The organism is Pseudarthrobacter enclensis (genome assembly GCF_001457025.1).
Lineage (GTDB): Bacteria > Actinomycetota > Actinomycetes > Actinomycetales > Micrococcaceae > Arthrobacter > Arthrobacter enclensis.
The window spans coordinates 112,550-169,501 of sequence record NZ_KQ758606.1; the positions used below are offsets into that span (position 1 = coordinate 112,550).

Genomic DNA, 56,952 nt, shown 5'->3' on the forward strand with positions numbered 1-56,952 from the left:
TGCTCCACTGGAAGCAGCTGCCCATCGCCCTGCCGCACATGGCCGCAGGCGAATCATGGTCCGGTTCAGCAGTGGTGGATGCAGGGAATGCCAGCGGACTGTTCCCCGGCGGTTCCGGGCTGATCGCCTACTACACCAGCTTCAACCATGACGCCCCAAACGGAAACCAGTCCGTCCGTGCCGCCTACAGCAAGGACCAGGGCCGCACCTGGCAAACCGTCCATGCGGCTCCGGTGGTGGACAACCCGGGCGGCCCGGACGGCGGCTGGGACTTCCGCGATCCCAAAGTCACCCGGGACGCAGGTTCCGGCAAGTGGATCATGGTGGTGGCCGGCGGCGACCACATCCGCTTCTACACCTCCACGGACCTCCTCCACTGGACGTTCTCCGGCACATTCGGCTACGGCGACTGGGTCCGCGGCGGGGTCTGGGAATGCCCGGACTTCTTCGAACTCCCCGTGGAGGGGCAGCCCGGGGTAAAACGCTGGGTGCTCTGGTGGAGCACCGGAGCCGTCCGCGCCACCAACGGATCCGCGGCGCAGTACGTGACGGGAACCTGGAACGGAACGTCCTTCACACCGGACACCCCCGCGTCCACCCTGCTGCAGGCGGACCACGGCCGTGACTATTACGCGGCCATGAGCTTCTTCGGGACGCCGGACAACCGGCGGATCATGATCGGCTGGATGAGCAACTGGGACTACGCCTTCAGCCCGCCCACCGGCCGCTGGAACGGGCAGCTGTCCATCCCCCGCGAGATCCGGCTCGTGGATGTTCCCGGCTCCGGGCTGCGGCTCACCCAGGCTCCGGTGGCGGAGGCAGCGTCGCTGCGGGACTCCACGTGGCAGGCCGCGGACCTTACGGTGACGCCGGTGTCCGCGAACCCGCTGGCTGCCGCGTCCGGCCGCTCGTTCGAGCTTGAGGCCGAGGTGGGCATCCCGTCATCGGGCGGAGCGTCCTCCTTCGAGTTCGGGCTGCGGAAGGGGACAGGCTCCACGGGTGCGCAGCAGACCAGGGTGGTGTACGACGCCGGAGCTGCCGCCCTCACGGTGGACCGCGGCGCCGCCGGGCGGGAGGACTTCACCCGGTACTTTGCGGGGCAGGCGGCGGACAACGCCGCCGCCCCCTGGAGCTCCGCCATGGTGGGTTCCGAACGGCGGGTGAAAGTGCGGATCCTGGTGGATGCGTCCTCGGTGGAAGTCTTCGGCGGGGACGGCACGGCAGCCATCACCTCGCTGATTTTCCCGGACCCGTCCGCCACGGGGCTGTCGTTCGCTGCTACGGGGGGCACCGCCCGGCTGGTGTCCGTCAAAGTACACCAGCTCGGCGACACCGCGCGCGTGACCGCCGCCCCGCCGTCGGCCGTCCTGCCTCCGGCGGGCGGCACCGCCCGGCACAACCTGGGCGCCTATGCGGTGGTTCCGGGCGGACGCTGGGAGGGCACCGGTGCGGGCCTTGCCGGCACCTTCGACAAGGACTCCACCGCCATGGGGGCCGCCATGTACACCAACGTGCGGGTGCAGGCCACGGTCCGGTTCGGCGGGGAGGCCTTCTCCGGCGGGGTCCTGAACCGTGACCGCGCACCCGAGAGGGGCTACGGCGGCGCCGGCTCGGTGCTGCTGAGGTCCTCTGCGGACGGGTCCACGGCGTACTACGTGAACCTGGACCCGAACCTGCGGGTGGTGCGCGTCTTCAAACTGGTGGGCGGCGTGTTCACGGTGCTGGCCAGCGTCCCCGCGAACCTAAGCCACGGGGTCAGCTACGCCGTGGACGCCTCGGCCAACGGCAACCGGATCACCGCATCGCTGGACGGGACGCAGCTGATCGACGTGACGGACTCTTCGCTGCCGGGGCCCGGCAGGGTGGGGGTCAACGTGTTCGACGGCAGGGCCACCTACCAGGACATCCTGGTCACGGCCCTGCCGTAGGGCAACCTCCGGGCGGGTGCGCCCGGGTCAGAGACCAAGCTCCTCCAGTACAGGCAGCTTCTCCCTGACCCGGGCGCGGGCCTCGGTGGCGCTCGGCGCGGCGAGGGCCAGCTTGGCCAGCTCCTGGGCTTCCTGGAGGGTCACCGTCTTGAGGACGGCGGCAACGGCGGCGAGGGAGCGGGCGGTCATGGACAGCGTGCTCACGCCCAGGCCGGCCAGGACGACGGCGAGGGCGGGGTCCGCGGCCGCCTCACCGCACACGCCTACGGGCTTGTTGTTGCCCTCCGCCCGAGAACCCTCAACGGTCAGGCCCACCAGGCGCAGGACGGCCGGCTGCCACGGGGTGTTCAGGTTGGCGAGCGGGCCCAGCTGCCGGTCCGCTGCCATGGCGTACTGGGTGAGGTCGTTGGTGCCCAGGCTGGCGAAGCCAACCTCGCGGAGGATGGCCTCGGCGGTGAGGGCAGCGGAGGGAACCTCCACCATGACGCCGGGGGTCTTCAGGCCGGCGTCCGCGCACATCGAGGCGAAACGCGCCGCTTCTTCGGCGGTAGAAATCATCGGGGCCATCACCCACACGTCCGCCTCCGACTGGTTGGCGGCCAGGGCAATCGCCTCCAGCTGCCGGTCCAGCACGCCGGGGGTGGTGAAGTCGGTGCGGTAGCCGCGGACACCCAGGGCCGGGTTGGGTTCGGTGGAGTCGGTGAGGAACGGCAACGGCTTGTCGGCGCCGGCGTCGAGCGTGCGCAGCACCACCTTCTTGCCGGGGAACGCGTCAAACACGCTCTTGTAGGCGGCGGCCTGCTCTTCGACGGAGGGCTCGGTGTCACGCTCCAGGAAGCAGAATTCGGTGCGGAACAGGCCCACGCCCTGGGCGCCCAGTTTAGCGGCGGCAACCGCGTCCTTGCCGCCGCCCACGTTCGCGAGCAGCGGGACCTGGTGCCCGTCCGCCGTCGCGCCCGTGCCGGTGAACTCGGCCAGGAGCGAGGCGGTGGCAGCCCAGGCTTCCGCCGCGGCGCGCAGCGACCCGTCCGGCTCGGAGGTGACGGAACCGGCCGCGCCGTCCACGTACACCTCGGTTCCGTCCGCGATGTGGTCCACCCCGACGGCCGCGACGACGGCGGGCAGGCCAAGGGAACGGGCAATGATGGCGGTGTGCGACTGGGGACCGCCGCCGGAGGTGACCAGCGCCAGCACCTTGTTCGGGTCCAGGGTGGCGGTATCGGCGGGTGCGAGGTCGTCCGCCACCAGGACGAACGGGGTCTCGGAAGATGGGATGCCGGGGGCGGCCACGCCGCGGAGTTCGGCCACGATGCGGGCGCGGACGTCCAGGACATCCGTGGCGCGCTCGGCCATGTAGCCGCCCAGGTTGTGCAGCATCTCGGACACCGAGGACCCGGATTCCCAGATGGCCCGCTCGGCGGACGTGCCGCGGGCCACCAGCTTGGCGGCACCCTTGATCAGCATGGTGTCCTTGGCCATCAGCGCCGTGGCCTCCAGCACCGCCTTGCCGTCGCCGCTGGCGTGCGCCGCCCGCGCCTTCAGCTCATCATGCACGGCCTGGGCCGCCGCCTTCAGCGCTGCGGTGGCTTCCTCTGCTGTGGTGCCCGCCGCCAGCTGGTCACCGGCGGGAGGTTCGCTGATCGGTTTGGGCATCTGCCGGACGGTGCCGATGACGCGGCCTGGACTGACGCCTACTCCTGGGAAGTTCTGCACTGAAGGTCCTCATTCTCTGCCGGTAGCAGGCCCGCCCAAACACTCCGGCGCCGTGCCGGAACACCTCTGCACCGCCACGACAGGTCACGTCAGGAGGTGGAAACAAGCCTGAAAAAATTGTATGTGATTCAGTTCATATAGCAACGCTATAGGTGCTAGGGTAGCGGTTATGAGTTTGGATGGCCAGCTTCCCCCCAAAATGCGGCTGCTTCGCGCCGCCGCGGAGCTGCTGGCAAAATCCGGCGGAGCGCCGGTCTCCACCCGCCAGATCACGCAGCTGGCGGGGGTATCGGCTCCCACCCTGTATCACCACTTCGGCGACAAGGAAGGCCTCTTCGACGCAGTAGTGGCCGCAGGGTTCGAAGAATATGTCGCGGGCGAAAGGGATTTCGCCCCCTCCGGCCAGCCCCTTGAGGACATCCGGAGAATGTGGGACAACCACGTCCAGTTCGGGCTGAACCAGCCGGAACTGTACCTGGTGATGTTCGGCAACATCCGTCCGGAAAGCCGCCCGGCCATCGTGGCCGATGCCGAGGCGCTGATGGAGGAAATGCTGAACAAGGCAGCGGCGGCGGGCCAGCTGAACGTCCAGCCCCGGGAAGCGGCCAGGTCCATCCTGGCGGCCAACGTGGGTGTGACGCTGATGCTGATCGCGGAACCCGCCACCGACCGGAACCTCGAACTGTCCACCATGACCCGGGACGCCATGATCTTTGCGGTGTCCGCCGAGCCAGCCAGCGGCGCGGCCCCGGGCAACACCGGAAAATCCTCGGTGGTGGTGGCAGCGATTGCCCTGAACGCCGCGCTTCAGGCCTCGCACTCAGACCAGCTCTCGAGCTCGGAGCTCAAGCTCTTCCTTGAGTGGCTGCACCGGATCTCCACCAGCCCCGCCGGCTAGGGCCGGCGCCATCTTCGCGTCACCCCGTTCCACCAGCAGTACGTCGTCGTCAGTATCGGACCATCCTGCGGAGCAGCAGGACGAACGGTTAGGAAATCACATGGCAACAGAGACAGTTGCAAAACCCCGCACCAGCGCTCGGGTGCACGTCCAGAAATTCGGGACGTTCCTGTCCGGAATGATCATGCCCAACATCGGTGCCTTCATTGCCTGGGGCCTCATCACAGCCCTCTTCATTGAAAAGGGCTGGTTGCCGGTTCCCCAGCTTGGCGGCTTCGGTGAGACCGACGGGAAGCCGAACATCGGCCTCGTGGGACCTATGATCACCTACCTGCTGCCGCTGCTGATCGGCTACACCGGCGGCAAGATGGTCTACGACGTCCGCGGCGGCGTGGTGGGAGCCATCGGCACCATGGGCGTGATTGTGGGCGCCGGCATCCCGATGTTCATCGGCGCCATGATCATGGGCCCGCTGGGCGGCTGGACCATGAAGAAGATCGACTCCCTCTGGGACGGCAAGATCCGGCCCGGCTTCGAAATGCTGGTCAACAACTTCTCTGCCGGCATCTGGGGCGCGCTGCTGGCCATGCTGGGCTTCTATGCGGTTGCTCCGGTGGTCTCAGGGTTCAGCGCAGGCGCCGGCAACGTGGTGCAGTTCCTGGTCAACAACGGCCTGCTGCCGCTCACCAGCATCTTCATCGAGCCGGCCAAGATCCTCTTCCTGAACAACGCCATCAACCACGGCGTCCTCACTCCGCTGGGCGTCCAGCAGTCGCTGGAGCAGGGCAAGTCAATCCTCTTCCTGCTCGAAGCCAACCCCGGCCCGGGCCTGGGCATCCTGCTGGCCTACATGTTCTTCGGCAAGGGCGCGGCCAAGGCTTCCGCCCCGGGTGCTGCAATCATCCACTTCCTCGGCGGCATCCACGAGATCTACTTCCCGTACGTCCTGATGCGCCCGCTGCTCGTCCTGGCCGCCATCGCCGGCGGCATGACCGGCATCGCCACCCTCGCGGTCACCGGTGCCGGCCTTGTGGCACCGGCAGCTCCGGGTTCCATCTTCGCCGTACTCGCCCAGACCTCCCGTGACAGCTACCTCGGGGTGATCCTCGCGGTCCTGCTTGCCACGGCTGCGTCCTTCCTGGTGGCTTCAATCATCATGAAGACCACCAAGCACAGCGACGAGGGCGACCTCAACGCTGCAACGTCACGCATGGAGGAGATGAAGGGCAAGAAGAGCTCCGTCTCCTCGACGTTGACCGGCGCGGGCGCGGGCGTGGGCACCGCGGTCCTGGCCGGACCCATCCGGAACATCGTGTTCGCGTGCGACGCCGGGATGGGCTCCAGCGCCATGGGTGCATCAGTGCTCCGGAACAAGATCAAGGCGGCCGGGTTCCCGGACGTCAAGGTCACCAACTCGGCCATCGCCAACCTCAGCGACACGTACGACGTCGTGGTCACGCACCAGGACCTCACCGAGCGTGCCAAGCCGGTCACCTCCAGTGCCGCGCACTTTTCGGTGGACAACTTCATGAACAGCCCACGCTACGACGAGATCGTTGACCTGGTCAGGGAGAGCAATACCGAGGGCGGAACGTCCGACGCCGGCCACGCAGCCGAGCCCGGCATCGGCACCTCCGGCGGAGCTGCCGCAGCAGGCGGGGCAGCTGCCGGAGCGGCAGCGGGCACCGCTGCAGCACCCGCAGGCGGCACGGGCGAGATCCTGGCCCGTGAGAGCGTGGTCCTGACCGGCAGCGCCACCAGCCGTGACGCCGCCATCGACGAGGCGGGCCGCCTCCTGCTGGCGCGCGGCGCCGTGGACGAGGGCTACATCGCCGCCATGCACGAACGCGAGGAATCCGTTTCCACCTACATGGGCAGCTTCCTCGCCATCCCGCACGGCACCAACGCTGCCAAGGACCACATCCGGAAGTCGGCCGTCTCGGTGATCCGCTACCCGCAGGGCATCGACTGGAACGGCAAGGAGGTCAAGTTCGTGGTGGGCGTGGCAGGCGTGAACAACGAACACCTGCACATCCTGTCCTCGATCGCCAAGGTATTCACCATCAAGGAGCAGGTGGCCCGGCTTGAGGCGGCCACCACGGAGGACGAGGTCCTGGAGCTCTTCGGGAAGGTCAACGCATAGTGAAGGCTGTACATTTCGGTGCCGGTAACATCGGCCGCGGCTTCGTGGGGCTGCTCCTGCACAACGCCGGCTACGAGGTGGTGTTCGCGGACGTCGCCGAGGGGCTGATCGCCCAGCTGGCCGCGGCGGACAGCTACGCGGTCCACGAGGTGGGTGAGAACCCCGCCGTGCAGACCGTGGACAACTTCCGCGCCCTGAACTCCAACACCCAGGAAACGGAACTGATCAAGGAAATCGCGACGGCGGACATCGTCACCACAGCCGTGGGGCCGCACATCCTGAAGTTCGTGGCCCCGGTGATAGCCCGCGGCATCGCCGCCCGCGAGCCCGGGCTGGCACCGCTGCAGGTGATGGCGTGCGAAAACGCCATCAACGCCACGGACATCCTGGCCCGGGAGGTGGGCTCCCGTCCGGAGGCCGCCGGCGGGGCGCTGGAGGACAAGGCAATCTTCGCCAACACTGCCGTGGACAGGATCGTGCCCAACCAGGACGCCGGGCAGGGCCTGGACGTCACTGTGGAGACGTTCTTCGAATGGGTCATCGACCGCACCCCGTTCGCCGGCTCGGAGCCGAAGATCCCCGGTGCCACCTTCGTGGACGAGCTTGCGCCCTACATCGAGCGGAAGCTGTTCACGGTGAACACCGGCCACGCTTCGGCAGCGTACTTCGGGTTCGAGGCGGGCCTCGAGAAGATCTCCGACGCCATGGCGGACCAGGATGTGGCCGAGGACGTGCGGGCTGTGCTGGAGGAAACCAAACAGTTGCTGGTGTCCAAGCACGGGTTCAGCAGCGAGGAACAGGAAGCCTATGTGCAGAAAATCCTGGCCCGGTTCACCAACCCGCACCTGCCGGACACCGTGAACCGGGTGGGCCGTGCCCCGCTGCGCAAGCTCAGCCGGCACGAACGGTTCATTGGGCCGGCGGCTGAGCTGGCCGAACGCGGTGTGGTTCCCGAGGCACTCCTGGGGGCCATCGCCGCCGCACTGCGGTTCAACGACCCAGCCGACGCCGAGGCCACCGAACTGGCCGGAATCCTCGCTTCGGAGACCGCGGCGGACGCCACCGCACGGATCACGGGCCTAGAGCCGGGGCATCCGCTCTTCAACGCAGTCTCCACGCTGGTTGAGGAGCGGCAGGCAGAGGTGGCCACCGCCTCCGCCTGATTTCCTGACCGGCGCACCCCGCCGTCCCACGGCACCGACGTACTGCACGCGATCGACGAACTGCAGAAGGGCGGCGCCGGCACTGACCCCAGTGCCGGCGTCGTCCTTTTTGCTGTGATCTCTCCCACAAAGCCTAACAAAACGCAAAGGTAAGGCTTTCCTTACTTGTAGGCTCTGGACTATTAGGCAACGAAGTTGTGACGTATTACGAGCGGAGAATCATCGTGAAAAAGAGGCTGTCGAGCTATCTGGGGGCACTGGCGGCAGGGGCGGCCCTCCTGACAGTAACCGCGTGCGGGGGTAACGCAACCGCCACGCCCGCGGCGGAAACCTCCACCATCACCGTTGAGCACGCGCAGGGCAGCACGGCCAACGTCCCGGTCAACCCGGAAAAGGTCTTCACGTTCGATCTCGGCGTCCTGGACACCATGGATGCCCTGGGCGTTGAACCTGCCGGTGTGCCGGAAGCCGCCTACCCGGACGCGCTGAAGAAATACTCCGACGCCAAGTACACCAAGATCGGTTCCCTGAAGGAGCCTGATTTCGAAGCCGTCAGCGCGGGCGACCCGGACCTCATCATCATCTCCGGCCGCACCGCCGGAGCCTACGAAGAGCTGAGCAAGATCGCCCCCACCATCGATCTTTCCATTGATGCCGCCAAGCCCATGGGCAGCTTCAAGGAGCAGGCCGGAAAGCTGGGGACCATCTTCAACAAGTCAGGCGAGGTTGAGGAGAAGCTCGCGGCCGTGGACACCACCGTGGCCGACACCAAGGCCAAGGCCGCAACTGCAGGCAAGGGCCTGATCGTCCTGACCTCCGGCGGCGAGGTGACGGCCTATGGCGCCGGATCCCGCTTCGGCATCATCCACGACGTGTTGGGCGTCCCCACCGCCGCCGACGTAAAGTCCGAAGGCTCCCACGGCGAGGCCATCTCGTTCGAGTACATCAAACAGGCCAACCCGGACCTCCTCTACGTGATCAACCGGGACACCGCCATCGGAACTGAAGGCGCCGCCAACCCCATCCTGGACAACGAGCTCGTCCAGTCCACCAACGCCGCCAGGAACGGCAAGGTCATCAACCTTGACCCCGCAGGCTGGTACATCGTGGGATACGGACTGAACAACGTCAAGGCCATGGTGGACGCCGTGGCCGGCTCCGTCGCCTAACCCCACCGGGCTTCAGTATGACCATCACCGCCGCGCGCCCCCAGGCGCCGGCAACCCGCAGCCAGGCCCGCCACTACGCGGGCCTGGCTGCCGCCGCAGTTGCCGTCCTGGCGCTCGCCGCCGGAAGCATGTTCGTGGGTGTCAGCGACGTCTCGCTCCCGGCGCTGCTCGCGGGGGACGCGGGCACCGTGGACATCTTTTGGATCTCCCGCGTGCCCCGCACCCTGGCAGTGCTGCTCGCAGGCATGGCGGTGGCAGTGGCCGGGCTGATCATGCAGCTCATGGCCCGGAACCGCTTCGTGGAACCCTCCACCGTGGGTACCGTCGAGTCCGCCACGCTGGGCATTTTGGTGGTCACGGTCCTGGCCCCGGGCGCCCCCATTTTGGCCAAGATGCTGGTGGCCAGCGCTTTTGCACTGCTAGGCACCGCCCTGTTCCTGGCGATCCTGCGGCGGCTGCCCGCCAGGAACACCCTGCTCATCCCGCTGGTGGGCATCATGCTGGGCGGCATCATCGCCGCCGTCACCACCTTCTTCGCCTACCGGTACGACCTGCTGCAAACGCTCAGCAACTGGATGATCGGCGACTTCTCCGGAGTGCTCCGCGGCAGGTACGAGCTGCTCTGGATCGTCGCGGCACTCATGCTGGTGGGCCTGCTCGCCGCAGACCGGTTCACCGTTGCCGGGATGGGGCAGGACTTCACCACCAATCTGGGCCTGAACTACGCCCGCACCATGAGGCTGGGGCTGCTCATTGTCTCGCTGATCTCCGCCGTCGTTGTCACTACCGTGGGCGCGGTGCCCTTCCTGGGCCTGGTGGTGCCCAACATCGTGTCCCTCATCTTCGGTGACAACCTCCGCCGCGCCGTCCCCTGGACCGCCCTGTTCGGGGCGGCGTTCGTGCTGATATGCGACATCATCGGCCGGACCATCCGGTATCCCTACGAGGTTCCCGTGGGAATGGTGATGTCCGTGCTGGGTGCCATCCTCTTCCTTGTCCTGATCCTGAGGAAACGCAATGCCTAAGGCCCCCGCCCTCACTTCCCCGGCCCCCGTCGAGTCCGCCGCGACCCCGGCGCGCGGCCCGCTCCGGCGCCGGCTCCGGAACGCTTCACCCCAACTGGTGGTGGGTGTCCTGCTCGCGGCGACGGCCGCCGCGGTCCTCTTCTTCCTGTTCTTCGAACTCAAGGGCAACGTCGGCTACATCCTGCCGCGCCGCGCCATCAAGGTCTCCGCGATGCTGCTGGTGGCCGTTGCGGTGGGCGTGTCCACGCTGCTGTTCCAGACCGTGACGGCCAACCGCATCCTGACGCCGTCCATCATGGGCTTCGACTCGCTGTACATCCTGGTGCAGACCGTCATGGCCTTTGCCCTGGGTGCTGCGGCCGTGGTGACCGCCCCGCCCACGCTGCAGTTCGGCGTCGAGGTGGTGCTGATGGTGGCCTTCAGCGCCCTGCTGTACCGCTGGATGTTCACCGGCGCCACCCGCTCGCTGCACCTGCTCCTGCTGGTGGGCGTGATCCTCGGCAGCCTGTTCCGTGGCTTCTCCTCACTGCTGCAGCGACTGATGGAACCCAGCGAGTTCATCATCCTGCAGGACCTGTTCTTCGCGTCCTTCAACAACGTGGACCCCTCCCTGCTGGGCGTCGCGGCGGTGATTGTCGCCGTCGTCTGCGGTGCCGTGTGGCGGGCCCGGCACACCCTTGACGTGCTGGCGCTGGGACGGGACGTGGCCATCAACGTGGGCGTGGACCACCGCAGGGTGGTGATGCGCGTGCTGCTGGCCTGCTCGCTGCTGGTGGCCGTCTCCACCGCGCTGGTGGGGCCGGTGACGTTCTTCGGCCTCCTGGTGGTGAGCCTCGGCTACCAGCTGTGCCGCGGTTTCAGCCACGCCTGGCTGCTGCCCATCGTGGTGCTGATCGGCGCCATCGCGCTGGTGGGTGGCCAGCTGGTCCTGGAGAAGGTCTTCGGCTTCGGCACGGCGCTCAGCGTGGTCATCGAGTTCACCGGCGGCATCCTGTTCCTCTACCTCCTGCTGAAAGGCTCCCTCAAATGACCATCGCGGTCCGCAACGTCTCCAAGAGCTATGGCGGCCAGACGGTCCTCGACGACGTCAGCTGCGAAATCCCGCAGGGCGGCATCACTTCGATCATCGGCCCCAACGGCGCCGGCAAATCCACCCTGCTGTCACTGATCAGCCGGCTGCAGCCGCTGGGCTCCGGCGCCGTGTCCGTCGGAGGGCTCGATATCGCGTCCACGGACAGCCGCCGGCTGGCCCGGACCATGGCCATCCTCCGGCAGGAGAACCACCTCACCATGCGGCTCACCGTCCGCGATCTGGTGGCCTTCGGCCGGTTCCCCCACTCGGGCGGACGGCCCACCGTGGAGGACCTTGCCACGGTGGAGGAGGCCATCGCCCACCTTGACCTGGCGCCCATGGCGGACAAGTTCGTGGACGAACTCTCCGGCGGCCAGCGGCAGCGGGCCTTCATTGCCATGGTGCTCGCGCAGGACACGCAGTACCTGCTCCTGGACGAACCGCTGAACAACCTGGACATGAAGCACTCCGTGGAGATGATGCGGCTCCTGCGCCGCCTGGCCGACGACTTCGGCAAGACCATCGTGATCGTGGTCCACGACATCAACTTCGCCTCCTGCTACTCGGACACCATCCTGGCCATGAAGGACGGCCGGCTCATCCACCAGGGCAGCCCGCGGCAGATCATGCAGCAGGCCATGCTCCGCGACGTCTACGACATCGATATCCGCATCGAGGAGATCGACGGGAACAGGATCGGCGTCTACTTCACCTGACGCGCCCACTTGCGGTGGCTATCCCCGCAACGCGCGCCCACCCGTGCAAGGCTGGGCAGGTGAGTGAAACCGCTGGTGCCCCGGAACCTCTGCTGACCGCCGACGTCGAGCGCGGGACTTTCCGCCTCCGCCACGCCACGCGGGCGGACCTGCCCGCCATCGTCCAGCTCCTCGCCGACGACGCGCTGGGTGCCGGCCGCGAGGCGGGCCAGGACATGGAACCTTACGGGCGGGCCTTCGACGCGATCGACGCCGACCCGCGGCACCTGCTGGTGGTCGGCGAGTTGGTGCCGCACGGCGAAGCGGCGGGCGCAGTGGTTGCCACGTTCCAGCTGAGCTTCCTGCCCGGCATCTCGCGGCACGGGGCGTGGCGCTCGCAGATCGAGGGGGTGCGCGTGGCCACCTCACTGCGCAGCCTGGGCCTGGGCAAGCTGATGGTGGAGTGGGCCATTAACGAGTCCCGCCGGCGGGGCTGCGCCCTGCTGCAGCTGACCACACACAAGAGCCGCGGGGCAGCCCACCGCTTCTACGAGCGGCTGGGGTTCGATGCCAGCCACGAAGGCATGAAGCTCGACCTCTAGCCACCCGTCCGCATTGACTGTTAGGTACCCTAAATGTTAGGGTTCCTAATGATGACGACAAATGATTCCCGCCTCGAGGAGCTTGCCTCGGGGTTTCGTGAAGCCCTCCGCCAGAGTGTCTACTTCGTCCGCCGCCTCGACGCCGACGGGGACCTCAGCGCCGCCCAGCTCAGCACACTGAAGATGCTGCTCGGCGACGGCGTCCGCGTGGGGGAAATTGCCCGGAACCTTGGCGTCCGGGTGCCCAGCGCCACCGAGCAGATCATCAAGCTCGAACGTGCCGGCCTGGCCCGCCGCGAACCCGACCCCGCCGATTCCCGCGCCGTGCGCGTCATGCTGACGCCCGAGGGCCGCGCCGCCGTCGAGTCCGCCAACCAGCGCCGCAACGCCGTGATGGCGGACATCCTGGCCTCGCTCACCGAGCAGGACCGGGAAGCGCTGGCGGCCGCGCTGCCCGTCATCGACAAAATCAACGCCTACCTCCAGAACTGACCCAAAGCACAATTTAGGAGCATCCTCCATGGACGGCCAGCTCGCAGAAACCCTGCCGGCACCAGAAAACACCCTCCAGGCCGAAAAGGCCTCCTTCCTCAAACAGCCAAAAGCTGTCTGGGCCACAGCCCTCGCCGCGGTCTTCGCGTTCATGGGCATCGGGCTGGTGGACCCCATCCTGCCCGCCATCGCCACCAACCTGGACGCCAGCCCCAGCGAGGTCTCGCTGCTGTTCACCAGCTACTTCCTGGTCACCGCGCTGGCCATGCTGATCACCGGTTTCGTTTCCTCACGCATCGGCGGCAAGAAGACCCTCCTGATCGGGCTCGCCATCATCGTGGTGTTCTCCTCGCTCTCCGGGCTGTCCGGCAGCGTGGGTGAGCTGGTGGGCTTCCGCGCTGGCTGGGGCCTGGGCAACGCCCTGTTCGTGGCCACCGCCCTGGCGGTCATCGTGGGTGTAGCCAGCGGGGGCGCCGGTACCGCGATCATCCTCTATGAGGCCGCACTGGGCCTGGGCATCTCCCTCGGCCCGCTCCTGGGCGCCCTGCTGGGCGGCTGGCAGTGGCGTGCCCCGTTCTTCGGCACGGCGGTGCTCATGGCCGCCGCCTTCATCGCCCTGCTGACGCTGCTTCCCAAGACCCCGCTGCCCGAACGCAAGGTCCGCCTCCGCGACCCGCTGCTGGCGCTGGGCCACAAGGGATTGCGCACGACGGCGGCCAGCGGCTTGTTCTACAACTACGGCTTCTTCACCATCCTGGCTTTCACCCCGTTCATCCTGGGGATGGACGCCTACGGCATCGGCGCGGTGTTCTTCGGCTGGGGCGTGGCGGTTGCCGTGTTCTCCGTGTTCGTGGCGCCGGTCCTGCAGAACCGCTTCGGCGCCGTCAAGGTGCTGACCGGCACGCTGTTCGTCCTGCTGCTGGACCTGGCCGGGCTGGGACTGGCCGCCGGGCACTCGGTTTCTGCCGTCGTCGTCCTGGTCATCGTGGCGGGCGCCCTGCTGGGCATCAACAACACCGTCTACACCGAACTCGCCATGGGCGTGTCCGATTCGCCGCGTCCGGTGGCTTCCTCCGGCTACAACTTCGTCCGCTGGATGGGCGGCGCCCTGGCACCCTTCCTGGCAGCCCAGCTGGGCGAGCACTTCGGCCCCCAGGTGCCGTTCTACGCCGGTGCCGTGGCCATGGCAATCGCCATCCTGGTGGCGTTCAGCGGCCGGAAGTACCTCACTGCCCACGAACCGCACCTGGTGTAACCCAAACCAACACAAGGAAAGCCTCCTGCGCACCAAGCGCAGGAGGCTTTCCTCGTCCCGGGTCAGGCCCGGGGTGGCGCATCAGCCCTTGGCGGATCCCTTGGCCACGAACAGCGTCTCCGCCTGTTCCAGGGACATGCCGTTGGTCTCCGGCACCTTGAACATCACGAAGAAGAAGGATGCCGCCGCGAACAGCGCGTACATGGCATAGGTCAGCGGCAGGGAGCCGGCCGCCATGACCGGGAAGCTGAGGGTGATGGCAAAGTTGGCCACCCACTGGGCAGCGGCGGCCAGGCCCAGGGCGCGGGCGCGGATTTTGGACGGGAAGATCTCGCCCAGCAGCACCCACACCAGCGGTCCCCAGGACGCGCCGAAGCTGACCACGAACACGTTGGCGGCCACCAGGGCCACCGGACCCCAGGCGCCGGGCAGGGTGATGTCCTCGCCGGAACCGGTGGCGGAGCTGAAGGCCACCGCCATGATGCCCAGTGAAACGGCCATGCCCACGGACCCGGTCAGCAGGATGGGGCGGCGGCCCACCCGGTCCACCAGCGCGATGGCCACCAGGGTCACCAGGATGTTGGTCACGGCGGTGCCCACGGAAATGGCGAGTGAATCCTCTTCCTGGAAGCCCACGGCCTTCCACAGGGTGGTGGAGTAGTAGAAGATCACGTTGATGCCCACGAACTGCTGCAGGACGGAGAGGATGATGCCGATCCAGACCACGGCCTGCAGGCCAAAGGTGCTGCCGCGCAGCGAGCCTTTCTGCCCGGCAATCTTGTCTTCCTCGATGGCATCCCTGATTTCGCGGATGTGGCGGTCGGTGTCGTCCGACGGGGCGATGGCGTCGAAGATCTTCCGGGCGTCGTCCTCCTTGCCCTGGAACACCAGGAACCGCGGGGACTCAGGCAGCGTGAAGGCAATCCAGCCGTACGCCACCGCAGGAACGGCGGCGGCCAAGAACATCCAGCGCCACGCTTCGATGCCCAGCCAGAACGCCTGGTCGGCACCGCCCGCGCTGGTCGCGAGCAGCGCATCGGACAGGAGGGCCGCGAAGATACCGGTGGTGATGGCCAGCTGCTGCAGGGACGCCAGCCGCCCGCGGACCTGCCGCGGCGAGATCTCGGAAATGTAGGCCGGGGCAATGACTGAGGCGAGGCCGATTCCCAGCCCGCCCACCAGCCGCCAGAAGATCAGGTCCCACACGCTGAACGCAAAGCCGGTGCCGATGGCGCTGACCAGGAACAGCAGTGCGCCGAGCTTCATGGCGGGGATGCGGCCGTAACGGTCGGCCACCTTCCCGGCAAGGTAGGCGCCCGCCGCGCAGCCCAGCAGGGCGACGGCGACGGCAAAGCCGGTGACGGCCTCGGACAGGGCAAATTCACCCTTCATGGCATCCACGGCCCCGTTGACCACGGACGAGTCGAAGCCGAAGAGGAAGCCCCCCACCGCTCCCGCAAGTGCCAGCCAGATCACCCGCCGCGGTATGCGGGTGTTGGTCTGCTCCTGTGCAGTGGGCATGGTTCTCCCTGGGTTTGGGGTTTGGTGGATGTGCGCGGACGTCGTCGGCTGCGGAACCGGCGCTGATGGCCAGTGTACTTACCGTAGTGTTCCATGCCACGCCGCCCCGTTCCAGTTGAAGCCGGCCACGGCAGCCGGTTGCGGGGGCACCGGGCGGAGGTGTACGACGGCGGCGCGGGCCGCCGTCGTACACCTCTTTCTTGCGCTCCGCAGCCGGGCAGGAACAGCGGAACCCTCCCGCTGGTGCAGGAGGGTTCCGGATAGTGCCGCCACTGGTGGGCGCGGGTGGGGGGTTTGACGCCCGGATGTGAGCGGGCGTTTAGTGGGCGGGGACCTGCAGGTCGTTGTCCTGCGGGGGAGCGGCATTGGGGTCCGTCAGCTTCTTCTTCGGCAGCGCGAGGCTGATGAGGAAGGCCAGCCCGGTGAGGGCGGCGGCGGTCAGCATGACGGCGTCGATTGAATCGGCGAAGCCCTCGGTAATGGGCCGGGTCAGCGTGCTGTTGGCCGTGTGCAGCCAGCTGGTGTCGTTCAGCGAGTCGTTGGACGCGCCGTTCTTGAAGAAGTCATACAGCTTGGCGTTGGCGGGGTCCGCGGCCACAGCCGGGTCCTTCAGGATGGCCAGGTACGCGGCGTCGGCGGTGGCGGACTTCATGCCGTCCGCGATCTTGTCCGCCGCCAGGCTGAACAGCATGGAGATGAACACGGCGGTCCCCACGGCGCCGCCCATGGACCGGAAGAACGCGGCGGAGGAGGTTCCCACGCCCATGTCCCGGGGCGGCACGGAGGTCTGCATGGCCAGGGTGAGCGGCTGCATGCAGAAGCCGAGCCCCACGCCGAAGAACACGGCAATCAGTCCGGGGACCCACAGGCCGGTGTCAACGTGGAGGGAGAAGCCCATCACCAGGGCGGCCGCCGTAAGGATGCCAGTGCCCATGATGGGGAAGATGCGGAATGTGCCGGAGGCGGAGATGGTCCGCCCGGCGGTAATGGACCCGAAGAGGATGCCCACGGTGAAGGTGATCATCATCAGGCCGGCCTCGGTGGGGGTCAGGCCCTTCACGAGCTGCAGGTACATGGGCAGCATTGCGATGGCGCCGAACATGCCGATGCCGATGATGAAGTTCAGCAGCGAGGACAGTCCGAAGGTGATGTTCCGGAACAGCCGCAGCGGAATGAGCGCGTAGTCACCCGCCCGCTTCTCGGCCAGCAGGAACCAGGCGATGCCCAGCACGCCCAGGCCGTAGCAGATGAAGGAGTTGGTGGACGTCCAGCCCCAGGAGCGGCCCTGCTCGGCCACCAGCAGCAGCGGGACGATGGCCACCGTGATGGCCGCCGCGCCCCAGTAGTCGATCTTCTGCTTCAGGTGCTTTGCCGGCAGGTGGAGGAACAGGAACACCACCACCAGGGCGGCCAGGCCGATGGGGACATTGATGAAGAACACCCAGCGCCAGCCGTCGAAGCCCAGGATGTTGGCCGAACCCGCGAACGCGCCGCCCACCACCGGCCCCAGCACGGAGGAGATGCCGAACACTGACATGAAATAGCCCTGGTACTTGGCGCGGTCCTTCAGGGAGACGATGTCCCCGATGATGGTCAGCGCCAGTGCGAGCAGGCCGCCGGCACCCAGTCCCTGGATGCCGCGGGCCAGCGCGAGTTCGGTCATGGAGTGCACGGAACCGGCGTAGACCGAGCCCACCAGGAAGATGGCGATGGCGGTCAGGTAGAGCGGCCGGCGGCCAAAGATGTCGCTTAGCTTCCCGTACAGCGGGGTGCTGACGGTGGAGGTGATCAGGTATGCGGTGGTGGCCCAGGCCTGGAGCGAGAGCCCGTCCAGGTCATTGGCGATGGTGTAGATGGACGTGGACACGATGGTCTGGTCCAGCGATGCCAGGAACATGCCCAGCATCAGGCCCACCATCACGGTGACGATCTGGCGCTGCGTCAGGGTCTCTCCGGCGCCGCGCGTGGCAGGGGCTGTGGACATAGGTGCTCCAAGGGGAAGAAAAGGGAAGTCAGCATTGATAGTTGCTTTCAGTAACTATCTTACCTTCAGTTCCATTCCCGGAGCCGACCTATTTTCCGGCGGCCGGTGTTACTGCTCCACCAGGATGCCGTCCGGATCGCACCAGATCATGGCGCCCGTGCGGATGGTCACGCCGTCAATCACCACGTCAACATCCACTTCGCCGGCGCCGGCCTTGGCACTCTTGCGGGGGTTGCTGCCCAGCGCCTTCACGCCAAGGTCCAGTGCCGCGAGGGCTTCGCGGTCCCGGACCGCGCCATTGATGACGACGCCGGCCCAGCCGTTTGCCACGGCGCTTTCGGCGATCATGTCCCCCATCAGGGCCGTGCCCAGCGAGCCGCCGCCGTCCACCACCAGCACGCTGCCGTTGCCCTCGGTGGCCAGCGTGGACTTCACCAGCGCGTTGTCCTGGAAGCAGCGGATGGTCCTGGCCTTCCCGGCGAAGTGCGACCGGCCGCCCAGGGACTGGAACTGCAGTGCCACGGAGGCCAGTTCGTCTCCGCGCTCGTCGTACAGGTCCGCGGTGTTCACGGCAGGGGTGGAAGCGGCAGTCATGTGGTTCTCCTTCGAGCCTCGGTGTGCCGTACCGGAAAGTCCCGCCCGCGTGCGGCACAGACGGCGGGCAAGGCCCACGATAGTCTGATTTCCAGCATCAGCACCTGCCCCGGGGGAACAAGATATGAGCCTGTCCAACACGCCGGTCCCGCCGGACCTTCCGCGGACCACGACGGCGGCGCTCGCCGAGCCGACGCAGCGGGTCACCGCGCGCTGGGTCACCGGGCTGGTGCTGGTCAACGTGGGCATCAACGCCGCGTTCTTCGGGCCCATCAATGTCTTCATCGGCCAGCAGGCCATCAGCATTGATTCGCCCAGCAAGGAAGCCATCCTGTCCCTGGTTACAGCCTGCGGTGCCGCAGTCTCCCTCGTGGCCAACCCGCTGTTCGGCGCCCTGTCTGACCGCACCACGTCGCGCTTTGGGCGCCGAGCCCCCTGGGTCCTGCTGGGAGCGGTGCTGGCCGCGGCCGCCCTGCTGGCCATGTCCGTCTCGGCGTCGGTGGCGCTGATGGTGCTCTTCTGGTGCCTGGTGCAGCTGGGTGCCAACGCGGCCTACGCGGCCATTTTCGCCGCCGTCCCGGACCGGGTTCCGGTCCCGCAGCGTGGCGGCGTGGGCGGGCTGGCGGCCATGGGCCAGACCCTGGGCGTCCTTACGGGCGCCGTCTTCGGCGCTGTGGTCTCCGGCAACTTCATGGTGGGCTACTGGCTGTGCGCCGGGGCCCTGCTGGTCTCCGTGCTGCCCTACCTGTTCCACCGCAACGACCCCGCCCTGCCCAAATCGGAACTGGGCACTTTCAATCTGCGGTCCTTTGCCAAGGGTTTCTACATCAGCCCTGTGCGGTATCCGGACTTCGGCTGGGCCTGGCTGACCCGGCTGCTGGTCAACGTAGGCAATCAGCTCACCATCGTCTACCTGCTCTTCTTCCTCCGCGACATCATCAAGCACGGTGACCCGGCCTTCGGCGTGCTCGTACTCACCGGAATCTATGCGGTGATGGTGATGATCACGGCTGTGATCGCCGGGCCGTGGAGTGACAGGGTTGGCAAGCGGAAACCGTTTGTCATCGGCTCCTCGGCCACGATCGCCATGGCGGCCCTGATCATGGCCTTCTTTCCGGTCTGGCCGGGCGCCCTTGCCGGCGCCGCCGTGCTGGGCATCGGCTTCGGGGCCTACCTTGCAGTGGACTTTGCGCTGCTGACCCAGGTGCTCCCGAAGGCCGCGGACCGCGGCAAGGACCTGGGCGTCATCAATATCGCCAGCTCCCTGCCGCAGGTGATCGCCCCCCTGCTTGCGTTCCTTGCCCTGAAGTTCTTCGGCGGGTACGGCACCCTGTTCACCACGGCGGCCGTCATCGGGCTGTTGGGCGCTGTTTTCGTCGTCAAGATCAAGGGCGTGGACTGACCTTTCCGGCGGTCGGTGGTAAGCCCACTGACGAGTTGCGGCAGCAGGGTGTGCCGTATAGTTGAGGCGGACTGCGGGGCGGTAAGGATGGGGGCGCTCGGCAGCAGCGACCCCAAAAGACAACACCGGAAATTGCTGATGACCGAAACTGCTTCAGACCATCCGCCCATGGCTCCCCGGCCCACCGCTCCCCGCCAGCGCCTTCGATACGCGCGCATGCTGGAAGCCGCCGCGGCCTTTGCCCGCAAGGGCCTGGACAATGTGGACCTGTCAGAAATCGCGGCCAAGGCTGACGTTCCCCTGGGGACCGTGTACCGCTACTTCCCCTCCCCCACCCACCTGGTGCTGGCCCTCTACCGCCACCAGCTCGAGGAGCTGGAGGCGGCCTCGCGGCGGGAATCCGCCCGCTTCCGCGGACGGGCCCTTCCCGGCGTCGTCATGGAAATCTTCCACATGCGCGTGATGCAGCCTGCCGTTGAGCAGTGCCTCAGCCGCGGCGTCTACCTCCCGGACCGGGACACCACGGCGCTGTTGCGGGACATCGACTCCCTGGGGGAGAAGGCTGTTGAGGCGGCGGCAGGCGACGCCGTGGCCGCCCGGGTCCTCCTGCTGGCGGTCACTGGTCTGGTCCAGTCCGTCCGGAACCGCCGCCTGTCCCTGTTCGAGGCCGAGGAAGACCTTAAAAAGGCCTGTGCGCGGCTCTCCCCGGCCGCCCAAGAGCGGTTCACACTTTCCCAGACCGCGTAATCGGTCTAGACCAATAAGGCATTAAATCCGCCTTTATGCCGTGGCGTGCGTCACAAAAAGCGCTGATAAAACCTTTTGTCATGCGTCTGAGGCGTCAAACCTGCCTGAGCAGGCGTGCGCCGTTGCCTACGATGGGGACCACAGGAGCAGCAGGGAGCGACATCCCCACAGCTCTTCCCGGACCCGCCACCCCTGGGTTTCCTGACGCACCATCTTCCCCGCCGGACGTCCGTCACGGACCCGGCCCCATGTGCCGTGGAAGCACGGCGAGCACCAGGAGACAACGACGTGTCCATTGACGCACTCACAGACATCGACAATTCCGCCGCCACCCCGCTGACCGAGGACGAGATTTTCGGCGCCCACCAAGGCGGAAAACTGTCGGTCAGCACCACTGCGCCGCTGTCCAACAAGCGCGACCTGTCCATCGCCTACACGCCCGGCGTCGCCGAGGTCAGCCGCGCCATCCACAGGCAGCCCGAGCTTGCCCGTACCTTGACCTGGGCGGAACGTCTCGTGGTGGTCGTCAGCGACGGCACTGCCGTCCTGGGGCTGGGCAACATCGGCGCCAGCGCCTCGCTGCCCGTCATGGAGGGCAAGTCCGCGCTCTTCAAGACCTTCGGCGACCTGGACTCCATTCCGCTGGTCCTCAACACCAGCGACGTCGACGAGATCGTCGAAACCCTGGTCCGCCTGCGCCCCAGTTTCGGCGCGGTCAACCTGGAGGACATTGCCGCGCCGCGCTGCTTCGAACTTGAGGAAAAGCTCATCGAGGCACTCGACTGCCCCGTCATGCATGACGACCAGCACGGCACCGCCGTCGTTGCCCTGGCCGCCCTCACCAACGCCGCCAAGGTCACCGGCCGCGGACTCGGCGAACTCAAGGTCGTGGTGTCCGGCGCAGGCGCCGCCGGCATCGCCGTCGCAGAAATCCTCCTCGCCGCAGGGATCCCTGACGTTGTCCTGCTGGACTCCAGGGGCGTCATCAACAGCAGCCGCGCGGACCTCGCGGCGGACACCACCAGCAAGAAGGCTGATATTGCCGGCCGCAGCAACCCGCGCAGCGTCACGGGCGGTCCGGCGGAGGCCCTCACCGGCGCCGACGTCTTCATCGGCGTTTCCTCCTCCAAGCTGGATGAGGCACACCTTGCCCTGATGAACCAGGACGCCATAGTCTTCGCCCTGTCCAACCCGGATCCCGAGGTCCTGCCGGAGGTGGCCGCCAAGTACGCCGCCGTCGTGGCCACCGGCCGCAGCGACTTCCCCAACCAGATCAACAACGTCCTGGCCTTCCCGGGCATCTTCCGCGGGGCACTCGACGCCGGCGCCCGCCGCATCACCCAGGACATGAAGATCGCGGCGGCCAACGCCATCGCGGAACTGGCTGCCGAGGACCTGGCCGCGGACTACATCGTGCCCAGCCCGCTCGATCCCCGCGTGGCCCCGGCCGTGACGGCGGCGGTCGCTGCGGCAGCCGAAGCCAAGTAGTCCGCCCGCGGAAATACCACGTCCAAACGCCCGACGGCGGTGCCCCCTTCACGAAAGGAGGCGCCGCCGTCGGGCGTTTGCGCCGTTCCGGGCCGGCCTCCCGGCGACCCTAGACTGGGGCTATGACCTCCGAGACCGTAGTGACCATCCTGTGCGGCCTTGCGATCCTGGTGGGCGTGGCCGGTACCATCATTCCGGTCCTGCCCGGCAGCATCCTGATCGGCGCAAGCCTGCTGGCCTGGGCCATCTGGGGCGGGGCCGGAACGGCAGGCTGGGTGGTGTTCGCCATCGGAACAGTACTGGTGGCGGCCGGAATGGCGGCCAGCGCGGTCCTCACGGGGCGGAAACTCAAGGAGCACGCCATTCCCGGCCGGAGCATCGTGGTGGGCCTGGTGGCAGGGGTGGCGGGCATGTTCGTCATCCCGGTCGTGGGGCTGTTTGTCGGGTTCGCGGCCGGGCTGCTCCTCAGCGAATTCGCCCGCACCCGGAACTTCCCCGCGGCGGGCCGGTCCAGCTGGGCCGCGCTCAAGGCCACGGGGCTGGGGATGCTCGCAGAATTCGGGCTGGCATGCCTGGCTGCCAGCACCTGGGTCATTGGCGTGTGGATAGCCGCCGTCAACGCGTGAGGTGCCTTGCGCTGCCGGTGGCTGCCGCGTAGAACGGGGGGATGACAGGGCCTGCGGCGGCAGCCGCCTTCATCGCGCCATGGATGGACAGGTACCAGGCGGCCTGGGCCAGCAACTCGGCCGAGGATATCCGGGCCCTCTTCACGGAGGATGCGCGGTACGAAACCCGGCCGCACGACCCCGACGCGTGGACCGGGCAGGACGGCATCGTGGAGGGCTGGCTCGCGGCCCGGGACGAACCCCAGGACTGGACCTTCAGCTGGGAGCTGCTGGGAGTGGACGGCTCCACGGCATTCGTGCAGGGCGTGACCCTCTATGCGGGGGAGCAGCCAAGCTACGACAACCTGTGGGTAGTCCGCTTCGACGGATCCGGCCGCGCCGCTGCCTTTACCGAATGGTTCATGGCACGTCCGTAGGCGGCGGGCCGGGAACCGGGCTGCAGGTCTTGGTTAGCATGGAAAGATGAGCGCCGGGGACACTGCACCGATCTACTGGGACGGCCGGGACCTTACGCCCTTTGGGCAGGCGCAGCTGCGCACGCCTGTCCACGACCTGGCAGGCGGCGTCGGCGGTTTGCTGACCGGAGTGCTGGGCGGCCGCAACCCCGCCCTGCTCGCCATCGACGGGGACGTGCCGCGCCTCAAGCGCATGCCGCGGCCGGCCAAGGAGGTGCACGACGCCGTCTTCACCAGCCGTGAGCCGGAGCGGCTGATCATGCTGGCACGCTCCTATCCGGGCTGGGCGGGACTGTGCTACCTGATGTCCGGCCTGCTGGAGTACCAGCACGGCGGCTACCTGCGGGCCTCCGAGCTGCTGCAGCGCGGCCTCACCACCAGGAACGACGACGACGCGAACCGGTACTCCGCCACCTACCTGCGGCGGGTGGTCACCCGGATCGAGGTCGCCGAGCGGGTGGAGGTCCCGGTGCTGTTCAGCGAGGAGTCGGTGTTCCTTGCCCTGGCCCACGCACTGCGCGAAACCGGGCGCACGGAGGCTGCGCTGGACGCACTCACCGGGCTGCCGCCGTCGCTGCCTATGGCACTGGCCAAGTGCACGCTGGCGCTCAGCCTGGGCCGCAGCCGTACGGTGATCGACTGGACCGAGGGGCTTCTGAACGCGGACGACCTCTCTGCCGCGCTGCTGCTGGTCCGCGCCCGGGCGCTCCGCCGGGAAGGCCGGTTCGATGCGGCCCAGCAGGCCATCGGTGAGGTGCTGCGGCGGCGGAAGACGCACCTGGCGCTCCGAAACGACGCCCTGACGGACCGGGCTCTGCTCCTGCTGGAGTCCAGCCGGAGGTCCCTGAACCCGCGCGACTGGGGGCGGCGGCGCGAGGACCCGGTGCCGCAACGGGAGATCGCTGCGCCCATCCCCATCCGCAAAGACGAGGAAATGCGCCGGATCTGGGAACAGGACTGGAAGTCGCTGAGCGAGGACTAGGAACGCCCGGCCAGGAGCGGCAGCAGCTGCTCACCCAGCAGCACCGTCCCCAGCAGCACCATGATGATCCCGCTGGCCAGGGTCACTGCCCGTGCCGCGCCCGGCCTGCTCTGCAGCAGCCTGCGGGACAGCATCGCCACGGCGGTGTAGACCAGGCCGGCCAGCGCCACGAACGTCAGGCCCAGCAGCCCGGACTGCACCGGTACAGGCAGGGCGGCGTCGGCGCTGACGAACTGCGGAATCAGCGCCACGTAGAACAGCAGACCCTTGGGGTTGATGCCGCTGGTGCCCATGCCCTGCAGGAACGTCCGCAGCCGCGTGGCGCCGGCACGTCCCGTGGCATCCGCTGCACTGAACGAGGCGCCCCGCCACGAGCGGAGCGTGCTGACACCAAGCCACATCAAGTACCCGGCGCCCGCAAGCGTCAGCCAGCCCAGCACGCCCGGCATCCCGGTCAGCACCGCGGCAAGTCCGGCCACCAGCAGCGCCGTATGCAGGATGTAGCCGCCGCACAGCCCGGCGACGGCCGGCACGAAGCTCCGCTGTCCCAGCCCTGCAGTGATGGAGTACGCCCAGTCCACGCCCGGGGTGCAGGCGAGGGCGGCGGCCACCAGCATAAAGGCCAGGAACAGCTCCGGATTCATGGTTTCTCCTGTCAGGAATCTTGTCAGGAGTAACTGTAGGAACTTTCGGCCCGGAAGTGCTGTCCGTTTTTCGCGCGGCACGCTCGCCAAGCAGTACGATTTTTGTGTGATTGACGCTATCGACAGGAATATTTTGCGCCACCTCAAGGAGGATGGCCGGATGACTGCCACGGCGCTTGCGGCGAAGGTGGGGCTGACCGTGGCGCCCTGCCACCGGCGGCTGCGCGACCTTGAGCAGTCCGGTGTGATCCGCGGCTACAAGGCGGACATCGATCCCGGCGCCGTGGGGCTGGGATTCGAGGCGATCGTTTTCGTGACGCTCCGCCAGGTGGATCGCCCCACCATGGAAATATTTGAAAACCGGGTGGCGGACAACCCCAACATCGTGGAGGCGCAGCGGCTCTTCGGCTCCCCGGACTACCTGCTAAAGGTCATCGCGGAGGACCTGCCCGCGTACCAGCGGTTCTACGACGCCGAACTGACATCTCTTCCCGGTGTGGAACGGCTGACGTCCACGCTGGTGATGAAGACGCTGAAGCCCAACGCGGGGCCGCCGGTCTAGCCGCCGCCGTTACCCTAAGCCGCCGGGCGGACGTGGACGATGATCACCTGCGTGTCCTTGCCGCCGTCGTACCTGAGGTCATAGTTCACGTCCAGGCCCGTGGCGGTTCCGGAGGTGATGGAGAAGTCGCTCTTTCCCTCGGGGTCGCTTTCGGTGCTGCTGATCCAGCGTTCGGCCGAGTCGGCATCGATCCCGTATCGCTCAACGCCGTCGCGGATCAGGGCGAAGAATTCCTCGGCGGACGCGGCGGTGAGGAAGTACGTGACCTCGCTGAAGTCGGCGCGTTTGTCCGTGGTGTTGAACCGGATCCGGTCCGTTTCGCCGGTGATTTCGCCGTTGGGCGCAACGATGGTCAGGTTGATCTTGCCTGAGCCGCGGGTGTTGATTTCCGGTCCGTAGCTGTCCGGCGTGACCCGGACGGATTCCTTGTCCAGCGTGCCGGAGCTCATGTCCAGCCGCGCGGTCCCGGTGCTGCGGATGGTCTCCACGCCGGCGGCATCGAGGGTGGAAAATTCGGAGGTTTTCACGGTGCTCCCAGCTGTTGGTGATGTCGCGGAGGACGGGGTGGCGGGGTCTGGTGCGGACAGTGTGCAGCCGCCCACCGCCAGGGCGGCGGCGAGGGCGGGGAGAAGGAGTACGACGGCGGGGGCGCGCCTTTGCGGTGCGGGCCCGGCGTTGCGGTTGGGCGTCACTGGTGGACCTCCGCGTCGAAGCCGTCCAGGAAGCGGTCCATGATCTGCGGAATGTTGTTGGTGGGACGGTACTGGTCCACCCGGTCATCGAAGTTGGAGCCGATGATCCGCGCCGCCCGGTCCGGATCCGTGGCCAGCAGGTTTTGGTACGCGGGAAGGGTGTCCTGGCGGATGAGCTCCCACCGCTGGTCCGCATTGGCGATGTTGCCGTCCGGGAAGCCGGTGGTGAAGTCGGTGCGGAACTGCGTGGGGTTCTCCCAGTTGGTGAACGGAACGTTCTGCGGGCCGGGGCTTTCCACGCTGAAGGTGTACGGGAACACCTCCGGATAGCTCCTGGCGCCCGGAATGGACGGCTCCCCGGCCAGCGTGACCATGTAGGTCACGGCTTCCCCGCCGGGATGGCTGCGCATGGTGTCGTAGTCGTCGGCGATGATCTCGTTCTGCTCGCGGTAGAGGAGCGCCGTGTTGCCTTCCTGGATCCGGTCCGGGTCGCCGGAATCGATGTCGGCCCATGCCTGTGCGGTTCCGGCGTCGATGGCGCCGGACTCCTGCAGCCGGTTGATCTCCTCCAACCCGCCGTTAAGGTAGGCCTGGTGCTGGCGGGCCTGGTCCAGGAAGATCTCCTTGTTCATGTCCAGCATGCTGACCTCGTAGAACCGGATCTCCTGGTCAGTCATCCCGGCCAGCTGTTCGATCTGGTCCAGGACCGGCACCGGGATGTTGGCGGCCGGGTTGTTGAGGATCTGTTGGGCGAGGTCGCGCATCATGGCCATGTCGCGGAAGCCGCCGGCGAAGGACGGCCCGATCATGTTGGCCATCCCGGCCCACTGCAGGTCGGGATTGGCCAGGTAGGCCTGGCCGTAGAAGTCGTAGACGCTCCGGATGGTTTCCCAGTTGGCTTCGGTGCCCAGAGAGGTATCCCAGGTGGCGGGGTAGATGCCTATCTCCAGCATCGCCTGGTTGTTCCAGTAGCCGCTGAGGAAATCCGCATATTCCGGGGAGTTCTTGTCGATCAGGCCTGAGTCAGCCGCCGCGTCCATCGCCGCCTTTGCGGCCTCCGGGTTGGCGAGGGCCCACTGCCGGAATTCCTCGCTTTGCAGATAGTCCCGGCGCTCGTCCGGAGTCATGGAGTTCAGCATGTCGGTCAGGTCCTGGGCTGTCCCTCCGCCCGGGCCGCCGGTGCCGCCGCCGGCTCCCTTGCTGGCCTGCTCCTGCTCGTCGGCGTTGGCCAGCAGAGCCTTGGACGCTGCTTCGAGGCCGGAGGTGGCGGACCTGAGGAGCTTGAGGTGGGAGGCGGTCCACTCGCTGCGGAACCTCTCCCCGTCGTGTCCTTTCCAGAGCCCGGAACTGATGGTGCTGTTCAGTTGCTGCCCCAGGGCATTGAGGCGGTTGGCGCCGCCCGCAAGGTCCTTGGCGAGCTGCCGGAGCTGGGCGACGTCGCCGCCGTAAAAAGTTCCCGCCATGTTGTTCCCCCCGTGTGGATGTACGGAGCCAGCCTAGCCGGGATGGTCCGGGGCGGCGATGGGGAGGGCTATCCGTCAAGCAGGCCGGTGGTCCGGTACGGGATGACTTCCCGCAGGAACATGCTGGTGGACGTCCGGACTATGCCCGGGCAGAGCCGGATTTCCTCTGAAACCCGGTAGAGGTCGTCCGGGCTGGTGGCCACCACGCGGATCAGCAGGTCGGTGTCGCCGGCGGGGGCATGGCACTCCAGGACTTCCGGGATGTTCCGGAGGGCCGCGATGGCTTCATTGAGGTGGCTCTGGTCCAGCTCGGCGCTCACGGACGCGGCAACGCCGCGGCCCAGGGCTGAAGGAAGGACCCGGCTGCTGTTGGGCCGCAGCGCACCGCCGGAGGCCATCCGTTCAAGTCGGGACTGCACGGTACCGCGGGCCAGCCCCAGGCGCTGGGCCAGCACCATGATGGGGAGCCGCGGGTCCTCGTCGAGGGCGCGGATGATCCTCTTGTCCGTGGCGTCTAGTTCCTGCAATTTGCCCACTCCCTGCCGATGCGGCATTGCTCGCTTAGTCAGATTGATCAATCGTTCACTCGCCGGTTGCACCAACTGTAGGGCTACTGCTGAAATATTGGCAACAGGGCAGCGGCTACCGCCAAAACCCGCAGGCCGCCGGCCCGCCGGAACACCACCCGGGCGCCGCAGAGTGCTTCCCGCAAGGAGGCCGCCGCTGATTGACTCTTGTTCACGCATCGTCTTTCCGCACCCACTGACGAGAGCCCCTGGGCTACCGATCCACCGCCTACGCGGTTCCATCGGTGGCTGAGGGGCTCTTGTGCTTTCCGCATAGGCTGGATCCATGACCCCAGCCGGCCGTTTCGCCCCCAGCCCCTCCGGCGAACTGCACGTCGGCAACCTCCGCACCGCCATTCTGGCTTGGCTGTTCGCCCGGTCCACGGGCCGCCGCTTCCTCCTGAGGGTGGAGGACCTGGACCGCGCCCGCGCCGGAGCCGAGGCCGTCCAGCTGCGTGACCTCGCTGCCATCGGCGTCGGCTGGGACGGGGATGTGATCCGGCAAACTGCCCGCGGCGCCCTTTACGACGACGCCATCAGCCGGCTGCAGTCTGCAGGCCTGACCTATGAGTGCTTCTGCACCCGCCGGGAAATACAGGAAGCCCCGTCCGCTCCGCACGCGCCGCAGGGCGCCTACCCCGGCACCTGCCGGAACCTCGATGCCGCTGAGCTTGAGTGCAAGCGGTCCACCAGGCCGGCTGCCATCCGGCTCCGCGCGGAGCTCGCCGAGTACAGCGTTCACGACGTCCTCCATGGTGCCTACACGGGGGCCGTTGACGACTTTGTCCTGCGCCGCAACGACGGTGTCACGGCCTACAACCTGGCTGTCGTGGTGGATGATGCCGAGCAGGGCATCGACCAGGTGGTCCGCGGCGATGATCTGCTCCCGTCCACGCCCCGGCAGGCATACCTTGCCTCGCTCTTGAATATTCCCGTTCCGGAATATGCGCATGTCCCGCTGGTAGTTAATTCCGACGGCGCCCGGCTGGCTAAGCGCGACGGCGCGGTGACGCTCGCGGACCTTGGGGCGCGGGGCGTTTCAGCGGCGGAGGTCCGCAACATCCTGCTCGACTCGCTCGGACTCCCGCCGGGCACGCTGGAAGCGGCGCTGGACGCCTTCAGTCCCGCGGCCCTGCCGAGGGAGCCGTGGGTCTGGAAGGACACCGTCAACATTCAGTGACGCGACTGTTCCAGTTTCTCCAGGGCTGCGTGCACCCGTGCGCCGCCGCGCTTTTCATCAATGATGATGGAGGCGGCAAGGGCCAGGACGATGACCAGGAGGCAGGCAGGCACTGAGGCGCCTGCCGCGGCCAGGGCAATCGCGCCGCCCTGCAGGGCAATGACTCCGGCCGCGACGGCGATGACCATGCGGTCGGCCCCCATCATCACGCTGTACAGCCAGGTGAGCGTGGCCTTGAAGATGGCCACCGGGATGGCGATGCTGGCCACGGCTGCCGCGGCACTGATGTGGGCCTCATGGTCGATGTAGTAGGCGGCGACGTGGAGGCTGGCGCCGGTGGCCGCGATGGAGGCAAAGATGGGAATGTGCCCGTAGCCGAACAGGTAGGACCGGTGCCGCCGCACGTGCAGCGCCCGCCCGGCGGGAAGCATGAAATACACCCACCACATGCCGAAGGCCAATGCCGTCCCGCCGAATCCCACCAGCGCCGCGTCCACGGTCCAGCCGCTGTTGGCGACGAACGCCCGCAGCGTCTCGATGGCCCCGATGAGGCATTCACCCAGCGCGATAATGGCCAGCAGGCCGTAGCGTTCGGCGATGTGGTGGGCATGCCAGGGGGTGCTGGCCTTGCGCTCCGCAAAGTACGGTGTGGCCATCTCCAGCGCCACCAGCGGAACCACCATCAGGAGTGTCGCCGTCACGCCGGTGTCCAGGACCAGTACCACCACCCAGCCCAGCTGCACGATTGCGAGGTACCGGGCATAGCGGAGGCACGTTTCGCGGCGGGCAGGGTCCTGGCGGGCGGCCCGCACCCACTGCGCCACCAGGGCCAGGCGCATCAGGATGTAGCCACCCACAATCACCCGGTTGTCCACGTGCTCGCCCTCGACGATCGAGTGGAACATCGGCTCGATCCCCATGGTGAGGATGAGCACCCCCACGATCTGGACCATCGTCACCACGCGGAACACCCAGTCGTCGGTGTCGTAGGCGCTGGCAAACCAGGTGAAGTTGATCCAGGCCCAGATCACCGCGAACATGGCGAAGGCAAAGCCGATCAGGCCGGGCAGCACATGGGCCTCGGCCACCTCGTGCGCGAACTGGCTCCCGGCAACGCCGAAGGCAATGACGAACGTCAGGTCGAAGAAGAGTTCCAGCGGCGTGGCCGCCCTGTGTTTCTCATGCGGGTCGCGTCCGCCCATGCGCGCAACCGCATGCCGGAGGGGGTTTGAGGACATGCCTCAAAGATAACCGGCTCAGACCCTTCCCAGGACTTCGATGTCCTCGAGGAAGTCCTGGTGGACCTCGGGGCTGACGGTGGTGCGGGTTTCGGCGATCGCGGCGAGGTAATCATCTGTGGAGGGCCCCTTACGTACCGCTTCCCGGACGGACGATCGCGCATCCGTGGCCAGCCCGCCGTCGTCGTACACCGCTTTTTCCAGGGCACGCTGGGAGGCGCTCCGCGCGGCGTACTCGATGTCGGCGGGCGAAAAGCCCTCCGTCTTCTCCACGAGCAGCTCAACGTCCACGTCATCCACGACGGGAGCTGGGATGAAGCGCTCCCACATGGCGTGGCGGGCCTGCCGGTCCGGCAGGCCGATGGGGATCACATAGTCGAAGCGGCCGTGCCGCAGGAACGCTGAATCCAGGGCGCGGATGAAGTTGGTGGCGCAGACCAGCAGCCGTCCCGGCTGCTCGCGGAACGCCGGGATGATTTTCAGCAGCTCGTTGGTGACGCCCTGCAGCGGCGAGGGCGGGTCCCCCGCGCGCTGGGACGCGATTTCCTCCACCTCGTCGATGAAGACCACCGCATGCTCGAGTTCGGCGATCTCCAGGAACGTCTCGCGCAGCGCCCCGGCCAGGCCCTGGGGGTCCGCGGCGAGGCGGGACGGGAACACCTCCACGAACGGCCATTCCAGGCGGGAAGCGATCGCCTTGGCAAAGGTGGTCTTGCCGGTCCCGGGCGGGCCGAAGAGGACGACGGCGCGCGGCGGCACCACGCCGAATTCGTCGGCGAGGTCCGCTTCGGCCAAGGGCAGGACCAGCCGGCGTTCCAGGAGTTCCTTCTCCTTGCGCATGCCGGCCACGTTTTCCCACAGGTCGCGGGCCAGGACCCGGCCGCCGAGCTGGCCCAGCGCTCCAAGTTCCTGGCGCTGCACCGGAATGGTGCGCTCGAAGTAGCGCAGGTTCTTCTTCAGCGCGAAGCCGCGGCCCAGGAACGCTTCAACGCGGGTTTCGGATTCCGGCATCAGGGCTGAGAGCTTGTTGAGCCCGTGCGGTGCCATCCGGTTTTCGACGGCGGCCAGCAGCGAGGTGCCGATTCCGCGGCCGCGGTATTCGGGCAGCGTGGCGAGGAAGACGATCCAGCCCTGGTCGTGCGCGGCGCGGCCGACGGCGGCTCCCACCACCTGTTCGCCCAGCACGGCCACCACGGCGTGGTCCTTCTCGCAGGATGCCAGGACCTCCGAGAGGGCGTACACCGGTTCCACGTTCGTGGCCTTCAGCGTCTCCCACAGGTGCAGGATGCCGTCCAGGTCCGCCGAGTGGAAATCCCTGATCCGCCAGTTCGTCATGCTGTATCTCCCGTTGGTTCCCCGTTGAACTGCCATGGCCATGTACTGCTGCGAGCATAAGCGATGCGGCGTGCCGGGCAGGTTGCGGTTCCGTTGCGTGACGTGCTGCCACCGGCGGTCGCGTCAAAGCCCCAACGTCTCCATGGTTGCCCGCAGGGTGTCCGCGGAATGCCGCAGAGCCGCCAACTCGCCGTCGTCCATGGGTGTTTCCAGGACCCGGTGCACGCCGCCGCGCCCCACCACGCTGGGAAGGGACAGTGCCACGCCGGAAATGCCGTACTGACCGGACAGCACCGTGGACACCGGCAGGACGGCGTTGTCGCCGCGGAGCAGCGCCTCGACGATCCGGGCACCGGAGAGGCCAATGGCGTAGTTGGTGGCGCCCTTCCCGGCGATGACCTTGTACGCGGCCCAGACCACGTCCTGCGCCGTGGCGCTGAGGTACTCCGGCGTAAAGACCCGCTCCCCGCCGGCCGTCCAGTCCCGGATCGGGACGGGACCGATGGTGGCCCCTGACCACAGCGGAAACTCGGTATCACCATGCTCTCCCACCATGCTGGCATGGACGCTGGACACGGAAACGCCGGCCCGGCGGGCCAGCAGCCAGCGCAGCCGCGAGGTGTCCAGGACGGTACCGGAGGAAAAAACCCGCTCCGCCGGCAGGCCCGATATCCGCTGCGCCGCGACGGTCAGGACGTCGCAGGGATTGGTGACCAGCACGTAGACGGCGTCCGGAGCCCGCTCCAGCAGGGGAGGCATCAGCTGTTCGAGGATCCGCACATTGGTGCCGGCCAGGTCCAGCCTGCTCTGTCCGCGGTCCTGCTTGGCGCCCGCAGTGATGACCACGACGTCGGCGCCTTCAGTGACGGAGATGTCCCCGCCCCCGGTGACGGCCGCCGACGCCGCGGCAAACTGGCTGCCGTGGGCCAGGTCAAGGGCTTCCGCCTCGGCTTTGGGCGCATTGACGTCATACAGCGCGATGGTGCCCGCTGAGCCGCGGATCAACGCCGCGTATGCCAGCGACGTGCCCACGCTCCCGGCACCCACCACGGCAAGTTTTGATCCTGGCATGTGGCTACCTCCTGGTCCGCAGGGTAGGCGGGGACGTTGAGTGTCTCCGGCGTGGAGAGTAGCGTGATCCACATCACCCGCACCCCATATAGGAGCTACCATGCCACATCTGGGCCGCCGGTTAGGAGCCTTAACGGCTGCACTGGCAATGAGCGTGACCTCGGGAGCCATCCTGAGCCCGGCCTCCGCACACAAGGGGGACGGCGTCCCCGACAAGCAGGCAACGGCTACCGGCTATGGGGGAGCGGTGAGCACAGTGGATGCCGACGCCTCGGCAGCCGCCATCAAGGTCCTGCGCAATGGCGGCAACGCGGTTGACGCCGCCGTCGCCGCGGCAGCAACCCTTGGGGTGACGGAGCCCTACTCCGCCGGCATCGGCGGTGGCGGCTACTTCGTGTACTACGACGCCAGGAGCGGTGAGGTCCATACGCTGGACGGCCGCGAAACCGCGCCGGCGGCCATGCCGAACGACGCCTTCATTAACCCGGCCACGGGCAAGCCTTACAACTTCACCCCGGAACTGGTCACCAGCGGCGTCTCCGTGGGCGTGCCCGGAACGGCCGCCACCTGGGAACGCGCGCTGGAGCGCTGGGGAAGCCTCAGCCTCGGAGACGCCCTGGAGCCTGCCATTGACGTGGCGGAAAACGGCTTCACCGTGGACGAGACCTTCAACCTTCAGACCGCCGAGAACCAGGTGCGTTTTGAGGCCTTCCCGGCCACCAGCGAACTTTACCTCCCCGGCGGTGCGGCGCCCGCCGTCGGATCCGTCCTGAAGAACCCCGACCTCGCCGACACCTACCGGCTGCTGGGGGACGAGGGCACCGGGGTGTTCTATGAAGGGCCCCTGGCCGACGAGATCGCCGCGACAGTCCAGAACCCGCAAAAGACCTCCACCACGAAACTGCCCGTGCCCAAGGGCTTCATGACGGCCGAGGACCTGGCCAACTACGAGGTGCTGGACCAAGACCCCACCCATGTGGAGTACCGGGGCTACGACGTGTACGGCATGGCGCCCTCCAGCAGCGGCGGCACCACGGTGGGCGAGGCGCTGAATATCCTGGCGCCGTTCGAACTGCCGGACCGGGTCCGCGGCAAGGGCAACTCCAGGAACCAGTCCGAGGTCCTGCACTTCTACCTTGAGGCGTCCGCGCTCGCCTTCGCGGACCGGGCCAAGTACGTCGGTGACCCCAATTTTGTTGCCGTTCCTACCGAGGCCCTCCTCGATGATGTCTACGGCAAGGAACGCGCCTGCGAAATTGACCCGCTCAAGGCCGCAGTGAAGCCCGTGCCGGCCGGTGACGTCAACGACTACGACGGCACCTGCGATGTGGCTCCGGCGGCTGAGGATGCAAAGGACACTGAGAACATCAACACCACCAACCTCACCGTCTCGGACAAGTGGGGCAACGTGGTGGAGTACACGCTGACCATCGAGCAGACCGGCGGGTCCGGCATCGTGGTTCCCGGCCGCGGCTTCATCCTCAACAACGAGCTCACGGACTTCTCCACCGAGTACAAGGCAGACGACCCCAACCGGATCCAGCCCGGCAAGCGGCCGCGGTCCTCGATGTCGCCCACCATCGTGCTGAAGGAAGGCGACCCGTTCCTGGCGCTCGGTTCCCCGGGCGGCTCGACGATCATCACCACGGTGCTCCAGACGCTGGTTAACCGGATCGACCTGGGCATGAGCATTGAGGATGCCGTCGCGGCGCCGCGGGCTACCCAGCGCAACACTGCCAACGTCACGGCCGAGCAGGCCTTTATCGATTCGCCATCGGGCAAGGTCCTGGCCGCCAAGTACGGGCACGCCTTTGCAGCGGCGGGCGCACCGGGCACTTCGGCGGCGGAGATCGGCGCTGCAACGGCCATCGAGTTCCACCGGGACGGCCGCGTGACAGCGGTTGCCGAACCCGAGAGGCGGGGCGGCGGCTCTGCCATGGTGGTGAAGCCCGCCAGGTAACCCGCAGGCGGACGGCTGCCCCTTAAACCCCGACGGCGGCACCCGGGTTCTTCCATCACAGAACCCAGGTGCCGCCGTCGGACGTTAAGAGGCGCTACTTCTTGAAGGTGCCCGCCGGGGGATTGGCCACTACCGGCGAGATCCCGGTGTAGCCTTCCCGGGTTTCGGCGATCTCGTGGATGCGCTTGCGGCAGGCGAACCAGCCGACCACCATCAGGGCGGAGGCGATGCCGGTCACCAGCATGGTGAACGGCGAATCGATGAACACCATCACCAGGACGCCCACCAGGAAGAGCAGCGACAGGTAGCCGGTGAACGGGGCGCCGAAGAGCCGGAACGACGGCCGTTCCACCCAGCCCTTGTCCGCCCAGCGCTTGAGCTGGATCTGGCACAGGACGATCGTGGCCCAGGTCATGATGATGCCCACGGAGGCGATGTTCAGCACGATCTCGAAGGCTTCGGCCGGGACCAGGTAGTTCAGCGGAACACCCAGCAGCGAAACGCCGGCGGTGATGGCGATGCCGCCGTAGGGCACGCCCGCCTTATTCATCCGGGAGGCGAACTTGGGGGCCGAGCCGTTGACGGACATGGAGCGCAGGATGCGGCCGGTGGAGTAGAGCCCGGCGTTCAGCGAGGACAGGGCGGCCGTGAGGACCACCAGGTTCATGATCACGTCCACGCCCTGCACGCCGATCGAGCCGAAGAACGTCACGAACGGGCTGACGCCCTTTTCGTAGGAGGTGTACGGCAGCAGCAGGGCCAGCAGGATCACGGAGCCGACGTAGAACACGGCGATGCGGAAGACCACGGAGTTGATGGCCTTGGGCATGATCTTTTCCGGGTTCTCGGTTTCACCGGCCGCGGTGCCCACCAGTTCGATCGATGCGTAGGCGAACAGGACGCCCTGCATGAGGATGATCATCGGCAGCAGGCCGTTGGGGAAGACGCCGCCGTTGTCCGAGAGGAGGCTGAGGCCAACCTGCTGGCCGTCCACCGGGGTGCCGAAGATGACGAAGTAGGTGCCCACCAGGAGGAACGCCACCAGGGCGGCGACCTTGATGAGGGCGAACCAGAACTCCATCTCGCCGAAGACCTTTACGGACACCAGGTTCAGGCTCAGGACCACCACCAGGGCGGTGAGGGCCCACACCCACTGCGGCACGTCGGCCATCCAGGGGATGTAGTTGCCGAAGAAGTGCATGTAGAGCGCCGCCGCGGTGATGTCCACGATGGTGGTGGTGGCCCAGTTGATCCAGTAGAACCAGCCGGAGACGAACGCGGCTTTCTCGCCGAAGAACTCGCGGGCGTAGGACACGAACGAGCCGGACGACGGGCGGTGGAGCACCAGTTCGCCCAGGGCGCGCAGGATCAGGAACGCGAAGAAGCCGCAGACGGCGTAGGCGATGACCAGCGACGGGCCGGCCGCGTTCAGGCGGCCGCCGGCGCCGAGGAACAGGCCGGTGCCGATGGCGCCGCCGATGGCGATCATCTGGATCTGCCGGGGCTTGAGGCTCTTGTGGTAGCCCTTGTCCTCGGCGTGCAGGGAGGTCTCGGTGGCGTGCGCGTGGCCGCCGTCGATGACGTGGTCTGGGAGTGGGGACTGAGTCATGGGGTGTCCTTACAGACGGGGAAAGTTGAGTGGGCCCACGCCCGCCGGGTTCCCTGGCCGAGCTTGCGAGGCTAGGGGGCGGGTGGGGATTATTTGCTCAGGTTGGCGAGCCGCTCGGGGCTCAGGAGTTCCTGCAGCTGGGTGGCGGTGAGTAGCCCGTGTTCCAGGACCAGCTCGGCCACGCCCCGGCCGGTGGCCAGGGCTTCCTGCGCGATGGCCGTGGCGGTGGCGTAGCCCAGGTGGGGGTTCAGGGCGGTGACCAGGCCGATGGACTGTTCCACCGTGAGCCGCAGGTGTTCGGAGTTGGCAGTGATGCCGCGGATGCAGCGCGCCGTCAGGGTGCGGCAGGCTGCTTCCAGGTGGGAGATGCTCTTGTGGAGGCTGTGCACGATCACGGGTTCGAAGGCGTTCAGCTGGAGCTGCCCGGCCTCGGCGGCCATGGTGATGGTGACGTCGTTGCCGATCACCTCGTAGGCCACCTGGGAGACCACTTCCGGGATCACCGGGTTGATCTTGCCGGGCATGATGGAGGAGCCGGACTGGACGGCCGGCAGGTTGATCTCGCCCAGGCCCGCGCGGGGGCCGGAGGAGAGCAGTCGGAGGTCGTTGCAGATCTTGGAGAGCTTGACGGCCACGCGCTTGAGCACGCCGGAGAGGTGGACGAACGCGCCCACGTCCTGGGTGGCTTCGATGAGGTCGACGGCAGTCACCAGCGGCAGGCCGGTGACCTCGGCCAGGTGCCGGCAGGCTGCGTCGGCGTAGCCGGCCGGGGCGTTCAGCCCGGTGCCGATGGCGGTGGCGCCGAGGTTGATTTCGTGGATCAGGAGTTCGGCTTCGGCCAGGCGGAGCCGGTCCTCGCCAATGGTCACGGCGTAGCTGCCGAATTCCTGGCCCAGGGTCATGGGGACGGCGTCCTGCAGCTGCGTGCGGCCCATTTTCACCACGGTGCGGAATTCTCCGGCCTTGGCGGCGCAGGCTTCTTCCAGTTCCTCGAGGGCCGCCAGCAGTTCCCGGGCAGCAAAGATGGTGCCGAGCTTGACCGCCGTGGGGTAGACGTCGTTGGTGGACTGGCTGAGGTTGACGTGGTCGTTCGGGTGCAGGCGGGAGTAGTCGCCCTTGGGGTGGCCCAGGATCTCCAGCGCCCGGTTGGCGATGACCTCATTGGCGTTCATGTTCGACGACGTCCCGGCACCGCCCTGGATGACGTCCACCACGAACTGGTCGGCGAGCTTGCCGTCCAGGATGTCCTGGCAGGCCTGTTCGATGGCTGCGGTGCGTTCAGCATCCAGCAGGCCGAGGTCGCGGTTGGTGCGGGCGGCGGCGAGCTTGACCGCCGCCAGGCCGCGGACCAGGTGCAGGTTGGTGGAGAGCTTCTGGCCGGTGATGGGGAAGTTTTCCACGGCGCGCAGGGTGTGCACACCCCAGTATGCGTCGGCGGGAACGTCGCGGTCACCGAGCAGGTCGTGCTCGGACCGGAAACCGGCGTTTGGTGTGGTGGTCATGGGGTCCTTACGGGGCGTCGTTGTCTGGTTCGGACAGGTACGGATCGGGAAAATTGGTCAGGAAGCGTGGTTCAGGAAATCGGTGGCCTGGAGCAGGCCGACGGGCAGCCCGCCGCCCAGCACGGGAGCGGTGGCAATGGATTCCAGGGCGCCGGTGTCCACGCCCAGGGCGGCGAGGAGCCGGACGGTGGCGGGCATCCGGGCGCGGTCGCCGCCGTCGGAAATCTTCACGGCCACGGCGCCGCCATCGGCTAGGCCCACCAGCTGGACGCCCTCGAAACCGTCCTTGGCCACGGATCCCGGGAGCAGGCGCATGAGCTCGGTGACGTCGCGGCGCTCGCCGGCCACCATGTGCGGCTGCTGCTGCATGGCGCGCCCGACGGCGGCTTCCGCGCCGGGTGCGTCACCGCCGTCGTCCGTTGCCCGGGCGGCGGCAGCGGCAATTTTGCCGAAGGCGCCGGCCATGCCGCGCAGGGAGTGGGCGAAGAGCGGGGTGCCGCAGCCGTCGGTGCTGACCGCGGCCGGCTCCTCGCCGGTCAGTTCGGTGATGGTGGCTGCGACCAGCTGCTGGAGCGGGTGCCCGGGGTGCAGGTAGCCCTGGACAGGCCAGCCGTTGATGACGCAGGTGGCGGCCATGGCGGCGTGCTTGCCGGAGCAGTTTTGCGTGAGCCGGGTGGCGCTGCCGCCGTTGCGCAGCCATTCTTCGCGCTCTGCCGTGCCGTAGGGGAGGTCGGTGCTGTTTTCGAGCGCGGCGTCGTCCAGGCCGTGCAGCTCCAGGATGCGCCGGGCGCCGTCGCGGTGCAGGTTGTCGCCGGAGTGGCTGGCCGCTGCCAGGGCCAGGAGGTCAGCCGGCAGGTCCAGGCCGGCGCGGACCATCGCCACGGCCTGCAGCGGCTTCAGTGAGGAGCGGGGGTAGAAGGGGGCCTCCGGATCCCCGGCGGTTGCCGCGGTGGAGCCGTCCGCGTGCAGGGCGATGCCTGACCCGTAGTGGATGCTTTCCACCATGCCGCTGCGGACTGCCGCCACCAGCGGGGCATGCTGCGGCAGCGCCGACGGGTCCAGGGCAGGGGTGCGGGCAGCGGAAAACACGGGGGAGGGCATGGCGTCCTTGGGGTTGCTGGCTGGGTTAACTGTTGAGGATGGAGTCGAGGGCCTGGCCCACGGCATCCAGGTGGCGGGCCATGGCGGTGCGCGCGTTTTCCGCGGAACCGGACTCGATGGCGGCAAGGATGTCCTGGTGCTCGATGTCTGAGGCGTGCTGGCGGTCAGCCACCATGTTCAGGGTCTCGGACTGGTGCGCCAAAGCGTCGCGGATGTCCGCCACCACGCTTTCGAACACCTTGTTGCCGCTGGCGCGGGCAATCGTGGCGTGGAAGGTGGAGTCCAGGGCCACCCAGGATTCGGGATCCGTTTCGGTGGCCATGGCGGCCATGATGTGGCGGAGGTTGTCCAGTTCCTCTTCCGTGCGCCGCTCGGCGGCGAGGCCTGCGGCGGGAATTTCGATGTGTGGGCGGGCTTCGGTCAAGTCCCGGGCGGAGTACTGGCCGAGGGTGAGGTCGTTGGCTACCTTGCTGGCCACCACGAAGGTGCCCTTGCCCGTCTTGGTGACGGTGAGCCCCAGTGCGGTGCAGGAGCGCAGGGCCTCCCGGATGACGGAGCGGCTGACGCCGTACTGCTGCGCGAGCGTTGCTTCGGAGCTCAGTTTGCTTCCGACGGGAACCATGCCGGACTCGATGTCGGCGCGCAGGGCGTTGAACACCGCTTCGGCGGCGCTGAGCCGCGCGAGGGGGACCACAGGCTGTCCTGCTGTCCGGCTGTCTGACAGGTTCACGCTTAAAATATGGCACCGGTCACACGAAGGTGTCAAGCGCGGCCCGATGGCACCACGCCCGGCGCACCGCCAGAAGTCCGAAGTCGCCTTGGTCGTCATCGGCACGATCGTACCGTTCCCGGATCACGGCCCTTACGCTTCCGTCCAGTCCTTGCTAGGTTTTCTCTTAACCGGCACGATCGTGCCTTATGGAAGCGAGGCATGGATGGCGATCGGAGCAATGGAAGCTGTTGCGGCGGAGGTGCGGGCACGGCGCACCGCGCTCCGGCTGACCCAGCGCGACCTCGCGGACATGGCCGGAGTGTCGGAACGGTTCGTCCGCTTCGTGGAGCGGGGCAAGCCGAGCGTCCAGCTGGATTCACTGATCAACGTCCTGGACACCCTGGGACTGGAACTCCGCATTGCGGACAGGGCAAACCGTGCTGAGCGTTCCCTGGCCGGGCAGGAGCGGGCCACGCACTCGCCGGACGGGGACGGAACGCCATGAGGCACCGGGTCGCTGATGTCTACAAGGCCGGGGTCCTGGCCGCCCGGCTGGAACGGCACGACGGCGGAACGAGGTTCAGCTACCTGCCCGCCTACCTGGCAAGCGGGGGACCTGCCGTCGCCACCTCCCTGCCGCTCTCCGCCGAGCCGGTCTTCTCTGCAGCGGGAGCCGCCCCGCCATACTTCACTGGTCTGTTGCCCGAAGGCCGCCGGCTCAACGCGCTGCGGCGTTCGGTCAAAACCAGCGCCGATGATGATCTCTCGCTCCTGATTGCGGCCGGCGGCAACCCGGTGGGGGACGTCCAGATCATTGGCCACGGCGAGCGGCTGGACCCGGACGAGCATGCCGTGGAGCTTGACCCCCGCCGGCCGGTGGACTTCGAGGAACTCCTCGGGGACCCGGACCTGATCGATCCGGTGGCGCTCGCCGGCGTGCAGGACAAGCTCTCCGCCGGGATGATCTCGCTGCCGGTGGCCGCCCAGGGACGGCGCTTCATCCTCAAACTCAATGCCCCGGAATTCCCGCACGTGGTGGAGAACGAGTACGTCATGTTCCGGTACGCCGCCAGGCTGCGGATTCCGCTGAGCCGCGTAGCCCTCATCCGGGACACCGCCGGCAGGCCAGGGCTCCTGGTGGAGCGGTTCGACCGGGTTCCTCCGGTGGATGCAGTGCCGGGCGGCCACGACGAGGTCCTGCGGCTCGCCGTCGAGGACGGGGCCCAGGTGCTGAAGCTGTATCCCGCGGACAAGTACAACGTGGGCTACGGCCAGGTCTGCCGGGCATTGGCCGGGCACTGTGCCGCGCCGCTGCCCGCGCTCCGTAACCTCGCCATGCAGGGCGTCTTCGCCTGGCTGACCGGCAACGGCGACCTGCACGCCAAGAACGTGTCCATGGTGCAGGACCCGAAGGCCGGCTGGATGATTGCGCCGGTCTACGACATCCCCTCCACGGTGGTGTACGGGGACAAGACGCTGGCATTGGCCATTGACGGCAAACGTACAGGCATTTCCAAGCGCCACTTCCTGGGTTGGGCCACGGGCTTGGGGCTGCCCGAACGGGCTGCCGCCAAGGTTGTTGACGTGGCCCTGAAAGCCATCGGGCCCCTGGTCGCCGACCTCGAGACGGGCCGGGCCTTTACCGGCACCACCGGGCCGGGAAAGAACAGCGGAGGGAAGAACGACGACGGCGGGTCGCCGTTCCCGGACATGGTCACCAGGGCGTGGGTGAAGGAGCTGAAGCACCGCCGCAGGCTGCTGGAGGGGTAGGAACGCCTACCGGCTGGCGGCGGCGTCGTGCCAGTGCAGCACCCGAAGGGCGCGCAGGGTGTTCCACCGGCTGGGATGGCCGTCGCCGTCATCAAGGTGGAAGTGGACCTTGCCCGGATGGCTGTTTTCCAGGAGCCAGGTTCCTGCCGGCTGCTGCTTTGACCGGACCAGCTCCACGGCTTCGGTGAGGCGGCCGTCGGGCGCCCCGCCCACGGCACGGAAGTAGTCCAGGCCGCGGAGGACGTCATAGAACCAGCGGGTGGGGTAGGAGAACAGCAGCCAGTCAGGGCTTGCGATTGCTCCGGTGGACTTCCGCCGCATCAGCCCGCGGTCCAGAAGGTATTCCTCGCCGCGTTTCCTGGCTGCCCGGGATTCGGCTGTCCCGCAGCCTGCCTCCTCATATTCCAGCAGGCCCTCGAGGACGCAGATGGTGCTGTGGAAGGAGGACCTCGTGGATCCGCGTTCGGCTTCGCAGTTCCAGCCGCCGTCGTCGAGCTGGTCCTGCAGTAGCCGTTCCACCACTGTGTGCACGGTCTCGCCGAAGTAGGACCCTATGGCTGCCGCCATCCCGTTGATGCAGGGTTCCGTCTCACCGTCGAAGAAGGGCTGGTTGCTTTCGTCCCACCGGGCGTTGTCCCTTACCAGGGATACAGCGCGGCGGGCCTGCGGGCTGGCCGGGTCAAGGCCAAAGCCGCGCAAAAGCAGCAGGCTGTATGTGGTGGCGGTCCAGGGTTGGCCGTCAGCCTCCGGGCTGTCGGGTCCTGCGTCGCCGTGGTCCGTGCTGCCGGAGCCGTGGGTGTGGCTCTCCTCCGGCCAGTAGGTGGCGCCGTCCCATTGGCCGTCCTGCCCCTGGAGGCTCAGCAGGCGGGCACCCCAACCCGTGGTGGCAATCCGCCGGCGTTCCTCCGCCACCTCGCGGGCCGGTGCCCTGGCGAGGTCGCGCAGGACCTGCCAGCGGATGGCGGGGTCGGAGTCGAGCAGCCAGTCCAGGACCCGGGTGGGCGGTGCCGTGGTCACAGGTGCTGGATACCGGCCCGCTGCATGGCGTCCTTGTAGATGTCGACGTTCTTGGTGAGGATTTCCTCCTGCTTGGCCTCGGACACGGCGAACGCCCGCCCGCCCAAGGCGGTGGCCTTGTAGATCTTGATGCCGCTGTTCTTCAAGGACGAGTGGTACGTCTTTTCGTACAGTGTGAGGAAGGTGGAGGCGTCCGTCCCGTGGGCGATGATCGCCGAAACGCGGGAGTTGATTTTAAGGAACTGGCGGAAGGGGCGCAGGCCGTCTGTTTTTTCCTGGACGCTCAGGGCCGACGGGCTGCCGCTTTCCCGGACCCAGGGGTAGGCGTTCCACGGCATGACGTACCGAGGGTCGAGTTCGGCAAGCTCATAGATCTGGGTTGCGCGGCGTGCCGCTTCGTCATCGTTGTTGTGGGACATGAAGCCGGATTCGGTGCCCTTGCCGGGGCTGACGTGCAGGCTGACAATGCGGCATTCGTCCTCGTCGTGCACCGGGTCGATGTAGGGGACCGTGGAGCCCGGCTTCTTCTCCATAAGGTCGTCGCAAAGCTGCGTCACCTGCGCGATGTTCGGTTCCTGTAGAAGTGCTTTCTTTTCGTCCCAATCAACAGTCACGATCTCTCCCTCAACAGCAATGCGTCCGGAAACAGGCGTCTGATGCCACTTTACGCTCCCCGCTCTGAGGGTGGGCAGGCGATTTTGCCGCGAAGCCCTATCAGCCTGCATCACTGCGGGCCAGCGGCGTGCCGGCCGCATTTCCGGGAGCACACTTGAGCCCGTTGGGCTGTATTGCTCACGGGTAGCTGTCACGGCCTGGTGGGCTCAGCAACCCGCCCCAGCACCTGCACGGAGGGCCGCGGACGCTGCGGGAGTGGGCCGGTGGGTATGGTCGGCCCCGTTGATGTCAGGACGGGCGGGCCCGGAGGCCTGGCCGGAACTGGGCGCGGCCCTGCACCACGCGGCTTTCCACTCGCAGGCGTGCCGGCCCCGGGGGAGCATCCCGCGCGAAACCCTAATCCTGGCAGTGTGCCGGGCGGTGTTCCAGGGAGTGGTGGCGCGGTTCCAGGGAGTGGTGGCGCCGTGGAGTGGTAGGCGTGGCCGGTGGGGGTGCGGAGTTGGACGGTGTGGCCGCCGGTGGTGCCTGTGCCTGTGCCTGTGCTGGTGGGGAGTGGTTTGGCTTTCCAGCCGGGGGTTTCTTTGGTGTGGTTGCAGGCTTCGCAGAGGCCTTGGCCGTTGTCGGTGGTGGTTTTGCCGCCGTGGTGCCAGGCGGTGATGTGGTCGTGATGGCGGATGGGCGCGTCGCAGTACGGTGTGCGGCAGGTGTCGTCCCGGATGTGGAGGAAGCGTTTGAGTGCTGGCGGGAAGAGCCGGGCTTTGGAGTCCATCGCGACCAGGTCCCCGGAGCCCGGTGCTGTGTAGAGTCGCCGGACCCAGAGGTCCAGTTCGGGTTCCAGGCCGCCGGCGGATGCATCGTTGGGATTGGCTGAAGTTCCGGGTTTTGCAGTACCTACCGGGTTTGTGATGAGGGTCCGGGCTGTTGCTGCGGGGACGATGCCGTAGCCGGGGATCCGGGCGGGTTCGGGGCCGGCGTGGAGGAGGGTGCGGTCGGTCATGATGAGCTGGAGTTCGATGCCCGTGATCCCGCCCGGGGTTCCGGTGAGCCGCTCGACGAGGGTGTCGGCCATGACTTGACCCCTCGAACGCGCGTCGCCGGTGGCGCGGCGGGTATCCGCTTCCTTACTGAGGGCGGCATACGCGGCGACGCCCTCGGCCACGGGGTGCAGCGCGGTCAGATAGGTCATGGTGTCCGGTGCCGGGCGCAGGGACACGGTCCTTTCAGTGACGGCCTTGGCGGCCCGCCGCGCCACCGACGCCGGGTCGCGCCGGTACGCGGCGGCCTTAACAGCGGAGATGATGGCCCGGTCCCCGGCACCGTCGAAGGTGCCGGTGTCGGCGGCGAGTTCCTCATCGACGCCGGCGCGGTCATCGGCGGTGAGGCAGATGGTTTCCCGCACGATGAGGGTGGTGCGCCATTCGTTCAGCTGCCCGCCCCGGAACGCGGCAAGGGTGTGCGGCATTCCGGTCAGGGTTCTCGCCAAACCCAGCAGCCTTCCGCCGCGGGCCGGGGACTCCCGCCGCGCCAACGCTACCTGCGCCGCCACCCCCGCCCCGACCTGATCGGCGGGCACACCGGCGGCGGCCTGCTCCCGCCGCTGGGCCAGATCGAATGCCACCGTGATTTCGGCCTGTTTCGCAGCGGCCACGGACTTCACGTCCTCCAGCAACCGGAGTTGATCGATCATCCCGACCGCATCGGCAGCGACCGGCGCGTTGTCGAGCAGCGCGACGATGCGGGCAAGGGGCTCAGACCCCGTCACCGCGTCCTCAGCCAGCCCCAACACCGCTTCCATAACCAAAATCTTCCACCACCCACCAACATTCCCACCGGCCCACAACCCCTATGTGGAAAACCCCGCAGGGTCGGAAATTGGCGAGGGACGGCACGCCCCAGGCCAGACGGGACATCCTTGGAAACCACTAACGAGGCAAGCGGAAGCAGCCTTCCCGGTACCCCAGCGGAACGAACGGGCCCTACAGGCCGGCCCATCCGCCGTCGTACGTGAAACGGCCGCCTACCAGCGTGGCCGCCACGGGCAGGCCAGCCAGCGCGGAGTCCGCAACTGCCAGAGGATCGGCATCGAGGAGCACCAGGTCCGCCGGTCCGCCCATCCGGACTGTGCCGCGGCCGCGGGTCGAGGCAGCGAGGGCCTGTTCCCGCGTGACGGCTTCCTGCGGCTGCCATGGGTCCCGGCCGTCGAAGGAGGACCGCGTGGTGGCAGCCGATATCGCTGCCCACGGATTCAGTTGAGCCACCGGCGCATCCGACCCGAAAGCCAGCGTGGCCCCGGCATCCAGCAGCGACCCCAGCGGAAACGCCCTGTCGGTCCGACCGGCCCAGTTGGCGTCCGCGGCGTCGCGGTCGTCGAGCGCGTGGGCCGGCTGCACGCTGGCCACCACGCCCAAGGCGCCAAATCGGGCGAAGTCCTCCCGCCGGACAAACTGCGCATGCTCAATCCGGCCGCCGATACCGGCCGAGCCGAACGCGTCCAGGGCCACCCGGTTGGCGGCGCCACCGATGGCATGAACGGCGGGCACAAACCCGGTGTCCCGGGCCCGCCGCAGCAGGCCCACCAGTTCTTTTTCCGGAACGGTGAGCAGTCCGTGGCCGCCGTAGGGGTACGGGTCCACGCAGTACGCGGTTCGGGTGTTCAGGGATCCGTCGATCAGCACCTTCAGCGGACCTGTCCGCAGCAGGCCCTTGCCGCCGGGAACCTCCAGGCCCGTGCGCAGTCCTTCGACGGCGGCACGCTCCAGGTTCTCCGGGTACAGCCGGCTTCGACGCGCAAGCTGTCGAAGCCGGCTGCTATCCGCCGGAGCCAGGGGTCCCGGTTCCAGGTCATCTCCAGGTCCACAACACCCACCACGCCGCGGGCGGCAGCAGCCCGGGCAGCGCCGGCGCTCCAGCCGTCCAGCACCGCCTCCGGCAGCCGCCCCAGTTCGCGGGTCAGCAGGAACGCCGGTTCTTCCCGCAACAACCCCGATTCACTGACGTCCAACGAATACCGGCGGGCGGCTGCCGTGTTAAGCCAGACGCAATGCAGGTCATGGCTGATGAGCGCTGCGGGCCGTTCGCCGGTGGCCGCGTCAAGCATCGCGAGCGTTGGCGTATCCGGCCACAGGGCGTCACGGAATCCTACGCCCACGGCCGTGGAAGGTTTCCCGTGCCCATTAGCCGGGTTGAGCTCGCCAAGATAGCGCCCGACGGCGGCGGCCGCCTCCTGCGCGGAGGCCGCCATCGAGAGGTCAAGCCGGTTCGCGTGCATGGCCCACTGGGAGAAGTGGACATGCTCGTCCCACAGCCCGGGGATGATGTACCGGCCGCCGCAGTCGATGGTCCTGAGGGGCCGCGTGTGCGCCCGGGTACCGGAGGGGCTGATTCCAGCCACGGCCCCGCCGCGAAGGTGCACGTCGAGGGAGATTTGTGTGCCGGGACGGCGCACTGCTGCCAGGACCAGCTCCGTAGTCCCGTCCGTCATGCGGGGAGGCTTTTCACGCGGACCCGCGGAGGCGGTCCATCTCGCGCCGGTCTTTCTTCGTGGGCCTGCCGGCGCCCCGGTCCCGCTGGGGGATGCCCAGTGCCGGGGCAGGCGGCCGCGGCGGGGTGTGGTCGGTGAAGCAGTGCGACGCCGCTTCCGCGCCGACGCGCTTGACGATCAGCCGGCGGACCTCAAGGATCCGCTCGTAGCCCGGCATCCGCACCGTCACCGTGTCGCCGGTGACCAGCGTGGCGGACGCCTTGGCCGGGGTGCCGTTGAGGCGGACATGGCCGGCACGGCAGGCTGCGGTGGCGGCGGAGCGTGTCTTGTAGGCGCGGATGGCCCACAGCCACGCGTCGATGCGGGCAGTGGCGGGGGCGGCAGGAAGGCTGGTCATGGCTGGCACCGAGTATAGCGCCGGCCCCATCGCCCCGGTCCTAGGAAGGCGCGGAGACCGTCACCCGGACCTGCTGCACCATGTTGTTGCCCAACCCCTGGTAGTTCCAGTTTTGCCCCAGCGGCTGGGTGGCGCCGGTGGAATCCGTGGCGCGGCAGGACAGCACATGGTCGCCCGGTTCCGCCACCCACGGCAGTGTCCACCGGCGCCAGGCGAATCCGCCCGGCGCTTTCTCAAGCTGCGCCGGCAGCCAGGTGCCGTCGATCCCCACCTCGACGCCCGTCACGGCGCCCCCTCCGGACCATGCCCGGCCCTGCAGCAGTACCGGCCCCGGAACCAGGGTCCGGTTGCGGGTGAGGAAGTCCGGGATGCCCGGCGGAACCATCAGCGAACGCACCCTGATCCGGGAAACGGGAGTCCCGGCGTCGTCCGCGTTGTCCTGGTAGCGGTAGGCGACCGCCTGCTGGTAGCCGGTGAAGGCCGTGGTGACCACCTCAATGGATTCAAGCCACTTCACGCTCGCCATGCCATACCAGCCCGGAACCACCAGGCGGAGGGGGTAGCCGTGCTGGGGCGGCAGGTCGCCGCCGTTCATGCTGTAGGCCAGCACGACGTCGGCACGCAGCGCCTCGCGGATCGGCAGGCTCCGCGCGTACCGCTGGGTGACGCCGCCCTGGATCCCGGAATCGGCGCCGCTGAATACCACTTCCCGCGCGTTGGGCAGGACCCCGGCCTTGCCCAGGAGGTAGGCGAGCGGAACACCCGTCCAGTAGGCGGTCCCCACGCCTTCCATGACCCATGGCTGGCTGACCGGGCGGGGCGTGAGCAGGGAGCGGCCGTTTCCGGCACACTCAAGCGTCACCGGAACCGTAATAGCCGGGTCCCGCCGCAGGGCCGCCATGCCCAGCTCGAGCGACCGTTCCACGGCCCCGCCAATCAGCAGGTGCCAGGACGCCGGGTCGATGTCCGGGATATCGAAGTGGGTGAGGACGTAGTGGAGGCCCGGTGGAGTGACCTCGCGGCGCAGCGCCTCCAGCGGCATGGAGTGGTTCCGGGCCGAAAGCTGGAGTTCCGCCGCGGTGAGCGGCCCGTCGGTGGGGCCGGCCGGGGCCTGCGGCGCGCCCGTCGCAGGGGTTGCTGCCGTTTCTTGCCTGTCTTCTTTGATCTCAGTCATGACGCCGGGTTTCCTCTGGGGGCGGGCGCCGCCGGGGCGGTGACGCCTTGCCACAGGTCTACGCCGGACCTGCGGCACCGTCAACACCCCTTGGCGGCGGCCGGGCGCCCGGCGCTAGAGCACCGGCCGGGTGAGGAACTCCGCCAGGCTGATAGGGTCCTGCCCGGTCAGCCCGTGCACATCGGTGGAGATCCCCGCCATCTCGCCGGCCGCCATGGCTGTATAGGTGCTGACCCACGCATCCACCTGCCAGGCCGGAGCGTTGTACTGGGCGCGCGAGGCGTAGGCCTCCTCCACGGTTTCGGCGTGGTAGGCCACCGTCCGGCCGGTGCCGGCCGTGATGATCTCCGCCGCCTTGGCCATGGAGAGTTCCTCCGGGCCGGTGAGGTTGTAGGTCTTGCCCTGGTGGATGGCGGGATCCCGCAGCACGGCGAATGCAGACCGGGCGATGTCTTCCCGTGCCACACCCGAAAAGACGCCGTCCCCGGCCGGGCCCCTGATCACGCCGTCCTGGTCCGTCATCTGGGGCAGGAAATCCAGGTAGAAATTGTCGCGCAGGAAGGTGAAAGCCATTCCCGAGGCCTTGATGTTCTCCTCCGTGGCGTAGTGGTCCCGGGCGAGCGTGAAGGTGGCGTCCGGCGCTGCACCGTAAAAGGACGTGTACACCACATGCTGCACGCCCGCATCAGCAGCCGCCTCCACGAACGCGTAGTGCTGCTGGAGCCGGTCCTCGGCCTCGGCGGCGGAGACCATGAACAGGACCTTCACTCCGTCCAGCGCCCGGCGCGCGGCTTCACCGTCCCCATAACTACAGGCGGCTGCCGCCGCCTGGCCCAGGTCCGGGGCGCGGCTCACGTCCCGCACCAGGAGGCGCTGGGCGAAACCGGAGCCGGCAAGGTGCCGGGCCACCATTCCGCCAAGCCCGCCCGTGGCGCCGGTGACGGCCACTTCCGGCAGGTTTGCCATGTGCCTAGGCTTCCCGCGTGGCAGGGGACTTGGTCTGCGCGGGATCGCGCTCGGCCAGGGCGCCGATGGCGTCGTCGATCTTCTTCAGGACTTCCGCCTCGAGCTTCACCCCTGCCGCCGCGGCGCTGTCCGCAACCTGCTCGGGCCGGGAGGCGCCCACGATGGCGGATGCCACGTTGGGGTTCTGCAGCACCCAGGCCACGGCCAGCTGCGGCATGGACAGGCCGGCTTCTTCCGCCACCGGCTTGAGGTCCTGCACGCCCTGGAGCACGTCGTCGCGCATCCAGCGCTGGATCATCTTGGCACCGCCCTTTTCGTCGGTGGCGCGGCTTCCCTCGGGAGCAGGCTGGCCGGGCTGGTACTTGCCGCTGAGGACGCCCTGGGCCATGGGTGACCACACAATCTGGGACACGCCCAGCTCCTCCGACGCCGGCACCACCTCTGCCTCGATGACGCGCCACAGCATGGAGTACTGCGGCTGGTTGGAGATGAGCTGGAAGCCCAGTTCCCTGGCTAGCTTGTGCCCCTCGCGGAGCTGGTCCGCGGTCCATTCGCTGACGCCGATGTAGAGGGCCTTACCTTGCCTCACGATGTCCGCGAAAGCCTGCATGGTCTCCTCGAGCGGGGTCTCGAAGTCGTACCGGTGGGCCTGGTAGAGGTCGATGTAGTCCGTCTGCAGCCGGCGCAGCGAGCCGTTGACGGAGTCCATGATGTGCTTGCGGGACAGGCCAAGATCGTTCTTGCCCTTGGGCCCGGTGGGGCCAAAAACCTTGGTGAAAATTTCCAGGGATTCGCGCCGCTCGCCCTTCAGGGCCTCGCCGAGGACGGTCTCCGCGGCCGTGTTGGCATAGACGTCGGCGGTGTCGAAGGTGCTGATTCCGGCGTCGAGGGCGGCGCGCACGCACTGGGTGGCGACGTCGTTCTCCACCTGGGAGCCGTGCGTGAGCCAGTTGCCGAAAGTAATTTCCGAGACTTTGAAGCCGCTGTTTCCGAGGTATCTGAATTCCATGGGCTTCACGCTAGCCGAGATGGTTGCTCAGGGTAAGGGCTGTGCACCGTTCCGGGCGGCGCCCTCGGTTTCCGTCCGCTTCCGTTCCTCGCTGTGCTTGAGCACCTGCTGCGGGCCGGAGAGCGAAACCAGCGACCCCGTGTCCAGGGGCGGCAGCACCTGCGGGGCCTGCGGCTTCTTGAAGGAGCGGGGCACCTCACGGACCGGGCGGTGGTTGTGCAGCGCGGATTCCACCAGCGGGGCCACCGATTCCACCTTCTCGGCCGGCACGGCAGGATCCGGCAGGTCCCGCACGGACAGCTTGATTTCAGGGTTGGCGGCACGTTCCCGGGCGTTCGCCCGGGCGTCAGCCTCGGCGACGGCGGAGGCCCAGTCCTCGGCGAGGACAGGCTGGTCGCGGCGCGCCGCCTGGCGGTTGCGGACGACGGCGGTGCGCAGCGCCGAGACCAGCCGCCCCGGCTTGACGGCCCCGAACCGTCCCTGTTTCCGGCCGGCGTCAGGGGCTGCGGCAGTCCCGGCGCCGGGCGTGTCCCCGCTTGGGGTGAGTTTCGTGCCGTACAGCTGGACCAGGGGCAGCCCGTCGGCCCGGGGGCGCTTGCCGAAGAGGCCCATCAGCACGATCGCCGCCAGCCTGCCAAGGCCTGCGAGCAGCAGCGTGAGGACACCCAGGAGGAAGAGGACGAAGAACATCAGGAGCGCAACGCCCACCGTGCCCAAAAAGGTCAGGTTGAGGACGAGCGTGTCCGGATTCTCCACGTTATCTCTCCTCTCTGCCGTCGGCCGTGGCCGCGGCGGCGCCCTCCCGCCCGCCCGGCAGCAGCCTGCTCTCCACTTTACGGATTTTTGCTGCCCGATGCCCCCGGGGCCGGGGGCGGGGCGGGGGTTGTAGCAAAGCCGTTACCGGATATGACAGCATCCCGGTATGACAAAAATCGGGGGACAGGACCCTTGCCCTTGCCTGTCAGGGGAGCAGTACGCGTCCTGTTGCGGGCGGTTCCACATGGGCGGAGCAGAGGCGGCCACCGCGGAGCAGCTGATGCGCTCCCGGTACAGCGCCTTTGTGGTGCTGGACCGGGACTACCTTCTCCGCACCTGGCACCCCGACACAGCTCCGCGGAGCCTGGAGCTTGACCCCGACATGCAGTGGCGGCGCCTCGACATCGTGGCCACTGCCGGCGGCGGCCCGTTCGACACCGAGGGCACGGTGGAGTTCAGGGCGCACTACCGGCAGATGGCGGAGCGAGGAGTGCTGCACGAGGTGAGCAGGTTCGTCAGGACCGGCGGCCGCTGGTTCTACGTGGATGGCGACATCCGGGGCTGATTACTCGTCGGCGTAATCGTTCTCGGGGTTGAAGCCTGCCCGGTCAACCTTGCGGTGGAAGTGCATGCCTGCCAGTCCGCCCAGGACGGCGCCCACCAACGCCACCACGGCAACCACCACAGCGGCGATGATGCTGGTGGTGGTCAGCTGTCCTTCGTTGATGGGGATCCGCGGGAAGCTGTTGAGGTTGGCCAGGACGTTGAACTGCTGGCCGGCCACCAGTCCCAGGATGGCAACCACGATCGCCGCGATCAGGGCCCAGATCCATACCATGAGTCCCTGCTTGGCGCCGTTGAAACGGGCCATCCGCCCGGCGACGTACCCGCCCGAGTAATAGGAAACGAACAGGATCACCAGCAGCACGATGATGCCCACCAGTCCGACCGTCCCGCCATTTTGGGCCGCTTGGTTGACGGCCTCGTTGACGTCGGTGTTGCTCGCCAGCCCTACGGCCGTTCCGGCGGCCGCCACCAGTGCGGTCAACAGCACCGCCATGCCGGTTGCGGTAAGCCAGCCAAAGAACGCCGACCCTACTTTGATGCCGCCAAACTGTTCCCGCTCGCGGGCGGCGGCGGTCTCGCGGTCCGTGAGGTTGGGGTCAACCGCAGCCGCCGCGGCAGGCACGGCGGCGGTCCGGGTTGCGCCGCTGCGGTCTGCGTAGCCACGGTCTGCCGTTTCCCGTTCGGGGTAGTCGCGCTCGGCGGAGGCCGCAGGTGCTTCGAGGTAGTCGGGCGTGGCGTCTCCGGCGGGCGCCCGGTTCATGGACCGGGTTGCGTCATCCATCGGAGTGCGGTCCATGGAGCGGGTAGCCTGGCTGTCCGCGTCGCGGGCGTGCTGTCCTGCGGGACGGTCGTCCTCCCGTGCTCGCCGGGAGGGCAGGTTCTCTGGGTCCGTTGAGCTGCTCATGTCCCAACTCAACCACCGCCCCGCATTGATAGCAAGGATGCTTACTACTTTGTGACCTGCGGTTCTACCGGTAGCGCCGGTGCAGGTCCTCCTTTGACGATGGTCCGTGGGACGCGTCGGCGATCCACGGACCGGTCCCCTCGGACTGGTCCAGGATCCCCTCCTCAAGCCAGGTGTAGTCACCGGCGAGGACCTTGCGCGTCAGGCTGCGGTCGGCGTCGTCCGTGTTGCGCCACAGCCGGTCGAAGTACTCGTCCACACGGACCCGTGCCTGCTCGCAGTACGCTTCGGCGAGTTCATAGGCGCTGGCGGCCCGCCCAGGATCCGTGCGCAGCAGCATCTCAGCGCGTGAACAGCAGGCGGTCATGGCGAACAGTTCGGCCCCGATGTCCACCACGCGGCCCAGGAACGCCTGCTTGCGCTCCATCTTCGCCTGCCAGCGGCCCATCGCATAGAACGTCTGGCGTGCCAGCCGGCGGGAGGAACGTTCCACGAAGCGCAGGTGGCGGGCCAGCCGGCCGAACTCGTTGTAGGAGCGCGGATCCATCCCCGCCCCGGCCACCAGTTTGGGCAGCCACCGGGCGTAGAAGCCGGAAGCGCCGACGGCGGCCCTCGCCTTGTCCTGCAGGCTCGCGTCCATCGAAGCGAGGTCGCCCGCGGCGGCCAGGTGCGCGTCAACGGCCTCGCGGGCGATCAGCAGCCGCATGATCTCCGAGGACCCCTCGAAGATCCGGTTGATCCGCAGGTCCCGCAGCTGCTGCTCGGCGGGGACGGCACGCTCCCCGCGGGCCGCGAGGGATTCCGCCGTCTCAAACCCGCGGCCGCCACGGATCTGCACCAGCTCGTCAGCGATCTGGCAGCTGATTTCCGTGGCCCACAGCTTGGCAAGGGCGGCCTCGATCCGGACATCCTTCTGGCCCGCATCGGCCAGCTCCGCGGAGAGCTCGAACACGGCATCCAGGGCAAAAGCGGAGGCGGCGATGAAGGCGATCTTCTTGCCGACCGCCTCGTGCTCGCCCACCGGCCGGCCCCACTGGGTGCGGGCGTTGGACCATTCGCGGGCGATCTTCAGGCTCCACCGCCCAGAGGCGACGCAGAGCGCCGGAAGTGCCAGGCGGCCGGTATTGAGTGTGGTCAGCGCGATCTTCAGGCCCTGCCCCTCGCGGCCCAGCCGGTTGCCGGCCGGGACGCGCACCCGGTGGAAGCGGGTGACGCCGTTCTCGATGCCGCGCAGGCCCATGAACGCGTTGCGGTTCTCCACCGTGATGCCGGGTGAGTCCATCTCCACCACGAATGCGCTGATGCCGCCCTTGTGCCTCGTCCCGTCGGGGCCGGTGTGGGCCGGGACCACCGCCATGACCACCACCAGCTCGGCGATCACCCCGTTGGTGGTCCACAGCTTCACGCCGTCCAAAAGGTACGCGTCGCCGTCGTCCGTTGGCGTGGCCGTGCTGCCCATCCTGGCGGGGTCGCTGCCCACGTCGGGCTCGGTCAGGAGGAAAGCGGTGACGGCGCCGGCAGCGCAGCGCGGCAGGAACTCCCGCTTCTGCTCGGCAGTGCCGAACACTTTGACGGGCTCCGGCACTCCGATGGACTGGTGGGCCGAGATCAGGGCGCCCAGGCTGGGATGGACGCTACCCAGCAGCGCCAGCGCCCGGCCGTAGTACACCAGTGACAGTCCCAGGCCGCCGTACTCCTCCGGGATCTTCATGCCGAAGACGCCAAGGTCCGCGAGGCCCTGGATGTACTCATCCGGGATCTTCGCCGCGCGCTCAATGACACTGCCGTCCATGGTCCGGGCGTACTCAGTGAGCCGGGCCATGAAGGCCTCGCCGCGTTCCACGCCTGTGGGGTCCGGCGTTGGCCACGGGTGGACCAGGCTGAGGTCGAAGCTGCCGAGGTACAGGCCCTTCGCGAAGCTGGGGCGCTCCCAGGCGGAGTCGCGGGCGGCCTCGGCCACGGCGCGGGCATCAGCCGCGGTGGCGCCGGCGCCGATCTTGCCGGCCGGGACGGCGTCCTCGGCGGGTGCGTCGGTGGACGGGGTGTCAGTGGCGGAGGTCATGGGTTATCTCCTTGGCCGGACCGGCCGGTGTAGCCATGGATCCGCCGGGGTTGGAGAACCCTTCAGCTGTCCCTCAATATTACCCGCGGGTAGGTTCCGGTGCCAGGGGCTGCCTGGGCCTGGAAGTCTGCTGCCGCCTCCGCCGATGATGCCTGGTGCACCAACCGGTCCCATCCGGCGTTGATGCCGTGGACCACCGCCAGGAGGGTATTCGCCGCCACGGTCCACACGAGCTTGCCGGTACCCAGCAGCAGCAGGGCGACGAACCCGGCCGCGAGCACGAAAGCTGCCAGCAGCGCACCAAAAATCAAGGTCCCGATGAAGACGAGCGTGGACGTTTCCAGAGCGCTTAGATCAAACTGCATGAATCCCCCTGCTGCGGCGTTGCTGTGGCGAATGACTGCTGAAGTGCGCGGTGAAGACCGGTAGCAGAAGCGTAGGGTGGCGGCCGCGGGGCCAGCCAGAGCGGCGGACGGCGAAACAGCTGTTGATACGGGATCGATACCCTACCGCCAGGTAGGTCACGGAGCGGTTGCGGCGGCCCCCGGGAAGGCCCTGCGTTAACCTTGTACTTGGCCGTTTTCCGGTCCGGCCCCCGCCAACCGCCCCCGCAACCAGTCCAAGGAGAGTGCGTGCCCCGCTCCGCCAGGTCATCCGCTGACGCCATCAGCGCCAGGCTCCGGGACCTCGAACTCCTGACCAAGGGCCCGGCGTGGGCCCTGACGCGTTCGGCGCCCTGGGTGATCGCGGTGCTCCAGGCGTCCTTTACCCGCACCCGCCCGCAGCTTCCGCTGGAGGAATTCCATGCCGACGTCGACTCCTTCCTGGAGGAGCTCCGGCGGCAGGATCCGGGACTCGGCGGGGGAGCCAACGGAAAAACCTTCGGCGACGAATGGACCCGGCGGCAGTTCCTGACCCGCAGGAACCAGTCCGGCCAGATCGTTTACGAAGTCACCGAACCCGCGGCCCGTGTGCTGGCCTTCCTGGACAGTCTCTCCAGCGAACGGTCCACCCTCAATGGGTCGCGCCTGGGCACCCTCCTCGGCGACGTGGAAAAGCTGGCCAACGAAACCAACCCGGACCAGAGTGCCCGGCTGGAGGCCCTCGAAGACGAAATCGAAGAGCGCCAGCAGCTGATCCAGGACATCAGCTCCGGCGAGTTCGACGGGTTGCTCGATGATGACGAGGCCGTCGAAGCCGCCGGCAACATCCTGGACCTCGCCGCCAGCCTGCCCGCCGACTACAAGAAAATGCGCGACAGGATCGAGGAGCTGGTGGGCGGCCTCCGCAACCAGATCATTGAAGAGTCGCTGACCAAGGGCGCCACCATGGCCCAGGTGCTCGACGCGGACAAGCGCCTGCGGCAGAGCCCGGAGGGACGTACCTTCCGTTCGTTCACCGCGTTCCTGGAGGATCCGCAGCAGCAGGTGCGCTTCCGGTCTGCCATTGGCGAGGTCCTCAGCCGCCAGTTCGCGGATGACCTTTCGGCGGACGACCGCGAAACCTTGAAGAACCTGGTGGCGGAGCTCCGGCAGCAGCACAGCCAGATCCAGCGCATCTACGGCAAGCTCAGCGAGAGCCTGAACACGTATGTCCAGAGTGACGACTTCCGCCAGTCCGTCCGGCTGCGCCAGGTCCTGCGCGAAGCCGAGCACGCCATCAGGTCCCTGCCGTACGAGCGTGACCGGCCCGGCCTGGTGCCGGGACCGGTCCTGTACAACGCCGGGTTCGAGTCGCTGTCCATGGTGAAGCTCTTCGACCCGGACGAGTTCGCGGCCCCTCCGCGCCTGGCCGATCCCATCGCCTTCACCGACTCGGACCGGGTGCGCTCGCCGAGGACCGGCAAGGCGAAACCGGCAGCGGTCCGCGCGGCGATGGCGGGCGCCAGGACCCTCGGCGAGGCCTGGCAGCAGCTGCCGCCTGAAGAGCAGCACATTAACTCCATCCGCGCCCTGCTGTCAGAGGCCCTGCACGCGGGGGCCGACTTCAACCGCAGCGACTTTGAGGGCCTGGACTTCGAACAGATAGACGGCTCCACCCGCAGGGCGTACCTGCCGGTGGTCACGCTCGCAAAGGATTCAGATGACTGAGGTTTCACACGACGCCGGCCTGGACGAGGCTGAGGACATCCAGCCTGAGGCCGAGCCCGCACCGGCAGCCGAGCGCCCGTTCACCGTTTCACCCCGCGACACCTTCGTCGACGGTGCGGCACTGTTCCCCGGCGATACGGGCGTCCTGTCCATGAAGGTCCGCCAGGCCCTGGTCAAGCTCCTGAAGGGCCCCTACATCGACGGGGGCCGGGACGAAAAGCTGTGGACCGTGCTGCTGGACAACCAGATGATCCTGCGCAGCCGCCTGTCCGAGCTGTTCCTGACCCTGCAGCTGGACCACGAACGGAAGATCGCCGTGCTGCGTCCGGTGGACCCGGAAGCGATCGGCGGCGGCGCCCGCTCGAGCATCCTCCGCCAGCAGCGGGCCCTCAGCAGGGTGGAAACCATCGTGCTGCTCCGGCTGCGCCTCCTGCTGGACCGGCACGTCACCGCCCAGACAGACCCCACCATCACCCGCGAGGAGATCACGGACCTGGTGGCCCACTACCAGCCCGCCGGGCAGCAGGACGCCCTCCGCGACGCGGACGTGGTGAC

The 56,952-nt window shown here is 67.8% G+C and carries 51 protein-coding genes and 1 pseudogene (2 of these 52 only partly in view); 25 read left to right on the forward strand and 27 right to left on the reverse strand.

All coding sequences use genetic code 11. From position 1 onward, the window contains the following. On the forward strand, window positions 1-1,928 hold the 3' portion of the coding sequence (locus tag AS031_RS16905; protein ID WP_058269322.1) for a glycoside hydrolase family 32 protein. It extends 1,735 nt beyond the left edge of the window; the window shows 1,928 of its 3,663 coding nt (coding positions 1,736-3,663); its start codon lies beyond the left edge, outside the window; its stop codon occupies window positions 1,926-1,928. A gap of 27 nt (window positions 1,929-1,955) precedes the next feature. Here AS031_RS16905 and ptsP read toward each other — a convergent pair whose 3' ends face one another. Continuing rightward, on the reverse strand, window positions 1,956-3,641 hold the full coding sequence (ptsP, locus tag AS031_RS16910; RefSeq protein WP_058269323.1) for a phosphoenolpyruvate--protein phosphotransferase: 1,686 nt from the start codon (window positions 3,639-3,641) through the stop codon (window positions 1,956-1,958). Window positions 3,642-3,810: 169 nt separating this feature from the next. Between ptsP and AS031_RS16915 the strand changes: the two genes are divergently transcribed. From AS031_RS16915 to AS031_RS16960, 10 genes are all read left to right on the forward strand, one after another. Then, window positions 3,811-4,539, forward strand: a complete 729-nt coding sequence (locus AS031_RS16915) for a TetR/AcrR family transcriptional regulator (RefSeq protein ID WP_058269324.1) — start codon at window positions 3,811-3,813, stop codon at window positions 4,537-4,539. 100 nt (window positions 4,540-4,639) lie between these two features. Next, complete coding sequence (locus AS031_RS16920) at window positions 4,640-6,682, forward strand: PTS mannitol transporter subunit IICBA (RefSeq protein WP_058269325.1); 2,043 nt, start codon at window positions 4,640-4,642, stop codon at window positions 6,680-6,682. Further along, window positions 6,682-7,845: a mannitol-1-phosphate 5-dehydrogenase gene (locus AS031_RS16925; RefSeq protein WP_058269326.1), complete on the forward strand. Its 1,164-nt coding sequence runs from the start codon at window positions 6,682-6,684 to the stop codon at window positions 7,843-7,845. The genes AS031_RS16920 and AS031_RS16925 overlap by 1 nt, the downstream gene beginning before the upstream one ends. A 224-nt stretch (window positions 7,846-8,069) precedes the next feature. After that, entirely contained in the window at window positions 8,070-9,014 is a 945-nt protein-coding gene (locus tag AS031_RS16930) for a siderophore ABC transporter substrate-binding protein (protein WP_058269327.1), read from the forward strand. 17 nt (window positions 9,015-9,031) lie between these two features. Next, the gene (locus AS031_RS16935) at window positions 9,032-10,039 is read left to right on the forward strand and encodes an ABC transporter permease (RefSeq protein WP_074447008.1); all 1,008 of its coding nucleotides are present in this window, start codon (window positions 9,032-9,034) and stop codon (window positions 10,037-10,039) included. Further along, a complete protein-coding gene (locus AS031_RS16940; RefSeq protein ID WP_082642038.1) occupies window positions 10,032-11,069 on the forward strand; it encodes an iron chelate uptake ABC transporter family permease subunit in 1,038 nt (345 codons plus the stop codon). Before AS031_RS16935 ends, AS031_RS16940 begins: the two co-directional genes overlap by 8 nt. Next, window positions 11,066-11,827, forward strand: a complete 762-nt coding sequence (locus AS031_RS16945) for an iron ABC transporter ATP-binding protein (protein WP_058269328.1) — start codon at window positions 11,066-11,068, stop codon at window positions 11,825-11,827. Before AS031_RS16940 ends, AS031_RS16945 begins: the two co-directional genes overlap by 4 nt. Window positions 11,828-11,916: 89 nt before the next feature. Beyond that, window positions 11,917-12,408 (forward strand): GNAT family N-acetyltransferase, encoded by a 492-nt coding sequence (locus AS031_RS16950; protein WP_082642042.1) that lies wholly within the window; start codon window positions 11,917-11,919, stop codon window positions 12,406-12,408. A gap of 51 nt (window positions 12,409-12,459) precedes the next feature. Beyond that, window positions 12,460-12,900 (forward strand): MarR family winged helix-turn-helix transcriptional regulator, encoded by a 441-nt coding sequence (locus AS031_RS16955; protein ID WP_058269399.1) that lies wholly within the window; start codon window positions 12,460-12,462, stop codon window positions 12,898-12,900. Between the two features lie 28 nt (window positions 12,901-12,928). After that, entirely contained in the window at window positions 12,929-14,155 is a 1,227-nt protein-coding gene (locus AS031_RS16960) for an MFS transporter (protein ID WP_058269330.1), read from the forward strand. 81 nt (window positions 14,156-14,236) lie between these two features. On the opposite strand, the gene AS031_RS16965 is transcribed toward AS031_RS16960, so the two are convergent. The 3 genes from AS031_RS16965 to rraA form a co-directional block, all read right to left on the reverse strand. Beyond that, a complete protein-coding gene (locus AS031_RS16965; RefSeq protein ID WP_058269331.1) occupies window positions 14,237-15,676 on the reverse strand; it encodes a sugar porter family MFS transporter in 1,440 nt (479 codons plus the stop codon). A 319-nt stretch (window positions 15,677-15,995) separates the two neighbouring features. Beyond that, window positions 15,996-17,660 carry an MDR family MFS transporter gene (locus AS031_RS16970; RefSeq protein ID WP_058269332.1) on the reverse strand — a complete coding sequence of 555 codons (1,665 nt, stop codon included), beginning with the start codon at window positions 17,658-17,660 and terminating at the stop codon, window positions 15,996-15,998. A 108-nt stretch (window positions 17,661-17,768) separates the two neighbouring features. Continuing rightward, on the reverse strand, window positions 17,769-18,254 hold the full coding sequence (rraA, locus tag AS031_RS16975; RefSeq protein ID WP_058269333.1) for a ribonuclease E activity regulator RraA: 486 nt from the start codon (window positions 18,252-18,254) through the stop codon (window positions 17,769-17,771). 124 nt (window positions 18,255-18,378) lie between these two features. On the opposite strand from rraA, the gene AS031_RS16980 reads away from it, so the two are divergent. The 6 genes from AS031_RS16980 to AS031_RS17005 all read left to right on the forward strand — a co-directional run bounded on the left by AS031_RS16980 (window position 18,379) and on the right by AS031_RS17005 (window position 23,954). Then, window positions 18,379-19,656 (forward strand): MFS transporter, encoded by a 1,278-nt coding sequence (locus tag AS031_RS16980; RefSeq protein WP_058269334.1) that lies wholly within the window; start codon window positions 18,379-18,381, stop codon window positions 19,654-19,656. Window positions 19,657-19,794: 138 nt separating this feature from the next. After that, on the forward strand, window positions 19,795-20,403 hold the full coding sequence (locus AS031_RS16985; RefSeq protein WP_058269335.1) for a TetR/AcrR family transcriptional regulator: 609 nt from the start codon (window positions 19,795-19,797) through the stop codon (window positions 20,401-20,403). Window positions 20,404-20,691: 288 nt separating this feature from the next. Next, window positions 20,692-21,891, forward strand: a complete 1,200-nt coding sequence (locus tag AS031_RS16990; RefSeq protein ID WP_058269336.1) for an NAD(P)-dependent malic enzyme — start codon at window positions 20,692-20,694, stop codon at window positions 21,889-21,891. A gap of 122 nt (window positions 21,892-22,013) precedes the next feature. Continuing rightward, window positions 22,014-22,517, forward strand: coding sequence for a DUF456 domain-containing protein (locus AS031_RS16995; RefSeq protein WP_058269337.1), 504 nt, complete (start codon window positions 22,014-22,016; stop codon window positions 22,515-22,517). Window positions 22,518-22,558: 41 nt separating this feature from the next. Further along, the gene (locus tag AS031_RS17000; RefSeq protein ID WP_058269338.1) at window positions 22,559-22,933 is read left to right on the forward strand and encodes a nuclear transport factor 2 family protein; all 375 of its coding nucleotides are present in this window, start codon (window positions 22,559-22,561) and stop codon (window positions 22,931-22,933) included. Between the two features lie 46 nt (window positions 22,934-22,979). Then, window positions 22,980-23,954: a hypothetical protein gene (locus AS031_RS17005; RefSeq protein ID WP_058269339.1), complete on the forward strand. Its 975-nt coding sequence runs from the start codon at window positions 22,980-22,982 to the stop codon at window positions 23,952-23,954. On the opposite strand, the gene AS031_RS17010 is transcribed toward AS031_RS17005, so the two are convergent. Then, on the reverse strand, window positions 23,951-24,598 hold the full coding sequence (locus tag AS031_RS17010) for a LysE family translocator (RefSeq protein WP_058269340.1): 648 nt from the start codon (window positions 24,596-24,598) through the stop codon (window positions 23,951-23,953). The genes AS031_RS17005 and AS031_RS17010 overlap by 4 nt on opposite strands. 106 nt (window positions 24,599-24,704) lie before the next feature. On the opposite strand from AS031_RS17010, the gene AS031_RS17015 reads away from it, so the two are divergent. Next, window positions 24,705-25,160: an Lrp/AsnC family transcriptional regulator gene (locus AS031_RS17015; RefSeq protein ID WP_074447009.1), complete on the forward strand. Its 456-nt coding sequence runs from the start codon at window positions 24,705-24,707 to the stop codon at window positions 25,158-25,160. A gap of 14 nt (window positions 25,161-25,174) precedes the next feature. On the opposite strand, the gene AS031_RS17020 is transcribed toward AS031_RS17015, so the two are convergent. From AS031_RS17020 to AS031_RS17030, 3 genes are all read right to left on the reverse strand, one after another. Next, window positions 25,175-25,852: a hypothetical protein gene (locus AS031_RS17020; protein ID WP_058269342.1), complete on the reverse strand. Its 678-nt coding sequence runs from the start codon at window positions 25,850-25,852 to the stop codon at window positions 25,175-25,177. After that, on the reverse strand, window positions 25,849-27,315 hold the full coding sequence (locus AS031_RS17025; RefSeq protein WP_058269343.1) for a WXG100 family type VII secretion target: 1,467 nt from the start codon (window positions 27,313-27,315) through the stop codon (window positions 25,849-25,851). The genes AS031_RS17020 and AS031_RS17025 overlap by 4 nt, the downstream gene beginning before the upstream one ends. A gap of 68 nt (window positions 27,316-27,383) precedes the next feature. Next, window positions 27,384-27,842 carry an Lrp/AsnC family transcriptional regulator gene (locus tag AS031_RS17030; protein ID WP_176716564.1) on the reverse strand — a complete coding sequence of 153 codons (459 nt, stop codon included), beginning with the start codon at window positions 27,840-27,842 and terminating at the stop codon, window positions 27,384-27,386. Window positions 27,843-28,167: 325 nt separating this feature from the next. Here AS031_RS17030 and gluQRS point away from each other — a divergent pair, with 325 nt between their 5' ends. Further along, the gene (gluQRS, locus tag AS031_RS17035) at window positions 28,168-29,061 is read left to right on the forward strand and encodes a tRNA glutamyl-Q(34) synthetase GluQRS (RefSeq protein ID WP_058269345.1); all 894 of its coding nucleotides are present in this window, start codon (window positions 28,168-28,170) and stop codon (window positions 29,059-29,061) included. Here gluQRS and AS031_RS17040 read toward each other — a convergent pair. The 3 genes from AS031_RS17040 to AS031_RS17050 all read right to left on the reverse strand — a co-directional run bounded on the left by AS031_RS17040 (window position 29,055) and on the right by AS031_RS17050 (window position 32,705). Further along, window positions 29,055-30,299 carry a low temperature requirement protein A gene (locus AS031_RS17040; protein WP_058269346.1) on the reverse strand — a complete coding sequence of 415 codons (1,245 nt, stop codon included), beginning with the start codon at window positions 30,297-30,299 and terminating at the stop codon, window positions 29,055-29,057. The two genes, gluQRS and AS031_RS17040, sit on opposite strands and share 7 nt — an antisense overlap. A gap of 18 nt (window positions 30,300-30,317) precedes the next feature. Next, entirely contained in the window at window positions 30,318-31,634 is a 1,317-nt protein-coding gene (locus tag AS031_RS17045; protein WP_058269347.1) for an ATP-binding protein, read from the reverse strand. A 123-nt stretch (window positions 31,635-31,757) separates the two neighbouring features. Continuing rightward, window positions 31,758-32,705, reverse strand: a complete 948-nt coding sequence (locus AS031_RS17050) for an L-lactate dehydrogenase (protein ID WP_058269348.1) — start codon at window positions 32,703-32,705, stop codon at window positions 31,758-31,760. 100 nt (window positions 32,706-32,805) lie between these two features. On the opposite strand from AS031_RS17050, the gene ggt reads away from it, so the two are divergent. Continuing rightward, window positions 32,806-34,665, forward strand: coding sequence for a gamma-glutamyltransferase (ggt, locus tag AS031_RS17055; RefSeq protein ID WP_058269349.1), 1,860 nt, complete (start codon window positions 32,806-32,808; stop codon window positions 34,663-34,665). 94 nt (window positions 34,666-34,759) lie between these two features. On the opposite strand, the gene AS031_RS17060 is transcribed toward ggt, so the two are convergent. The 4 genes from AS031_RS17060 to AS031_RS17075 all read right to left on the reverse strand — a co-directional run bounded on the left by AS031_RS17060 (window position 34,760) and on the right by AS031_RS17075 (window position 39,607). Beyond that, window positions 34,760-36,274 carry an amino acid permease gene (locus tag AS031_RS17060; protein ID WP_058269350.1) on the reverse strand — a complete coding sequence of 505 codons (1,515 nt, stop codon included), beginning with the start codon at window positions 36,272-36,274 and terminating at the stop codon, window positions 34,760-34,762. Between the two features lie 89 nt (window positions 36,275-36,363). Next, on the reverse strand, window positions 36,364-37,776 hold the full coding sequence (locus AS031_RS17065; RefSeq protein WP_058269351.1) for an aspartate ammonia-lyase: 1,413 nt from the start codon (window positions 37,774-37,776) through the stop codon (window positions 36,364-36,366). Window positions 37,777-37,833: 57 nt separating this feature from the next. Then, window positions 37,834-38,877 (reverse strand): asparaginase, encoded by a 1,044-nt coding sequence (locus AS031_RS17070; RefSeq protein ID WP_058269352.1) that lies wholly within the window; start codon window positions 38,875-38,877, stop codon window positions 37,834-37,836. A gap of 25 nt (window positions 38,878-38,902) precedes the next feature. After that, window positions 38,903-39,607: a FadR/GntR family transcriptional regulator gene (locus AS031_RS17075; protein WP_058269353.1), complete on the reverse strand. Its 705-nt coding sequence runs from the start codon at window positions 39,605-39,607 to the stop codon at window positions 38,903-38,905. A 205-nt stretch (window positions 39,608-39,812) separates the two neighbouring features. Between AS031_RS17075 and AS031_RS17080 the strand changes: the two genes are divergently transcribed. Next, on the forward strand, window positions 39,813-40,094 hold the full coding sequence (locus AS031_RS17080; RefSeq protein ID WP_058269354.1) for a helix-turn-helix transcriptional regulator: 282 nt from the start codon (window positions 39,813-39,815) through the stop codon (window positions 40,092-40,094). After that, window positions 40,091-41,359: a type II toxin-antitoxin system HipA family toxin gene (locus AS031_RS17085; RefSeq protein ID WP_058269355.1), complete on the forward strand. Its 1,269-nt coding sequence runs from the start codon at window positions 40,091-40,093 to the stop codon at window positions 41,357-41,359. The genes AS031_RS17080 and AS031_RS17085 overlap by 4 nt, the downstream gene beginning before the upstream one ends. Before the next feature lie 6 nt (window positions 41,360-41,365). Here the strand turns inward: AS031_RS17085 and AS031_RS17090 are convergent, their stop codons facing one another. The 9 genes and pseudogenes from AS031_RS17090 to AS031_RS17130 all read right to left on the reverse strand — a co-directional run bounded on the left by AS031_RS17090 (window position 41,366) and on the right by AS031_RS17130 (window position 50,774). Next, a complete protein-coding gene (locus AS031_RS17090; RefSeq protein ID WP_058269356.1) occupies window positions 41,366-42,376 on the reverse strand; it encodes a prenyltransferase/squalene oxidase repeat-containing protein in 1,011 nt (336 codons plus the stop codon). Then, window positions 42,373-42,990: a uracil-DNA glycosylase family protein gene (locus AS031_RS17095; protein ID WP_058269357.1), complete on the reverse strand. Its 618-nt coding sequence runs from the start codon at window positions 42,988-42,990 to the stop codon at window positions 42,373-42,375. Before AS031_RS17095 ends, AS031_RS17090 begins: the two co-directional genes overlap by 4 nt. Before the next feature lie 191 nt (window positions 42,991-43,181). After that, window positions 43,182-44,786, reverse strand: a complete 1,605-nt coding sequence (locus tag AS031_RS17100; RefSeq protein WP_082642039.1) for an HNH endonuclease — start codon at window positions 44,784-44,786, stop codon at window positions 43,182-43,184. Between the two features lie 181 nt (window positions 44,787-44,967). Further along, a pseudogene (locus AS031_RS20330) lies at window positions 44,968-46,472 on the reverse strand (amidohydrolase). A 13-nt stretch (window positions 46,473-46,485) separates the two neighbouring features. Continuing rightward, entirely contained in the window at window positions 46,486-46,869 is a 384-nt protein-coding gene (locus AS031_RS17110) for an RNA-binding S4 domain-containing protein (protein ID WP_058269358.1), read from the reverse strand. A 40-nt stretch (window positions 46,870-46,909) separates the two neighbouring features. Next, window positions 46,910-48,043, reverse strand: coding sequence for a sulfite oxidase (locus AS031_RS17115; protein WP_058269359.1), 1,134 nt, complete (start codon window positions 48,041-48,043; stop codon window positions 46,910-46,912). Window positions 48,044-48,157: 114 nt separating this feature from the next. Then, the gene (locus AS031_RS17120; protein WP_058269360.1) at window positions 48,158-49,009 is read right to left on the reverse strand and encodes an SDR family oxidoreductase; all 852 of its coding nucleotides are present in this window, start codon (window positions 49,007-49,009) and stop codon (window positions 48,158-48,160) included. 4 nt (window positions 49,010-49,013) lie between these two features. Beyond that, window positions 49,014-50,018, reverse strand: coding sequence for an aldo/keto reductase family protein (locus AS031_RS17125; RefSeq protein WP_058269361.1), 1,005 nt, complete (start codon window positions 50,016-50,018; stop codon window positions 49,014-49,016). 27 nt (window positions 50,019-50,045) lie between these two features. Then, window positions 50,046-50,774, reverse strand: a complete 729-nt coding sequence (locus tag AS031_RS17130) for a hypothetical protein (protein ID WP_058269362.1) — start codon at window positions 50,772-50,774, stop codon at window positions 50,046-50,048. Between the two features lie 166 nt (window positions 50,775-50,940). On the opposite strand from AS031_RS17130, the gene AS031_RS17135 reads away from it, so the two are divergent. Next, the gene (locus AS031_RS17135) at window positions 50,941-51,339 is read left to right on the forward strand and encodes a YchJ family protein (protein WP_058269363.1); all 399 of its coding nucleotides are present in this window, start codon (window positions 50,941-50,943) and stop codon (window positions 51,337-51,339) included. On the opposite strand, the gene AS031_RS17140 is transcribed toward AS031_RS17135, so the two are convergent. The 3 genes from AS031_RS17140 to AS031_RS17150 form a co-directional block, all read right to left on the reverse strand. Next, complete coding sequence (locus AS031_RS17140) at window positions 51,340-52,245, reverse strand: TIGR04086 family membrane protein (protein ID WP_058269364.1); 906 nt, start codon at window positions 52,243-52,245, stop codon at window positions 51,340-51,342. It lies immediately after the preceding gene. A gap of 64 nt (window positions 52,246-52,309) precedes the next feature. After that, window positions 52,310-54,307: an acyl-CoA dehydrogenase family protein gene (locus AS031_RS17145; RefSeq protein ID WP_058269365.1), complete on the reverse strand. Its 1,998-nt coding sequence runs from the start codon at window positions 54,305-54,307 to the stop codon at window positions 52,310-52,312. Window positions 54,308-54,369: 62 nt separating this feature from the next. After that, on the reverse strand, window positions 54,370-54,672 hold the full coding sequence (locus tag AS031_RS17150; RefSeq protein WP_058269366.1) for a hypothetical protein: 303 nt from the start codon (window positions 54,670-54,672) through the stop codon (window positions 54,370-54,372). Between the two features lie 267 nt (window positions 54,673-54,939). On the opposite strand from AS031_RS17150, the gene AS031_RS17155 reads away from it, so the two are divergent. Together AS031_RS17155 and AS031_RS17160 are read left to right on the forward strand one after the other, a co-directional pair. After that, entirely contained in the window at window positions 54,940-56,397 is a 1,458-nt protein-coding gene (locus tag AS031_RS17155) for a DUF3375 family protein (protein ID WP_058269367.1), read from the forward strand. Then, a protein-coding gene (locus tag AS031_RS17160; protein WP_228379663.1) for a DUF4194 domain-containing protein crosses the window boundary here: on the forward strand, window positions 56,390-56,952 show its 5' portion. Its footprint extends 361 nt past the window's final position; only the first 563 of its 924 coding nucleotides appear in the window; it begins with the start codon at window positions 56,390-56,392; its stop codon lies off the right edge, out of view. The genes AS031_RS17155 and AS031_RS17160 overlap by 8 nt, the downstream gene beginning before the upstream one ends.

Coding starts and splice junctions, on each gene's coding strand:
- AS031_RS16915 (WP_058269324.1), top strand. CDS start 3,811: ATGAGTTTGGATGGCCAGCTTCCCCCCAAAATGCGGCTGCTTCGCGCC.
- AS031_RS16920 (WP_058269325.1), top strand. CDS start 4,640: ATGGCAACAGAGACAGTTGCAAAACCCCGCACCAGCGCTCGGGTGCAC.
- AS031_RS16935 (WP_074447008.1), top strand. CDS start 9,032: ATGACCATCACCGCCGCGCGCCCCCAGGCGCCGGCAACCCGCAGCCAG.
- AS031_RS16940 (WP_082642038.1), top strand. CDS start 10,032: ATGCCTAAGGCCCCCGCCCTCACTTCCCCGGCCCCCGTCGAGTCCGCC.
- AS031_RS16945 (WP_058269328.1), top strand. CDS start 11,066: ATGACCATCGCGGTCCGCAACGTCTCCAAGAGCTATGGCGGCCAGACG.
- AS031_RS16955 (WP_058269399.1), top strand. CDS start 12,460: ATGACGACAAATGATTCCCGCCTCGAGGAGCTTGCCTCGGGGTTTCGT.
- AS031_RS16960 (WP_058269330.1), top strand. CDS start 12,929: ATGGACGGCCAGCTCGCAGAAACCCTGCCGGCACCAGAAAACACCCTC.
- AS031_RS16965 (WP_058269331.1), bottom strand. CDS start 15,676: ATGCCCACTGCACAGGAGCAGACCAACACCCGCATACCGCGGCGGGTG.
- AS031_RS16970 (WP_058269332.1), bottom strand. CDS start 17,660: ATGTCCACAGCCCCTGCCACGCGCGGCGCCGGAGAGACCCTGACGCAG.
- rraA (WP_058269333.1), bottom strand. CDS start 18,254: ATGACTGCCGCTTCCACCCCTGCCGTGAACACCGCGGACCTGTACGAC.
- AS031_RS16980 (WP_058269334.1), top strand. CDS start 18,379: ATGAGCCTGTCCAACACGCCGGTCCCGCCGGACCTTCCGCGGACCACG.
- AS031_RS16985 (WP_058269335.1), top strand. CDS start 19,795: ATGACCGAAACTGCTTCAGACCATCCGCCCATGGCTCCCCGGCCCACC.
- AS031_RS16995 (WP_058269337.1), top strand. CDS start 22,014: ATGACCTCCGAGACCGTAGTGACCATCCTGTGCGGCCTTGCGATCCTG.
- AS031_RS17000 (WP_058269338.1), top strand. CDS start 22,559: ATGACAGGGCCTGCGGCGGCAGCCGCCTTCATCGCGCCATGGATGGAC.
- AS031_RS17005 (WP_058269339.1), top strand. CDS start 22,980: ATGAGCGCCGGGGACACTGCACCGATCTACTGGGACGGCCGGGACCTT.
- AS031_RS17010 (WP_058269340.1), bottom strand. CDS start 24,598: ATGAATCCGGAGCTGTTCCTGGCCTTTATGCTGGTGGCCGCCGCCCTC.
- AS031_RS17025 (WP_058269343.1), bottom strand. CDS start 27,315: ATGGCGGGAACTTTTTACGGCGGCGACGTCGCCCAGCTCCGGCAGCTC.
- gluQRS (WP_058269345.1), top strand. CDS start 28,168: ATGACCCCAGCCGGCCGTTTCGCCCCCAGCCCCTCCGGCGAACTGCAC.
- AS031_RS17040 (WP_058269346.1), bottom strand. CDS start 30,299: ATGTCCTCAAACCCCCTCCGGCATGCGGTTGCGCGCATGGGCGGACGC.
- AS031_RS17045 (WP_058269347.1), bottom strand. CDS start 31,634: ATGACGAACTGGCGGATCAGGGATTTCCACTCGGCGGACCTGGACGGC.
- AS031_RS17050 (WP_058269348.1), bottom strand. CDS start 32,705: ATGCCAGGATCAAAACTTGCCGTGGTGGGTGCCGGGAGCGTGGGCACG.
- ggt (WP_058269349.1), top strand. CDS start 32,806: ATGCCACATCTGGGCCGCCGGTTAGGAGCCTTAACGGCTGCACTGGCA.
- AS031_RS17060 (WP_058269350.1), bottom strand. CDS start 36,274: ATGACTCAGTCCCCACTCCCAGACCACGTCATCGACGGCGGCCACGCG.
- AS031_RS17065 (WP_058269351.1), bottom strand. CDS start 37,776: ATGACCACCACACCAAACGCCGGTTTCCGGTCCGAGCACGACCTGCTC.
- AS031_RS17070 (WP_058269352.1), bottom strand. CDS start 38,877: ATGCCCTCCCCCGTGTTTTCCGCTGCCCGCACCCCTGCCCTGGACCCG.
- AS031_RS17080 (WP_058269354.1), top strand. CDS start 39,813: ATGGCGATCGGAGCAATGGAAGCTGTTGCGGCGGAGGTGCGGGCACGG.
- AS031_RS17085 (WP_058269355.1), top strand. CDS start 40,091: ATGAGGCACCGGGTCGCTGATGTCTACAAGGCCGGGGTCCTGGCCGCC.
- AS031_RS17100 (WP_082642039.1), bottom strand. CDS start 44,786: ATGGAAGCGGTGTTGGGGCTGGCTGAGGACGCGGTGACGGGGTCTGAG.
- AS031_RS17110 (WP_058269358.1), bottom strand. CDS start 46,869: ATGACCAGCCTTCCTGCCGCCCCCGCCACTGCCCGCATCGACGCGTGG.
- AS031_RS17115 (WP_058269359.1), bottom strand. CDS start 48,043: ATGACTGAGATCAAAGAAGACAGGCAAGAAACGGCAGCAACCCCTGCG.
- AS031_RS17120 (WP_058269360.1), bottom strand. CDS start 49,009: ATGGCAAACCTGCCGGAAGTGGCCGTCACCGGCGCCACGGGCGGGCTT.
- AS031_RS17125 (WP_058269361.1), bottom strand. CDS start 50,018: ATGGAATTCAGATACCTCGGAAACAGCGGCTTCAAAGTCTCGGAAATT.
- AS031_RS17135 (WP_058269363.1), top strand. CDS start 50,941: ATGACAAAAATCGGGGGACAGGACCCTTGCCCTTGCCTGTCAGGGGAG.
- AS031_RS17140 (WP_058269364.1), bottom strand. CDS start 52,245: ATGAGCAGCTCAACGGACCCAGAGAACCTGCCCTCCCGGCGAGCACGG.
- AS031_RS17145 (WP_058269365.1), bottom strand. CDS start 54,307: ATGACCTCCGCCACTGACACCCCGTCCACCGACGCACCCGCCGAGGAC.
- AS031_RS17150 (WP_058269366.1), bottom strand. CDS start 54,672: ATGCAGTTTGATCTAAGCGCTCTGGAAACGTCCACGCTCGTCTTCATC.